Annotated in this window: 52 protein-coding genes (2 of these 52 running past the window's edge); 22 read left to right on the top strand and 30 right to left on the bottom strand. The window is 74.6% G+C overall.

All coding sequences use genetic code 11. The annotated features are described in order from the left end of the window. Positions 1-2,691: the 3' portion of a M28 family peptidase gene (locus tag ACGFYQ_RS12695; RefSeq protein ID WP_393743287.1), read on the top strand. 792 nt of this gene lie to the left of the window's left edge; only the last 2,691 of its 3,483 coding nucleotides appear in the window; the start codon falls outside the window, past its left edge; its stop codon occupies positions 2,689-2,691. A 153-nt stretch (positions 2,692-2,844) separates the two neighbouring features. Here ACGFYQ_RS12695 and ACGFYQ_RS12690 read toward each other — a convergent pair whose 3' ends face one another. Next, positions 2,845-2,991 (bottom strand): hypothetical protein, encoded by a 147-nt coding sequence (locus ACGFYQ_RS12690; RefSeq protein WP_393742897.1) that lies wholly within the window; start codon positions 2,989-2,991, stop codon positions 2,845-2,847. Between the two features lie 66 nt (positions 2,992-3,057). Then, positions 3,058-3,345, bottom strand: coding sequence for a hypothetical protein (locus ACGFYQ_RS12685; RefSeq protein ID WP_393742895.1), 288 nt, complete (start codon positions 3,343-3,345; stop codon positions 3,058-3,060). A 162-nt stretch (positions 3,346-3,507) separates the two neighbouring features. Here ACGFYQ_RS12685 and ACGFYQ_RS12680 point away from each other — a divergent pair, with 162 nt between their 5' ends. Beyond that, positions 3,508-3,714, top strand: coding sequence for a PleD family two-component system response regulator (locus tag ACGFYQ_RS12680; protein ID WP_393742893.1), 207 nt, complete (start codon positions 3,508-3,510; stop codon positions 3,712-3,714). Here the strand turns inward: ACGFYQ_RS12680 and cynR are convergent. Next, positions 3,699-4,610 carry a transcriptional regulator CynR gene (gene cynR / locus ACGFYQ_RS12675; protein ID WP_393742890.1) on the bottom strand — a complete coding sequence of 304 codons (912 nt, stop codon included), beginning with the start codon at positions 4,608-4,610 and terminating at the stop codon, positions 3,699-3,701. The genes ACGFYQ_RS12680 and cynR overlap by 16 nt on opposite strands. A gap of 128 nt (positions 4,611-4,738) precedes the next feature. Between cynR and ACGFYQ_RS12670 the strand changes: the two genes are divergently transcribed. Together ACGFYQ_RS12670 and cynS are read left to right on the top strand one after the other, a co-directional pair. Next, a complete protein-coding gene (locus ACGFYQ_RS12670) occupies positions 4,739-5,344 on the top strand; it encodes a carbonic anhydrase (protein WP_393742888.1) in 606 nt (201 codons plus the stop codon). A 67-nt stretch (positions 5,345-5,411) separates the two neighbouring features. After that, positions 5,412-5,882 carry a cyanase gene (cynS, locus tag ACGFYQ_RS12665; RefSeq protein WP_393742886.1) on the top strand — a complete coding sequence of 157 codons (471 nt, stop codon included), beginning with the start codon at positions 5,412-5,414 and terminating at the stop codon, positions 5,880-5,882. Positions 5,883-6,089: 207 nt separating this feature from the next. Here cynS and ACGFYQ_RS12660 read toward each other — a convergent pair whose 3' ends face one another. Beyond that, entirely contained in the window at positions 6,090-6,500 is a 411-nt protein-coding gene (locus ACGFYQ_RS12660) for a rodlin (RefSeq protein ID WP_393743285.1), read from the bottom strand. Positions 6,501-6,607: 107 nt separating this feature from the next. After that, entirely contained in the window at positions 6,608-7,354 is a 747-nt protein-coding gene (locus tag ACGFYQ_RS12655) for a class I SAM-dependent methyltransferase (RefSeq protein WP_393742884.1), read from the bottom strand. 92 nt (positions 7,355-7,446) lie between these two features. On the opposite strand from ACGFYQ_RS12655, the gene ACGFYQ_RS12650 reads away from it, so the two are divergent. Beyond that, entirely contained in the window at positions 7,447-8,940 is a 1,494-nt protein-coding gene (locus ACGFYQ_RS12650; RefSeq protein WP_393742883.1) for a class I adenylate-forming enzyme family protein, read from the top strand. On the opposite strand, the gene ACGFYQ_RS12645 is transcribed toward ACGFYQ_RS12650, so the two are convergent. From ACGFYQ_RS12645 to ACGFYQ_RS12630, 4 genes are all read right to left on the bottom strand, one after another. Next, on the bottom strand, positions 8,937-10,088 hold the full coding sequence (locus ACGFYQ_RS12645; RefSeq protein WP_393742882.1) for a serine hydrolase domain-containing protein: 1,152 nt from the start codon (positions 10,086-10,088) through the stop codon (positions 8,937-8,939). The genes ACGFYQ_RS12650 and ACGFYQ_RS12645 overlap by 4 nt on opposite strands. Before the next feature lie 174 nt (positions 10,089-10,262). Next, positions 10,263-10,442, bottom strand: a complete 180-nt coding sequence (locus ACGFYQ_RS12640) for a hypothetical protein (protein ID WP_393742880.1) — start codon at positions 10,440-10,442, stop codon at positions 10,263-10,265. Positions 10,443-10,530: 88 nt separating this feature from the next. Next, entirely contained in the window at positions 10,531-10,947 is a 417-nt protein-coding gene (locus ACGFYQ_RS12635) for a YciI family protein (protein ID WP_393742879.1), read from the bottom strand. Positions 10,948-11,063: 116 nt separating this feature from the next. Then, positions 11,064-11,264: a hypothetical protein gene (locus tag ACGFYQ_RS12630; RefSeq protein WP_393742877.1), complete on the bottom strand. Its 201-nt coding sequence runs from the start codon at positions 11,262-11,264 to the stop codon at positions 11,064-11,066. A 158-nt stretch (positions 11,265-11,422) separates the two neighbouring features. Here ACGFYQ_RS12630 and ACGFYQ_RS12625 point away from each other — a divergent pair, with 158 nt between their 5' ends. Both ACGFYQ_RS12625 and ACGFYQ_RS12620 read left to right on the top strand, forming a co-directional pair. After that, entirely contained in the window at positions 11,423-11,854 is a 432-nt protein-coding gene (locus ACGFYQ_RS12625) for a GNAT family N-acetyltransferase (RefSeq protein WP_393742875.1), read from the top strand. Positions 11,855-12,011: 157 nt separating this feature from the next. Next, positions 12,012-12,731 (top strand): hypothetical protein, encoded by a 720-nt coding sequence (locus ACGFYQ_RS12620; RefSeq protein ID WP_393742873.1) that lies wholly within the window; start codon positions 12,012-12,014, stop codon positions 12,729-12,731. On the opposite strand, the gene ACGFYQ_RS12615 is transcribed toward ACGFYQ_RS12620, so the two are convergent. Then, positions 12,667-13,434: a lysophospholipid acyltransferase family protein gene (locus tag ACGFYQ_RS12615; RefSeq protein ID WP_393742871.1), complete on the bottom strand. Its 768-nt coding sequence runs from the start codon at positions 13,432-13,434 to the stop codon at positions 12,667-12,669. The genes ACGFYQ_RS12620 and ACGFYQ_RS12615 overlap by 65 nt on opposite strands. A gap of 357 nt (positions 13,435-13,791) precedes the next feature. On the opposite strand from ACGFYQ_RS12615, the gene ACGFYQ_RS12610 reads away from it, so the two are divergent. The 3 genes from ACGFYQ_RS12610 to ACGFYQ_RS12600 all read left to right on the top strand — a co-directional run bounded on the left by ACGFYQ_RS12610 (position 13,792) and on the right by ACGFYQ_RS12600 (position 17,308). Beyond that, positions 13,792-16,014 carry a serine hydrolase gene (locus ACGFYQ_RS12610; RefSeq protein ID WP_393742869.1) on the top strand — a complete coding sequence of 741 codons (2,223 nt, stop codon included), beginning with the start codon at positions 13,792-13,794 and terminating at the stop codon, positions 16,012-16,014. A gap of 111 nt (positions 16,015-16,125) precedes the next feature. Next, a complete protein-coding gene (locus ACGFYQ_RS12605; protein WP_393742867.1) occupies positions 16,126-16,599 on the top strand; it encodes a hypothetical protein in 474 nt (157 codons plus the stop codon). A gap of 49 nt (positions 16,600-16,648) precedes the next feature. Beyond that, positions 16,649-17,308 carry a hypothetical protein gene (locus ACGFYQ_RS12600; RefSeq protein ID WP_393742866.1) on the top strand — a complete coding sequence of 220 codons (660 nt, stop codon included), beginning with the start codon at positions 16,649-16,651 and terminating at the stop codon, positions 17,306-17,308. 24 nt (positions 17,309-17,332) lie between these two features. Here the strand turns inward: ACGFYQ_RS12600 and ACGFYQ_RS12595 are convergent, their stop codons facing one another. From ACGFYQ_RS12595 to ACGFYQ_RS12575, 5 genes are all read right to left on the bottom strand, one after another. Then, on the bottom strand, positions 17,333-17,710 hold the full coding sequence (locus ACGFYQ_RS12595) for a hypothetical protein (protein WP_393742864.1): 378 nt from the start codon (positions 17,708-17,710) through the stop codon (positions 17,333-17,335). Positions 17,711-17,826: 116 nt separating this feature from the next. Continuing rightward, on the bottom strand, positions 17,827-18,642 hold the full coding sequence (locus ACGFYQ_RS12590; RefSeq protein ID WP_393742862.1) for a hypothetical protein: 816 nt from the start codon (positions 18,640-18,642) through the stop codon (positions 17,827-17,829). After that, a complete protein-coding gene (locus ACGFYQ_RS12585) occupies positions 18,642-19,919 on the bottom strand; it encodes a VWA domain-containing protein (protein ID WP_393742860.1) in 1,278 nt (425 codons plus the stop codon). The genes ACGFYQ_RS12590 and ACGFYQ_RS12585 overlap by 1 nt, the downstream gene beginning before the upstream one ends. 205 nt (positions 19,920-20,124) lie before the next feature. Beyond that, positions 20,125-21,822: an FAD-dependent monooxygenase gene (locus ACGFYQ_RS12580; RefSeq protein WP_393742858.1), complete on the bottom strand. Its 1,698-nt coding sequence runs from the start codon at positions 21,820-21,822 to the stop codon at positions 20,125-20,127. A gap of 74 nt (positions 21,823-21,896) precedes the next feature. Next, positions 21,897-22,307 carry an organic hydroperoxide resistance protein gene (locus tag ACGFYQ_RS12575; RefSeq protein WP_328929362.1) on the bottom strand — a complete coding sequence of 137 codons (411 nt, stop codon included), beginning with the start codon at positions 22,305-22,307 and terminating at the stop codon, positions 21,897-21,899. A 128-nt stretch (positions 22,308-22,435) separates the two neighbouring features. On the opposite strand from ACGFYQ_RS12575, the gene ACGFYQ_RS12570 reads away from it, so the two are divergent. Then, positions 22,436-22,912 (top strand): MarR family winged helix-turn-helix transcriptional regulator, encoded by a 477-nt coding sequence (locus ACGFYQ_RS12570; protein ID WP_393742856.1) that lies wholly within the window; start codon positions 22,436-22,438, stop codon positions 22,910-22,912. 54 nt (positions 22,913-22,966) lie between these two features. Further along, the gene (locus tag ACGFYQ_RS12565) at positions 22,967-23,998 is read left to right on the top strand and encodes a PHP domain-containing protein (protein WP_393742854.1); all 1,032 of its coding nucleotides are present in this window, start codon (positions 22,967-22,969) and stop codon (positions 23,996-23,998) included. Here ACGFYQ_RS12565 and ACGFYQ_RS12560 read toward each other — a convergent pair. Continuing rightward, entirely contained in the window at positions 23,985-24,896 is a 912-nt protein-coding gene (locus ACGFYQ_RS12560) for a UbiA family prenyltransferase (protein ID WP_393742852.1), read from the bottom strand. The two genes, ACGFYQ_RS12565 and ACGFYQ_RS12560, sit on opposite strands and share 14 nt — an antisense overlap. A 76-nt stretch (positions 24,897-24,972) precedes the next feature. Between ACGFYQ_RS12560 and ACGFYQ_RS12555 the strand changes: the two genes are divergently transcribed. From ACGFYQ_RS12555 to ACGFYQ_RS12545, 3 genes are read left to right on the top strand one after another with little or no spacing between them, the layout of a single operon-like run. Then, a complete protein-coding gene (locus ACGFYQ_RS12555) occupies positions 24,973-26,034 on the top strand; it encodes a type III polyketide synthase (protein ID WP_393742850.1) in 1,062 nt (353 codons plus the stop codon). 54 nt (positions 26,035-26,088) lie between these two features. Beyond that, positions 26,089-26,643 carry an isoprenylcysteine carboxyl methyltransferase family protein gene (locus tag ACGFYQ_RS12550; RefSeq protein WP_393743283.1) on the top strand — a complete coding sequence of 185 codons (555 nt, stop codon included), beginning with the start codon at positions 26,089-26,091 and terminating at the stop codon, positions 26,641-26,643. After that, positions 26,640-27,665 (top strand): NAD(P)/FAD-dependent oxidoreductase, encoded by a 1,026-nt coding sequence (locus ACGFYQ_RS12545; RefSeq protein WP_393742848.1) that lies wholly within the window; start codon positions 26,640-26,642, stop codon positions 27,663-27,665. The genes ACGFYQ_RS12550 and ACGFYQ_RS12545 overlap by 4 nt, the downstream gene beginning before the upstream one ends. Positions 27,666-27,738: 73 nt before the next feature. Here the strand turns inward: ACGFYQ_RS12545 and ACGFYQ_RS12540 are convergent, their stop codons facing one another. Next, positions 27,739-28,344, bottom strand: coding sequence for a hypothetical protein (locus tag ACGFYQ_RS12540; protein ID WP_393742846.1), 606 nt, complete (start codon positions 28,342-28,344; stop codon positions 27,739-27,741). Further along, on the bottom strand, positions 28,329-28,736 hold the full coding sequence (locus ACGFYQ_RS12535; protein ID WP_393742844.1) for a hypothetical protein: 408 nt from the start codon (positions 28,734-28,736) through the stop codon (positions 28,329-28,331). The genes ACGFYQ_RS12540 and ACGFYQ_RS12535 overlap by 16 nt, the downstream gene beginning before the upstream one ends. Positions 28,737-28,908: 172 nt before the next feature. On the opposite strand from ACGFYQ_RS12535, the gene ACGFYQ_RS12530 reads away from it, so the two are divergent. Then, positions 28,909-30,528: a carboxylesterase/lipase family protein gene (locus ACGFYQ_RS12530; protein ID WP_393742842.1), complete on the top strand. Its 1,620-nt coding sequence runs from the start codon at positions 28,909-28,911 to the stop codon at positions 30,526-30,528. On the opposite strand, the gene ACGFYQ_RS12525 is transcribed toward ACGFYQ_RS12530, so the two are convergent. Beyond that, positions 30,512-31,264, bottom strand: a complete 753-nt coding sequence (locus ACGFYQ_RS12525; RefSeq protein ID WP_393742840.1) for a hypothetical protein — start codon at positions 31,262-31,264, stop codon at positions 30,512-30,514. The genes ACGFYQ_RS12530 and ACGFYQ_RS12525 overlap by 17 nt on opposite strands. Positions 31,265-31,344: 80 nt before the next feature. Here ACGFYQ_RS12525 and ACGFYQ_RS12520 point away from each other — a divergent pair, with 80 nt between their 5' ends. Beyond that, positions 31,345-31,869, top strand: coding sequence for a hypothetical protein (locus ACGFYQ_RS12520; protein ID WP_393742838.1), 525 nt, complete (start codon positions 31,345-31,347; stop codon positions 31,867-31,869). Here the strand turns inward: ACGFYQ_RS12520 and ACGFYQ_RS12515 are convergent. The 6 genes from ACGFYQ_RS12515 to ACGFYQ_RS12490 all read right to left on the bottom strand — a co-directional run bounded on the left by ACGFYQ_RS12515 (position 31,833) and on the right by ACGFYQ_RS12490 (position 45,980). Then, the gene (locus ACGFYQ_RS12515; RefSeq protein WP_393742836.1) at positions 31,833-32,087 is read right to left on the bottom strand and encodes a hypothetical protein; all 255 of its coding nucleotides are present in this window, start codon (positions 32,085-32,087) and stop codon (positions 31,833-31,835) included. The two genes, ACGFYQ_RS12520 and ACGFYQ_RS12515, sit on opposite strands and share 37 nt — an antisense overlap. A gap of 314 nt (positions 32,088-32,401) precedes the next feature. Continuing rightward, positions 32,402-34,222: a hypothetical protein gene (locus tag ACGFYQ_RS12510; protein ID WP_393743281.1), complete on the bottom strand. Its 1,821-nt coding sequence runs from the start codon at positions 34,220-34,222 to the stop codon at positions 32,402-32,404. Beyond that, positions 34,213-38,928 carry a DUF5682 family protein gene (locus tag ACGFYQ_RS12505; protein ID WP_393742834.1) on the bottom strand — a complete coding sequence of 1,572 codons (4,716 nt, stop codon included), beginning with the start codon at positions 38,926-38,928 and terminating at the stop codon, positions 34,213-34,215. The genes ACGFYQ_RS12510 and ACGFYQ_RS12505 overlap by 10 nt, the downstream gene beginning before the upstream one ends. Beyond that, the gene (locus tag ACGFYQ_RS12500; RefSeq protein WP_393742832.1) at positions 38,925-40,070 is read right to left on the bottom strand and encodes an AAA family ATPase; all 1,146 of its coding nucleotides are present in this window, start codon (positions 40,068-40,070) and stop codon (positions 38,925-38,927) included. Before ACGFYQ_RS12500 ends, ACGFYQ_RS12505 begins: the two co-directional genes overlap by 4 nt. Positions 40,071-40,104: 34 nt before the next feature. Further along, the gene (locus ACGFYQ_RS12495) at positions 40,105-45,021 is read right to left on the bottom strand and encodes a DNA-binding protein (protein ID WP_393743279.1); all 4,917 of its coding nucleotides are present in this window, start codon (positions 45,019-45,021) and stop codon (positions 40,105-40,107) included. A 92-nt stretch (positions 45,022-45,113) separates the two neighbouring features. After that, complete coding sequence (locus ACGFYQ_RS12490; RefSeq protein WP_393742830.1) at positions 45,114-45,980, bottom strand: DUF4132 domain-containing protein; 867 nt, start codon at positions 45,978-45,980, stop codon at positions 45,114-45,116. A 200-nt stretch (positions 45,981-46,180) separates the two neighbouring features. Here ACGFYQ_RS12490 and ACGFYQ_RS12485 point away from each other — a divergent pair, with 200 nt between their 5' ends. Both ACGFYQ_RS12485 and ACGFYQ_RS12480 read left to right on the top strand, forming a co-directional pair. Beyond that, positions 46,181-46,909 (top strand): HNH endonuclease family protein, encoded by a 729-nt coding sequence (locus ACGFYQ_RS12485; RefSeq protein ID WP_393742828.1) that lies wholly within the window; start codon positions 46,181-46,183, stop codon positions 46,907-46,909. 16 nt (positions 46,910-46,925) lie between these two features. Continuing rightward, a complete protein-coding gene (locus ACGFYQ_RS12480) occupies positions 46,926-47,207 on the top strand; it encodes a hypothetical protein (RefSeq protein WP_393742826.1) in 282 nt (93 codons plus the stop codon). A gap of 65 nt (positions 47,208-47,272) precedes the next feature. Here the strand turns inward: ACGFYQ_RS12480 and ACGFYQ_RS12475 are convergent, their stop codons facing one another. Continuing rightward, positions 47,273-47,806 carry a GNAT family N-acetyltransferase gene (locus ACGFYQ_RS12475; protein ID WP_393742824.1) on the bottom strand — a complete coding sequence of 178 codons (534 nt, stop codon included), beginning with the start codon at positions 47,804-47,806 and terminating at the stop codon, positions 47,273-47,275. A 152-nt stretch (positions 47,807-47,958) separates the two neighbouring features. Between ACGFYQ_RS12475 and ACGFYQ_RS12470 the strand changes: the two genes are divergently transcribed. After that, entirely contained in the window at positions 47,959-49,260 is a 1,302-nt protein-coding gene (locus ACGFYQ_RS12470) for a sulfite oxidase (protein ID WP_393742822.1), read from the top strand. A gap of 32 nt (positions 49,261-49,292) precedes the next feature. On the opposite strand, the gene ACGFYQ_RS12465 is transcribed toward ACGFYQ_RS12470, so the two are convergent. After that, positions 49,293-50,456: an alpha/beta hydrolase family protein gene (locus ACGFYQ_RS12465; RefSeq protein WP_393742820.1), complete on the bottom strand. Its 1,164-nt coding sequence runs from the start codon at positions 50,454-50,456 to the stop codon at positions 49,293-49,295. A gap of 81 nt (positions 50,457-50,537) precedes the next feature. Beyond that, positions 50,538-51,524 (bottom strand): isopenicillin N synthase family dioxygenase, encoded by a 987-nt coding sequence (locus ACGFYQ_RS12460; protein WP_393742818.1) that lies wholly within the window; start codon positions 51,522-51,524, stop codon positions 50,538-50,540. Positions 51,525-51,783: 259 nt separating this feature from the next. On the opposite strand from ACGFYQ_RS12460, the gene ACGFYQ_RS12455 reads away from it, so the two are divergent. After that, the gene (locus ACGFYQ_RS12455) at positions 51,784-52,530 is read left to right on the top strand and encodes a VOC family protein (RefSeq protein ID WP_393743277.1); all 747 of its coding nucleotides are present in this window, start codon (positions 51,784-51,786) and stop codon (positions 52,528-52,530) included. Between the two features lie 31 nt (positions 52,531-52,561). Here the strand turns inward: ACGFYQ_RS12455 and ACGFYQ_RS12450 are convergent, their stop codons facing one another. Continuing rightward, positions 52,562-53,407 (bottom strand): class II glutamine amidotransferase, encoded by an 846-nt coding sequence (locus tag ACGFYQ_RS12450; RefSeq protein ID WP_393742816.1) that lies wholly within the window; start codon positions 53,405-53,407, stop codon positions 52,562-52,564. Positions 53,408-53,574: 167 nt separating this feature from the next. Between ACGFYQ_RS12450 and ACGFYQ_RS12445 the strand changes: the two genes are divergently transcribed. Continuing rightward, positions 53,575-53,763 carry a DUF6381 family protein gene (locus ACGFYQ_RS12445; RefSeq protein WP_393742814.1) on the top strand — a complete coding sequence of 63 codons (189 nt, stop codon included), beginning with the start codon at positions 53,575-53,577 and terminating at the stop codon, positions 53,761-53,763. Positions 53,764-53,869: 106 nt separating this feature from the next. Here the strand turns inward: ACGFYQ_RS12445 and ACGFYQ_RS12440 are convergent, their stop codons facing one another. Continuing rightward, a protein-coding gene (locus tag ACGFYQ_RS12440; protein WP_393742812.1) for an agmatine deiminase family protein crosses the window boundary here: on the bottom strand, positions 53,870-54,782 show its 3' portion. Its footprint extends 254 nt past the window's final position; only the last 913 of its 1,167 coding nucleotides appear in the window; its start codon lies off the right edge, out of view; the stop codon is at positions 53,870-53,872.

Below are 54,782 nucleotides of genomic sequence, written 5' to 3'. Positions count from 1 at the left end.
CAGAAGCAGTGGGACATGCTCGGCCAGTGGCTGGGCCGCAACGGCGTCAGCGGCAACGGGCGCAGCTTCCCGGGCAAGGTCGGGCTGAACGACCTCAACGCCTACTGGGACGGCAGCTCGGTCACCATCGGGCACAACAGCGCCAACGAGTGGATCGCCGGCGTGGACGTGGTGGCCCACGAATACGGGCACGCCATCGACAGCAACACCCCCGGCGGGACCAGCGGCCAGGAGGCCGGGCTCGGGGAGGCCACCGGTGACATCTTCGGCGCGCTGACCGAGGCGTACATCAACGAGCCGTCCCCGTACGACACCCCGGACTACACGGTCGGCGAGGTCATCAACCTCCAGGGCCGGGGCCCGATCCGCAACATGTACAACCCGCCGGCCGTCAACAACGACCCGGCCTGCTACAGCTCGGCGATACCCGGCACCGAGGTGCACAAGGCCGCGGGCCCGCTGAACCACTGGTTCTACCTGCTCGCCGAGGGCACCAACCCGGGCGGCGGCAAGCCCAGCAGCCCCACCTGCAACCAGTCCACGCTGACCGGTGCGGGCGTCCAGAACGCCGGCAAGATCTTCTACGGGGGGATGCTGCTCAAGACCAGCAGCATGTCCTACAAGAAGTACCGGACGGCGACGCTGAGTTCCGCGAAGTCCCTCGACACCACCTGCGAGCTCTTCAACAAGACCAAGGCCGCCTGGGACGCCATCACGGTGCCCGCCCAGTCCGCCGACCCGACCTGTACCCCGAGCGGCCAGAACAACGACTTCTCGATGGCGCTGAACCCGTCGTCGGGCACCGTCCAGCAGGGCGGTACGGTCACCACCACCGTCGGCACCACCGTCACGACCGGCACCGCGCAGTCGGTGACGCTGACCGCCTCCGGCCTGCCGGCCGGCGTGAGCGCCTCCTTCAACCCGGCCACCGTGCAGTCCGGCCAGTCCTCGGTGCTGACCCTGACCGCCACCGCCAACGCGGCGCCCGGCGCGTCCACCGTCGTCGTCAAGGGGCAGGGGACCACCCTCTCCCACACCGTCGACTACGCGCTCAACGTCGGCGGGACCCTGCCCCCCAACGACCCGCCGGACATCAGTGTCGCCAACATCCAGGCGCACCTCACCCAGTTCAACACCATCGCCTCCCAGAACGGCGGCCACCGCCGGGCGGGCAGCGCCGGCTACACCCAGTCGCTGGCCTATGTGAAGGGCAAGCTGCAGGCCGCCGGCTACACGGTCACCGAGCAGAACTGCTCCTCCTGCACCTACCCGTCGAACAACCTGATCGCCGACTGGCCGGGCGGCCCCGCCGACCAGGTCGTCATGTTCGGCGCCCACCTCGACGGCGTCTCGGCCGGCCCCGGCATCAACGACAACGGCTCGGGCTCCGCGACGCTGCTGGAGAACGCGCTCGTCCTCGCCCAGAAGAACCCCACCATGACGAAGCACGTCCGCTTCGCCTGGTGGACCGATGAGGAACAGGGCCTCAACGGCTCCGAGTTCTACGTCAACCAGCTGAGCAGCGCCCAGCGCGCGGCCATCAAGGGCTACTACAACTTCGACATGGTCGGCTCCCCCAACGGCGGCTACTTCATCAACAACGTCAACTCCACCACCGCCGCCCCGCTCAAGGCGTACTGGACCTCGCTGAACCTGGCGCCCGAGGAGAACACCGAGGGCCAGGGCCGCAGCGACGACTACTCCTTCCAGCAGGCCGGCATCCCCACCTCCGGCTACGCGGCGGGGGCCAGCGCCCGCAAGACCTCGGCGCAGGCCACCAAGTGGGGCGGCACCGCGAACGCCGCCTACGACTCCTGCTACCACAGCGCCTGCGACACCACGAACAACATCAACGCCACGGTGCTGGACCGCAGCGCCGACGGTGTCGCGTACGCCGTCTGGAAGCAGGCCGTCGGCGGTGAGACGCCCGCACAGGACTTCTCCCTCAGCACCAGCCCGTCGGCAGGCACCGCGGCTCCCGGCGGCTCCACCTCCGCCACGGTGAACACCCAGACCGTGAGCGGCGCCGCGCAGACGGTGGCCCTGTCCGTCTCCGGCGCGCCGGCCGGCGTGACCGCCACCCTCAGCCCGACGTCCGTCCAGTCGGGCAGCTCCTCGACCCTGTCCGTCCAGGTCGGCGCGAGCACCGTCCCCGGCACCTACACCCTGACGGTCACCGGCTCCGGAACCGTCAGCCACTCCACCACCTACACGCTGACCGTCACGGGGAGCGGCGGCTGCACCCCGCGCCAGCTCGTGGCCAACGGCGGCTTCGAGAACGGCGCCGCCCCGTGGACCGCCACGGCGGGCGTCATCACCAACCAGTCCGGCCAGGTCCCGCACGGCGGCAGCTACATGGCGTGGCTGAACGGGTACGGGTCCAGCCACACGGACAGCGCCTCGCAGTCGCTGACCATTCCGTCGGGCTGCTCCTCGTACCGGCTCGCCTTCTTCCTGCACATCGACACGGACGAGAACGAGAGCGTCGTCTACGACCGGTTCACCGTCTCGGTGGGCGGCCAGACCCTGGAGACCCTCTCCAACCTGGACGCGAACTCCGGCTACGTCCAGAAGTCGTACGACCTCTCGCGGTTCGCCGGCCAGAGCGTCACCCTGAAGTTCAACGGCGTGGAGGACCAGTCACTGCAGACCTCCTTCGTCGTGGACGACGTCACCGTCCAGGTGAGCTGACGCCCGCCTGACCGCCTGAAGTCCGGCCCGGACCCCGCACCGCGGGGTCCGGGCCGGACGCACGTCGCATCATGCTCCCCGCCGACGGGCGGAGCCGGTCCTGCGGGGAGGCGCTCGCGCCCGCCGGGGCGGTAGGGACCGGACCCCGCACGGTCAGCCCGCTCCGACGAGCAGGATGACGAGGGCGAGCAGCACGAGCAGGAGGATCACTCCCAGGCACGAGAAGGCCAGGATCTTTCCTGTGCTGTGCTTCGGCGGCGGGGGCGTCCGCCAGCGCGGACCGGGCTGCTGCTGTGACATGGCTCCAGGGTCCGACAGCCCGGGCGTCGCCGCATCCGCGCCGGCGGGCTCCACCGCCGGCGGCGTCTACTTCCGCCGGGGTGTTCCCTTGCGGGGCTCGGGGGCGATGAGCGCCGTCATGCCGGGGTCCAGCTCCGAACCGTCGACGAGCACGGCCTCGACCGTACGCGTGACCGGATCGATGTCGGCCTCCATTCCCTCCCCGATGTAGCGGGGGTAGCCGGAAGCGCCCTTGGTGCCGGTCGCCTCGACCACGGCCGATCTCAAGGGGTGGTCCGCCTGGGGCGCGCCGGTCCGGTTCTTGACGTGCTCGGGCACCAACAGGATTTCGAAGCGCTGCGGCTCGGTGGTCATGGCCCGACGCTAGACACCGTCACTCCGGGCATGCAAGAACCCGTACGCTCTGTGAGGGCCACGGCGGGCAAATGTCACGAGGTCGGCTCTGTGACCGGCCGGCATCGGATGGAAAAAGGGCACCCCTGGTGGTCTGCGAGCGCACCGGCCCGGCCTGGACGAGTGGCGCTGTTCGAGGAGATCCGCCGGTCCCCCGATCACGGGCGGGTGCCGGTCCTCGCCCTGTCGCCCGCCGACCCGGAGTGCACGGCCCGCGCGCTGGAGGCCGGGGTGGACGACTGCCTCGCGAAGCCCTTCCACCCGAAGGAGTTCCTGACCCGCGTCGAGCGCCTGGCCCGGCCCACGGGCCGACGCTACGCCGGGCGGTAGCCCCGGGCTCCGACCAGCCGCCGGAGGAGTGCGGTGAAGGCGCGCGCCGCCGCGCTCTCGTAGGCGCTCTCCCGGCGCAGCAGGACGACCGTGCGGGGCGGGATGGCCGGGGCCAGGGGGACGGGTCGCAGGTGCGGGTGGTCGTCGGTGACCGCGTCCGGCAGGACGGTGACCAGCGGGGTGCGCCGGACGATCTCGGTGAGGGCCTGGACGGAGTTCGCCTCCACCGCTACGTGCGGCCGCACCCCGTGGGCGGCGAGGTACGCGTCGACGTGTCCGCGGGTGGCGAAGTCCCCGCTGAGCAGGGCAAGTCGGCGCTCCGCCAGGTCGCGTACGGGGAGGGCTCCGCCGGTGGGCGGGCGGTCCCCCGCTGCGTCGGCGGCCGTGACCAGGCCGAGGGTCTCGGTGAACAGCGGGGCCGCGGCGATGCCGGGCGGGTGCGGGCCGGCGAAGGCGAGGCCGAGGTCGTGGTCGTCGGCGAGCAGGCCGGCTTCGATGCGGTCCTGGGGCATCTCGCGGACGTCGACGGTGATGCCGGGGTGGGCGGCGTGGAGTCCCGCGATGAGCGGGCCGACGAGGTACGCGGTGAAGGTGGGGGTCAGCGCGAGGCGCAGGTGGCCGCGGGAGAGGTCGGCCAGGTCCGTCACGGCCCGTTCGGCTGCCGCCAGGTCCCGTAGGGCGCCGCGCGCGTAGTGGACGTACGTGGCCCCCGCGTCGGTGAGCCGCACGGCGCGGCCGGTGCGGTCCAACAGCTGGGCTCCCATGCCGCGTTCGAGTTGCCGCACCTGCTGGGACAGGGTGGGCTGGGAGATCCGCAGCTCCTCGGCGGCGCGGGTGAAGCTGCCGTGTTCGGCGACGGCGATCAGATAGCGCAGGTGACGCAGTTCCAGGGCCATGACAACAACTATAGATGGCACCAATAGCGATCATGGTTATTGCGTCTTGGACACAATAGATGCAGCTCATGCATGGTGGAACACGTCAAGCCCCCCCCCGGGGGCGCATCCCACCAGAGGGAGTGACCATGCACGATCCTTCGGACGGCCTGTCGGCCGGCGTCGCACGCTTCCAGCAAGAGGTGTTCCCGGCCAAGGCACGGCTCTTCGCCGACCTGGCCGAGGCCCACCGGCCGACGACCCTGTTCATCGGCTGCTCGGACGCCCGCGTGGTGCCGGAACTGATCACCCAGAGCGAGCCGGGCGAGCTGTTCGTCATCCGCACCGCCGGAAACCTGGTGCCCGCCTACGCACCCGGCCCGGACGGGGTGACGGCCAGCATCGAGTACGCCGTCGCCGTCCTCGGCGTCACCGGCGTCGTCGTGTGCGGGCACTCCGCCTGCGGGGCGATGACCGCCCTGGCCGAGGGCACGGATCTGAGCGGCGCCGCGTCGGTCGCCGGCTGGCTGAGGCACGCGGACGCCTCGGTGGCCCGTACGGCGGGCGCCGGGCCCGACCGGGTGGCCGCGCTGGTCCGCGAGAACGTACGCGCCCAGCTGGCGAACCTGGCCACGCATCCCTCCGTCGCCCGCGCCACGGCCGAGGGGCGGCTCACCCTGCGGGGCTGGGTCTACGACATCCCCACCGGCGGTGTCGTCGAGGTCTCCGACCCCACGGCCGCCGTCGCGCTCTGATCCGCCCCACCGGATCCGGTCCCTTCCCCCCCTCCCCGTTCCCCCGGTCCCGAAAGGACATCCCCTCATGCCGCACGCCCAGTTCGACCCCACCGCCCGCCAGACCCTCGCCGTCGCCGTGGTCGAGGCCAAGACCCGCGAGGACCTCACCTGGCAGCAGCTCGCCGACGCCGCCGGCCTGTCGGTCGCCTTCGTGACCGCCGCACTGCTGGGCCAGCACCCCCTGCCCGAGTCGGCGGCGAGGCCGGTCGCCGAGCTGCTGGGCCTGGACGAGGACGCGGTCGCGCTCCTGCGGACGATCCCGACCCGCGGCTCGATCCCCGGCGGCATCCCGTCCGACCCGACGATCTACCGCTTCCACGAAATGCTCCAGGTGTACGGGACCACCCTGAAGGCCCTGGTCCACGAGCAGTTCGGGGACGGCATCATCAGTGCGATCAACTTCAAGCTGGACGTGCGGAAGGTCGCCGACCCCGAGGGCGGCGAGCGCGCCGTCATCACCCTGGACGGCAAGTACCTCCCGACCAGGCCCTTCTGACGGTTCGGGACCGGGCCGGAACGTCGAAGAGCCTCCCGTCCGGTGGGACGGGAGGCTCTCTGACGTGAGGACCGGTGCCGATGTCGGCGGCCGTTCGGCCGCCGCACGCCTGGGGAAGGGCGGATCCGCGGATCCGGGGGGAACAAGCCGGGGCCCCGTGGGCACTCGCGCAGGCGTCGGAGGCCCCGGCTCGCAAAGGGGACTGCGTCAGCTGCCGGCCGAGAGGTTGCCCGACAGGACCGGGATGTTGTCCAGGATGTGCGAGAGCGGCTCGTCGCCCTTGGCCTGGGTGGAGTTCTCGGTGCACTGCTGGTTCTGCGGGTTCGACAGGACGTTGATGTCCTGGACACCGATGTTGAGGGCGGCGGCGATGGACTGGAGGTTGAGCTTCGCGGGCAGGCCGATGCAGGGCTTGTTCAGCGTGCCCTGGACCAGGCCGAGCTGCGGGCTCAGGTCACCGTGGGTCTTCTGGTTGCCGTAGATCTGCTGGGAACCGTTGCCGTTGACGGTGTTGATCCCGTTGTCGTTGCCGATGGCCATGGCCGGGGCGGCCACGGCGGCACCCGCGCCGACGATGGAAGCGGTGGCGGCGACGGTGGCCATGATCTTCTTGATCATCAGTGGTCCTTCATGTGTGCACGAGTGCATGGTGGTGAGCGCCTTGATCAACGGCCGGACCCACCACAGGTTCCGCTCGTTCACCCGAACAGCCCCCTGCCCACCGTTCACGGTCGCGCACCGTCGCGGACGGCCAGGCTCAGATCGACCACGTAGTGCTCCTCGACCATCCCGTCCCGGAACCGGCGCATGAGCAGGGCCCGTTCGTCGGCGAGGAAGGCGTCCGCGCCGGGCTCGCCGATGAGGAACAGGGAGTGCGTGGACAGCTTCGCCAGATGTGTGTCGACCGGGACGCGGCGCGACCACGGCAGACGGCGGGTGGTGAAGCGCAGTCCGCCCTGCGAGCGGGCCCGCTCGTTGATGTACCAGCCCGGGCCGAACCGCCTCTCGATGCGGTCCTGCTGCTCGGAGATCCATCCGACGGAGACGTCCGGATCGTTCGACCAGACCGCCAGCGCCCCGCCGGGGCGCAGCACGCGCAGCGCCTCGGGGACCGAGCGGGCGGGGTCGGTCCAGTGCCAGGACTGCGCGTAGGTCAGCAGGTCCACCGTGCCTGTGGCGAGCGGCAGTTGGTTGCCGTCGCCGCGTACGAGCGGCGTCCGCGGATTGCGGCGCCGGAACTCCGCGGCCATGCCCTCGCCCGGCTCCACCGCGATCACGCGGGCCCCGCCCGCCTCGAGCAGGGCGGTGGCGATGCCCGTGCCCGCCCCGACGTCGACGACCCGCGCCCCGGCCGGCGGGAAACCGGCCAGTTCCGCCAGGTTCGTGAGGAGCGCGGGCGGGTACGAGGGGCGGTGGTCGGCGTAGCGCGCGGCCGCGGCGCTGAAGGAACGAGCACGGGATTCGGTCGTCATGCCGTTCATGATGCCGAGGGATCGGGGGTCCCGGCAGGGGGCGCCAGGCCTGTACGGTGCGTCGGCGGGACGCGGAGAGAGGCGGGTCGCGCATGGTGGCGGCACGGTATGTCACGGAACTGGCGGGGGCGTTGGAGCGGTACGCGGACCGGCCCGCCATCGGTGTGGGGCCCGCCGTGAGGACGTACGCGGACGTGCTGGAGGACACCTGGCGGCTCGCCGGAGCGCTCGCGGAAGCGGGTGTCGGGCACGGATCGGGGCTCGCCTGTGTGGCGGGACGGAACCGGCCCGAGATGCTGCTGGTGCGGCTCGCCGCGCACGTACTGGGGGCGCGGCTGACCCAGGTCCTCGCCGGACCGGCCCTGTACGGGCTGGAGTTCATCCTGCGGGACTGCCGGCCGGACCTGGTGCTGCACGACGTCCCGGTGCCCGACACGGGCGCGCCCCGGCTGGACCTGGACGAGGTGCTGCGGCGGGCGGCGGGTCGTGCGGCTGTCGCGGTGGCCGTTCGGGCGCGGGAGGACGACGTGGCCCGGGTGACCTACACCGGCGGGACGACGGGTCTGCCCAAGGGGGTGGCCTCCACGTTCGGCGCGATGGCCGCGCGCAACACCGTACGCCCGGCCGGGTGGGCGGAGCCGGTCTACCTGTCGGTCACCTCACTGGCGCAGCGCTCCGGCGGGCGCTCCCTGGAACAGCTGCGGGCCGGAGGCAGGGTGGAGGTCCTCGACCCGTTCGGACCGCGGGAGTTCGCCGCCGCCTGCCGGCGCCTGCGGCGGGTGTCGACGTACCTGACGACCTCGATGGTGTACCGGCTGCTGGACGACCCCGCGACCGCCGCGGGTGTGCCGGGGCTGGAGGTGGTCTCGTACGGCGACTCGCCCGTCCTTCCCGCCCGGCTGCGCGAGGCGGTGACCCGCTGGGGCGGGCGGTGGCAGCAGGGCTACGGCATGAACGAGGCGGCGGTGATCTGCCGTCTCACGCCCGCGGACCACGATGCGGCGGTGGCGGACCGGCCTGATCTGCTGGCCTCCGTGGGGCGGCCCGTGGCGGGCGTGGAAATCGAGGTGCGCGACGGGGACGGGACCTCGGTGGACACCGGGCGCACGGGGGAGGTGTGGATCCGGTCTGCGGCAATGATGGCGGGGTACTGGGGCCGGCCCGGTCTGACGGAGTCGGTCCTGCGGGACGGTTGGCTGCGGACGGGGGACCTCGGGCACCTCGGCGAGGACGGCTACCTGTACCTCGACGACCGCGTCAAGGACGTGGTGATGGTCGACGGGGACAACGTGTACTGCGTGCCCGTGGAAGCCGTGCTCGCCCGCCATCCGGCCGTGGCCGAGGCGGTGGTGGTCGGCCGGCACAGCGATCTGACGGGCGAGGAGGTGTGCGCCTTCCTGGTGGCGGCGCCGGGGTGCGCGCCCGGCGCCGAGGTGGCGGACGAGGCCTGCGGCCTCGTCGAGCGGGAGCTGTCCCCGGCGCACCGGCCGACCGCGGTGTTCTGGGAGGAGGCGATCCCGCTGACCGCCCGGGGGAAACCGGACAAGCGCCGCCTGCGGGACCGCGCGGCCGGCACGGGCCACTAGCCCTTCGCGGCGTAGGTCCAGAACTCCTGCATCAGCGGTGGCGAGGCCGGGCCGCCCAGTTCGCGCTGGGTGAGGAGGATGGTGACGGCGCCGGTGGCGGGGACCACGTGGGCGGCGGTGCCGGTGCCGCCGATCCAGCCGTAGCGGCCGGGCACGTTCCACGGGTCGAGGAGCGCCACGTCGACCGAGCCGCCGAATCCCCAGCCCTGGCCCTCCAGGAAGAGGGCGCCTCCCTCGCGCTGCTCCGCCGTGAGGTGGTCGGTGGTCATCTGCCGTACGGATTCCGGCCAGAGCAGGCGCCCGCCCTCGTACGCGCCTTCCGCGAGCAGCATCCGGCCGAAGGCCAGCCAGTCGTCGGCGGTGGAGACCAGACCGCCCGTTCCGGAGGGGAAGGCGGGCGGCGTGCTCCACTGGCCGTCGGCGGCGTCGACGAGCTCCAGCGGGCCGCCCTCCTGCGCGGCGCGGTAGTAGCCGGTGAACCGGTGGAGCTGGTCGTGCGGTACGGCGAATGCCGTGTCCCGCATGCCGAGCGGCTCGAAGACGCGCTCAGCCAGGAGGTCGGGGAGGGACTGTCCGGCCGCGCGGGCGATGAGGACTCCGAGGATGTCGGAGCCGGTGTTGTAGAGCCACACCCGGCCCGGCTGGTGGAGGAGCGGGATCCGGGCGAGGGCCGCCATCCACTCGTCCGGCGCCGCGATCCGCTGGGGATGCGGCGGTCCCTGCCCCAGCTCGCTGAAGAGCAGGCGGACGGCGGGCAGCGAGAAGTCCGAGGGGAAGCCGTGGCCGGACCGGAAGGTGAGGAGGTCCTCGACGGTGATCGGGCGCTCGGCGGGGACCACGTCGTCGACGGGTGAGGACGGCGTACGGACGACCATCGGCGCCGCGAGTTCCGGAAGCCAGCGGGTCACCGGCGCATCGAGGGCGAGCAGGCCGTCCTCGATCATCGTCATCGTGGCCGCGGCGGTCACCGGCTTGGTGAGCGAGGCGATCCGGAAGAGGGAGTCGCGTGCCATGGGCGCGCCGCCGGAGGCGTCGAGGGAGCCGACGGCCGCCACCTCGATGTCCTCACCGCGGGCCACCAGACCCACCGCGCCGGGCAGTCGGCCGTCACCGACGTGGGCCTCCAGGAGGCTGCGCAGATCGCTCATCGTCCACTCGTCTCGTACGTGCGGGGCGCCGGGAGGGAGGGGCCGGCGCGGGTGCCCGCAAGGAAGACTGCCGCCGGGCCGGGAATTCATCGGTCCGATACGGCGCGACACGCCACGCCACGATCGGCGGGGGCGTGATCGGCCGGGGCGCGGTGGACGGTCGGCGGGGGGCGGCTACGCGGCGGGTACGACCGAAGCGCGTATGGCGGCGGCCCACTCGGCCAGCAGCATCGCGTGCCGCACGCGCTCGGCGTCGGACAGGCGGCCGTCGGCGCGGGCGAAGAGGCCGCGGATGTCGGAGTTGATCTCGGCGAGGGGACGCTCGGGGGCGGGGTTGTCAGGGGTCGGACTCACGTGATCAAGAGTAAGCGGGAGGTCCGACAACCGTGACGGGTGTCCGGCATGCGGACGCGAGCTTCCGGATGGCGGAGGGGGCGGGCCGTCACGCCTCGGTTTCCGGGCCGCTGTCCACGGGGTGGACGACGACCGGGTAGGCCGGCGTGCCCTCGGGGACCGGGCAGGCGTAGGCGCGGGCGGCGATCTCGGCGGCCCGGTCGAAATCGGGGACGTCGACGACCCAGTAGCCGGCGATGACCGCGCTCGTCTCCCCGTACGGCACGTCGGACACCACGGGGGCGCCGTCGGCATCGGCGGTAACGAGGCGGGCCCGGCGGGGTTCCGCGAGTCCCTGCGCGTCGACCAGCTCGCCCGCCGCGGTCAGCTCGTCGTTCAGCGCTCCCATGTGGTCGAACATCGCCTTGAGCTGCGCCGCGGACCAGCCGGGGCTGTCGCCGCTCGCCTTGCCGCTCATGGCGTCGTAGTCGGCCTGCTTGCCCAGAACCATCAGCATGTACTTCATGGGGTGCCACTCCTGGCGCTCGTCACGGTCCCTCCCCTGCCCTCCCCTTGCGACATGCCGGTCGCCACGGCGCGAGGCGGCTCCGCCCCGGGGAGCGGAGCCGCCTCGCCGCGTCGTCAGTTGTTGGAGCCGACCGCGTTGTCGTGGCCCGCGTTGAACACGTCGTCGCCGGCGATCTGGAACCAGTCGCCGAAGACGATCGTGTACGAGTTCTCGGCCGGGGCGTAGACGTTCACGTCGGCGGCGGCCGCGGACGCGCCGCCGAGGACGATCGCACCGGCGGCGAGGACGGAGAGCACCGAGCGCACAGAAAGCATGAATCCACCTTTTTCGAGGGGGCTGGGGTCACCCAAGAACCTAGAGAGGAGTCGGCGCGCTGTCCCGGCACCCGGCCGGTCACGGCCAAGTCCAAGCCGATTGGCGGACGCCCCGCCCACTAGACGGGCCGCTCGCCGGGGCCGATTACGCTGGCCCCATGAAGATCATCGACCTTGAGCCCGGCGACTCGCGGCTGACCGCGGACCTGCTCCCCGTGCTGCTCGAACTGCGCCCCCACCTCACCGAGGACCTCTTCCTCTCGATCCTCGCCGAGGGGCAGGGCCAGGGGCTGCGCTTCACCGCCGCCTACGACGCCGACGGCGTGTGCGTGGGCGCGGCCGGCTGGCGGATCGTGGCGAACACCTCCCAGATCCGCAAGCTCTACGTCGACGACCTGGTCACCGCCTCCACCGCCCGCTCCACCGGCGTGGGCCGCGCGCTCCTCGCGCACCTCGAGGAGCACGCCCGGACCGCCGGCTGCACCGAGCTCAACCTGGATTCCGGAACCCACCGGACCGACGCCCACCGCTTCTACTTCCGTGAGCGGATGGCAGTGACCGCGTTCAACTTCGTGAAGCCCCTGACCTGACGCTTCGCGGCCGCCCCGACCCACTTCGCTCCCGCTCCCGCCCCTGCGCCCGCGCCCGTGACCGAACCGTCGCCGCTTCGATGCCCGCCCGGCCTCGTGGGCGCGGTGCGCGCTTGTTAGGTTCCTGCCTCAGCCGACCTGTAGGGGAACCGATCTCATGCCCGTATCCGCCGGACCCCGCCCGGTCCTGACCGCCGCGACCGCGGCCGCCGTGCTGCTGGCGGGCCTGACGGGATGCGGGGACAAGGCCGGCAGGACCCCGGCGGCCGCGTCCCTGTCGGCTTCCGCTCCCGGTTCCGCGGCCCCGTCGGGCGCGTACACCGAGGCCGCCGCCCCGCCGCCCGCCTCCGCCTCGCCGACCGCGACGCCCGCCGCCGCTTCCTCCGCGCCGCCGGCCGCGGCCACGACCCGGGCCGCGCCGCCCGCCGCGCCGACCCGGCTGAAGGCCGCGGTCGACACCCGGGGCGGCGGGCTCGCCCTCGTACGCCGCGGCGAGGCGCAGGAGTTCACCGTCACCCTGCGGAACGGGAACTCCGCCGCGTACCGGCACCTGCTGGTCGCCTTCCAGATGGAGATCCTCGTCGGCGAACCGGGCGACCGGCCGGGCAGCGGACCGGGCTTCCTGCTGGAGCGCTTCGACCAGGCGTCGGGCACCTGGCGCGCGGCGGCGCTGCGCATCGCCAACGACCACATGCCGGAGTCGATGTTCACCGGTGGCGGGCCGCTCGCCCGCGAGGGCGTGCGCGTGGAGCGCTACCGGCTGCGCGCGACAGCGGGCGGGCCGACGGGCAGCAGCCCGCTGGTGGTGTCCTTCATCGACACGGACGCCGACGCGGCGGCCGCGGCCCACGTGGTCCTGGCGCACACGACGCGCTAGAAGACGTCACTCCGCGCTGGAGAGCGCCGCCCCCGCGGCGCGACTGACCCGGCGCGGCGAGCTCGCCGAGGGAGAGCGCCGCGGTGCGCCAGGCGGTGGTGACGGCCTCGCGGGCCCGTTCCGTCGACTCCGGGACCCGGTCGGTGAGGTGGAGCGGAGACCCGATGTGCACGTGGAGGCGGGGCCTGCGCAGCGGGGAGGTGAGGGCTCCGGCGAGCTGCTTGGCGCGGCTGCCGGAGCACAGGCGGCGGGCGCCTGCCTGGCCCACGGGGACGACGGGGGCGCCGGTCGCGGCGGCGAGCCGGGCCAGGCCGCTGCGGAAGGGGCCCGGGGCGGACTCCCCCGCGTCGCGGCGGCCCGGCAGCCGGCCCTCTCCGTAGAGCAGCACGCTGCGGCCCGAGGCGAGGGCGACGGCCGCGGCGTCGAGGGAGTCTGCGGCGCGGTGGGTGCCGCGGTGGACGGCGATGTGCCCTTCGCGCCGCAGGGCGGACCCGAGCAGCGGCACCCGCCACAGCCCGCTGGTGGCCAGGATGACCGGCTCGATCCCGTACCGGCGCAGTGCGGCGACCACCACGGCGGGATCGGCGAGCGAGGTGTGGTTGGCGACGAGGATGCTGCCGCGGGCGGGCCGCGCCCCGGGGTCGGCAGTGACCGTCAGGGTCCCGCAGGCGGGTACGACGGCGGCGGCGATTCGGCTGAGCATGGACGTCCCCGTTCGGGTGGCGCGGTGGTGTTGTCGTCCATGGTCGACGGGCGGCGCGCAGCGGTCATGAGTAGTCGTACTCACCGTCCGTACTCACCGTCCGTGCTCACCACCGACGTTGGCCGGCCCGCGCGCAGCTGTCCGAACTGGAGGCGTACACCTCATAGGCCGGGAATATGACCGAATGGTCACAGGATCCGCGTGGGGGGAACGGGTGGGGCGGAGCGGACCTCTAGGTGATCGGCGGGGCTCCGTGGAGGGCCTTGCCCGACGTATCGGCAAGACCGGCGGGCCGCCCCCCCCCGGGGGGGGGGGGGGGGGCGGCCGTCCGAGTATGAGCGGCAAGGCGGGGCTGGGATGAAGGCGGTAACGGTGGCGGGCGGTTCCTCGGAGCAGTCGGGGCCCGAGCAGAAGACGGTCCCGGAAGCGGAACCCGACACGGTCGTGGAGGATTCCGCGGAGGCCGACTCCGAGGCGGAGGCCGAAGCAGCGGCCGACTCCGGGTCCGTCGAGGACTCGACCGCCGGTCCGGACGAAGCGGAGGACACCGCACCGGCGGCCGAAGGCGGGGACCCGGAAGACACCGTCGTGCCCGACGACTTGGACGCCACGGCCGAGGAAACGCCCAAGGCGGCCGGGGCCGCGGATGGGTCCGAGGCCGACGGCCCGGAGACCACCGAGAACGACCCCGAAGCCCAACCCGGGCCCGACACAACGGACAACGCCGGAGAAGCCACCACCGCAGCCGCGGAGGCCGAAGCAGCGGCCGAGTCCGATTCTGTCGAGGACTCGGCCGCCGGTCCGGACGAAGCGGAGGACACCGCACCGGCGGCCGAAGGCGGGGACCGGGAAAACGCCGTTGTGCCCGACGACTTGGACGGCACGGCCGAGGAAACGCCCAAGGCGGCCGGGGCCGCGGACGGGTCCGAGGCCGACGGCCCGGAGACCACCGAGAACGAGCCCGAAGCCGAACCCGGGCCCGACGTAACGGACAACGCCGAGGAGACCGGCGCCGAGCCCGACGCTCCGACCGCCGGGGGTGCCGGGACCGCGGCCGAAACGGGGCCCGCGGACCGGGACGACGCCGAGGCGTCCGCCGCGCCGGCGGGCCCGCCCCCGCGGGTGCCCTCCTGGGCGCGGGGGGCCGAGAGCGACTCCGAGAAGACCAGTCAGTTCGTCGCGCTCAAGCCCCTGGACACCCCCGCGCCCGCCCCCGCTCCGGCCCCGACGCCCACGGCGCCCCCGGCCGGGGCCGGGGCCAAGACCGCGGCCCCGCTGCCCCCGCTGGAACTGCTGGCCGAGCTCACCAACACCGCTCCCCCGCCGGAGACCCCTCGCCGGACCGCGCTGCGCCGCGTCAAGGTGTGGACCCCGATCCTGCTGCTCCTCGCAGGCGCGTTCACCGGTGCCCAGCTGCTGCGCCCCCTGCCCGCCCCCACGGTCGTCGCCGCCGAGCCGGACCGCACCCTCGACGGGCAGTTCTCCATCCCCTGGCCCGCCAAGGGACAAGGGGCCGTCCGCGTCCCCGGCTCCGGCGACATCGGCACCTTCGGTGAGCAGAAGCCCGTCCCGACCGCCAGCGTCGCCAAGGTGATGACGGCCTACGTCATCCTCAAGAACCACCCGCTGCGCAAGGCCGACCCCGGCCCCTCCATCGAGGTCGACGCGAAGGCCGTGGCGGACGGCACCTCCGAGCACGAGTCGCGCATCGAAGGACTCACCGCCGGTACGAAGTTCAGCCAGCAGGACATGCTCAAGATGCTCATGATCCCCTCGGGCAACAACGTCGCCCGCCTGCTGGCGCGCTGGGACACCGGCACCGGCTCCGAGACGGCCTTCGTCGAGAAAATGAACGCCGCCGCCAAGGAACTCGGCATGCGGGACACCACGTACACCGATCCCAGCGGCCTGGACGCGGGGACCGTCAGCACCGCCGCCGACCAGCTGAAGCTCGCCGAGGCGGTCATGAAGGACGAGGCTTTCCGCGCGATCGTCGCCCTGCCGAGCGCCACGATCAAGGGGCTGCCCCAGCCGATCATCAACAACAACGACACCCTGCTCACGGCCCAGGGTCTGAGCATCCGGGGCATCAAGACCGGCTCCAGCACGCCCGCCGGCGGAGCCCTGATGTGGGCGGCGTACAAGTCGGTCGGCGACGAGACCCCGCTGATCCTGGGCACGCTGATGGACCAGCACGTGGAGGGGCCGGACCCGGACGGCGGGAACAGCCTGATCCTGGTGAAGGCGAACAGCAAGAAGATCATCGAAGCTGTACGGGAGGCACTCGCGTCGGCCCCGGTCGTCCGCAAGGGCCAGCAGGTCGGGTACGTGGACGACGGGCTCGGCGGCCGTACCCCGCTGGTGGCCACGAAGGACCTGAACGTGGTCGGCGTACCGGGCCAGCGGCTCAAGCTCACCCTGGGAACCGGGGCGGCGCCGGTACCGCACACGGCGAAGGCCGGGGCGGAGATCGGCGTACTGACGGCCGGCGACGGGGACGGGGCGAAGAGCGTGCCGGTGGCCGTCCAGGGCGACCTGGCCGAGCCCTCGTTCGTCACCCGGCTCACCCGACTCGGCTAGGACACCGCCACCCGTACGGATGACATCCCTCGCGTCAGGCCGCCGCGACCGGCGGCGACCACCCGGTGGACGCGGAGAGTCTGTCTCTGCGGTCCGGCGAAGGGGAGGCAGGTGCGCGGCACGGTGGTCGAAGTGGCCTGCTGGTGGGCGGTCCTGGCGGGGGTGACCCTCGTAGCGGTCGGTTCATCCAGCCCGGTCGAACTGGCCGTGGCCGGCGCCGGTGCGGCGGGCGCGGCCCTGGTGGCGGTGCGGATGAGACGCGCGGCCGGGGTGCGGGTACGGGGAACGGCCGGTGCGCCGCGGGCGCTCGGGCTGCTGCCGTACACGGCCGCGCGGGGCTGCGCCACGCTGGTACGGGTCCTCGTACGGGTCCTGCCGCGCCGCGGCCCGGGCGGCGGCCGCGTCCGCCGGATCCGGCTGCGCGAGGGGGCGGACGCGGGCTGGGCGGCCATGGCCCTGGGCTGGTCCGCCGGCACCTGCGTCCTCGACGTCCCCGAGGGGACGGCGGAGGTCGTCGTGCACGCCCTCGACGGCGGCGGCGCCATCGAGCGTGCGGTGGGCCGCCGTTCGGGCGACGGCCGGTGAACGCCTGGTCGGCGGCGGCCCTCGTCCTCCTCGCGGCCGCCTTTCCCGCGTGCCTGTGGGCCTCGGCCCGGGGCGGCGCGGTGCACCGGCTGGCGGGTGTCCGCTGGCCGAGGAGGAGGCCGGGGCCGCGCTCGCCGCGGTGTTCGTCCTGACCTCCGCGGTGACCGGGGCGACCGTGTTGCGGGCGGCGGCGCGGGTCTTCCGGGGGGCGGGTCGGCAGCCGCGCGAGCGCCCGGGCGAGGCCGAGACCACCGGTGAGGGCGAGGAACCAGAGGTCCGCCCGGGCCAGGGGCGGCTGCCCTGGCCCATGGTGGCGGTGCCGGCCGTGCTGCTCGGCCTGTGCCTGCTGGTCGGCGGTGTGCCGGCCGTCGCGGAGAGCCTGGCGCACGGCGGGGCCCTGTTCACCGACCGCTCCGGTTACGCCGCTGCCGTGGCCGGAATCCCGGCCGCGGGCGCCGGAGCCGCGCGGCCGCCGCACGCGGGCTGGACGGCGGAGGGCATCGGGCTCGGGGCGGTCTCGACGTTGCCGGCCTGCCTGCTGGCGTGGTGCGCGCTGTACGGCCGGGCTGCCCCGGGTTGGCTGCTCCGGTCGGCGGCCCGGGGGGTGATGCAGCTGCGTCGTCTGCACTCGGGGCTGGTCGGCGACTACCTGGCCTGGCTCGCAATGGGCGCGGCCGCACTGCTCGTGGCGCTCGCCCTGCAGACGTAGTCGGGGTCTCACGGCGGGGCGCCGCTACTGGCGCTCCTCCATCCGGATCGCGTCCTCCAGGTCCTTGTGGGCCTGGCGCGGCTCGCCCTCCTGCTGGTCCAGGAGGGCGGCGGCGATGGCGTCCAGCTTGCGCTGGATGGCGTGCTCGGCGCGGCGCTCGGAGTTCTTGAGCAGGGCCAGCAGGAGGAGGGAGACGGCTCCCATCGCATCGCCCGCGAGGTGCTGCCATTCGATCGGCAGGTGGGCCACGTGGACGGCGACGAAACCCGCCACGAGGGCCATGCACAGCATCGAGAAGAGAGCGGAACTCGTGAAATTGGAGGCGAGCTCGGCCAGCTTCTCGAAGCGGCCGATCCCGCCGTCGCTCTTCTTCTCCTTCTCCGCGGGATGCTGGAAGCTCATGCTGCAGGCCTGCCCCGGCGAGGCCTCCCCATACCCGCGAAACGCATCATCCTACGCGGACGGCCGCGGCCCCGGGAGGTGTCCCCGGGCCCGCGGCCGCCTGCCACGGTGCGCTGTCAGGCCTGGGGCGGCACCCGGGACGGGCGGCCCGCGCCGCGCGTCATGGAGTAGCCGAAGATGCCCGCGAGGGCGCCCAGGATCCCGCCGGCGGCCGTCCAGAGCCAGCGGTCCGACCACCAGCCGCCGGACCAGCCGTCCTCGGGTTCGCGGAGCGACCCGGTCACGGTGGCCGGAACCAGCGGCGTGGCGAGGGCGCCGTCCACGGCCTGGGCGCCGCCGGTCTCCCGTACCGAGGCCTCCACGGCCGCGCGTACCGGCAGGCCGAGGTCTTCCTCCGGCAGGTCGACGACGGTCAGGCGCACGTAGTAACTGCCCGGAAGCGGGTCGTTGGCCCACTGCTCGGCCGCGGCACGGACCGTGCGCAGGGTGCAGGACAGCTCCACCGAGGCGGCGTCCTTGGCCGCGGCACGGGTCTGCACGCCGTAGGTGCACGCCTGCCGGCGGCGCAGCCCGTCGTACACGTCGAGCTGCCACGTCGCGGCGCCGTGCCGGGTCGCGGATTCGGGCAGCGTGACCGACGCCTTCACGGTCACCCGCTGCTGCGCGTCGACGGGCAGGACCCAGTAGAGGTAGTCACCGGTGGACGCGCCGGCCGTGGCCCGCTGGCCGGGACGGAACGCCGCGGCGGTACGGAAGCTCGTACCGGCCTCGGTCGGTGCGGCGGCCTCGCCCTGCCCGGACTTCGAGCCGGTACCGGGGCTGGGGCTCGCCGACGCGGTGTCCGCAGCGGCCGTTCCCGCGGCCGTTCCCGCCACCGTGAGGGCGGCGGCCGCGGCCAGCAGGGCGGCGGTCAGTGTGCGTACGGTACGCATCAGTTGGTCCTCCAGACGGAGATGCGCCAGCGTGAGATCCATCCCCACACCACACCGGCCGCCAGCCCGATGAGCACCAGGACGGCCAGCAGCCACCAGCCGCGGCCGAGGCCGAAGGCGGCGGCGTCGGACGCCTCGTCGGGTCCGTCCACCACTTCGATGGTCAGCTCGACGGGCATGCCCGGGGTGGTCTTGACGGAGGCGGGGGCGGAGAAGGAGTTGCTGACCTGGATGCAGACGGTCTCCGCCGCGCCCTCGGCGTCCTCGTCCACGCCGTCGGTCTCGGCCTTCGGGTAGCGCAGGCCGGTCGACAGGACGTCGGTACGTCCGTCACCCGCCTCCGAGCCCCGGACGATCTCGCGGCCGTGCACGGTGGTGGCGCGCAGCAAGACGCCGTAGTCGTTGTTGACGGCGCGGTCGGCGGCGATGCTCACCGAGGCGCGCAGCTCCTGGCCGGGGCGGACGTCGACCCGGTACCAGCGGTGTTCGCCGAAGGTCTCGCGGTCGCTGTAGAGGCCGGGCTTCAGCTGCGGGGCGCCCGCGCACTGCTTGGCGCCTTCGGTGGCCACGGGGTTGACGACCGGGTCGGCGGCCCTGTCGACCAGCTGTTTGACCCTGCCGGAGAGTTCGGCGGTGTGCTGCACGGAGGTGTACGTACCGCCGGTGGCCTCGGCGATGCAGGTGAGCTGGGCCCGGGTCTTGGCGTCCGGGACCAGGCCGAGGGTGTCGATGACCAGGTGAATGCCCTTGGCGGCGATGTCGCGCGCCACTTCGCACGGGTCGAGCGGGGCGCAGGTGTCCTCGCCGTCGGTGATGAGCACGATCCGCTTGGTGGCGTCGCCGCCGTCCAGGTCCTGGGCCGCGGCGAGCAGGGCGGGGCCGATCGGCGTCCAGCCGGTGGGGGCGAGCGTCGCGACGGCGGTCTTCGCCTCCGTCCGGTTGAGCGGCCCGACCGGGTACAGCTGCTTGGTGTCCTTGCAGCCGAGGGCCTTGTCCTCACCCGGGTACGTGGCTCCCAGGGTCCGTATGCCGAGCCGTACTTCGTCGGGGACCGCGTCGATGACCTCGTTGAAGGCCTGCTTCGCGGCGACCATCCGGGACTGGCCGTCGATGTCGGTCGCCCGCATGGAGCCGCTGACGTCGAGGACGAGGTCGACCTTCGGGGGTTCCTTCGCCGTCGGTCCGTCGGCGGCGGTGGCGCTCGCCGGGAAGAGCCCGACGGCCAGGGCGGCGAGCAGGCCGCACGCCCCGGCCGCAAGCCGTTTTCTTGTGATCATCGCCGGATCGTATTGAGGATCGTCCGTCAATCCAAAACGGGCTGCCGGTCCCGGCCTTCGGTCCTTCCCCGGGCGCCGGAGGGGGCGCGTCGGCCGTCGCCGCGCGGGATATCCCGGTGCGGGGGACGAAGGGTGCGTTCTCGGGGTCTCGCCGGCCCCGCTGGGCAAGCGCGGGCGCCGGGAGGCCGCCCGCGCCGACTGCCGGTCATGACCGGCCGGTGGATCCCTGAGCCGTGGCGGCGAAGGTGCCCGCCAGGTGCGTGCGCAGCGCCTGCGCCGTGGGTGGGGAGAGCCGGGCGCCGAGGTAGCCGTCCGGGCGGATCACGAAGGCCGTCGGCCCGTCCACCGCGTAGAGGCGGGCGAACTCGCCGGCGGTGTCGCGGTAGGCAGGCAACACGGTCCGGCCGGCCGCCGGGGCATCGGGGTCGAGTACCACGCAGGTCTCCACCCGGTCCCCGGACGACTCCCCTGCCGTCCGCGCGAGTTCGTCGATCCACCGGCCGTCCCCGTCCCCGTCCCCGCTCCCGCTCGCGGCTCCGTTCCCGTTCCCGTACAGCACGAGCACGTGTCCGCGGTCGCGCAGGACGTCGTACAGGCGCATCGGGTAGGCCGCGATCGGCCCGGTGAGGCCGCCGCAGTCCGGGGCCCGGTCGCCGGGGCGGGGTCCGGGGCCCTCTCCGGGCGGGTCGACGATCGGGCTGCCTCGGTAGCCGACGAGCAGTTGGGCCTCGCGCAGCATCAGGGTCGCCGGGTCCTCCGGGTCGGCCTGGACTCCCTCGGCGGCGTGTCGCACGGTGCGGCCGACGACCTCCTCGCCCACGGGCCGGCGTTCGGCGTCGTAGCTCGCGAGGAGGTCGGGGTGGGCGCCGCCGTCGACGGCGAGGGCGAGCTTCCAGGCCAGGTTCACGGCGTCCTGGATACCGGTGTTCATGCCCTGGGCGCCGGTCGGCGGGTGGATGTGCGCCGCGTCCCCCGCGACGAAGACCCGCCCGTCGGCGTAGCGGTCCACGATCCGGTGGCTGATGCGGAACACCGAGGCCCAGCGGATGTTGGAGGCGGTGGTGGGCCGCGGCGACAGCCGGTCCAGGACGGTCTGGATGTCGGCGAGCCCGGGGGCCCGGCCGCTCTCCGGGCCGTGGGCCACGCCGTCGCCCTCGGAGGCGGTCTCGGCCTGCCGCGCGGCGGTGAACTCGGGCGGTACGTTCATCGACACCCGGTAGCGGCCCGGGCCGGGCAGCGGGATGCACACCAGCGTGTCGTCGACCGTGCCGTCCTCGCCCCGGTGCATGGAGCGCACGCCGTACTCGTGCGGCAGGTCCCAGTCGAGCTCGACGTCGCCGAGCATGAACTCCTCGGGGAACGCGCCGCCCGCGTAGCTGAGCCCCAGCCCCTTGCGGACGATGCTGTGCGCGCCGTCGCAGCCGACCAGGAACCGGGTCCGTACCTCTTCCTCCGCGTCGGAAGGGGTGCGCACCCGGCTGGTCACCCCGTCGGCGTCCTGGGCGAACGAGACCAGCTCGGTGCCGCGCTCGATCCCGGTCCCGAAGCGGGCCAGGAACTCTTCGAGGATGCGCTCGGTCTCGTACTGCGGCAGCGCGGCGAAACCGTACGGAACCTCGGGTGGCAGGGCGAACTCCATGCGCGACTGCTCGGCGCCGTTGACGTAGGCCAGCTGGCCGAGCATCGGGGCGGCCGCGTCCAGGGCGGCGCGGACCAGGCCCATGCGGTCCCAGATCTCCAGGGTGCGCGGCTGGATGCCCACCGCCTTGGCGAACGGGAGGCGGGCGGGCAGCCGGTCGACGATCCGGCAGGAGACCCCGCGTCTGCGGAGTTCCACCGCCGCGGTCAGCCCGACCGGGCCGGCGCCGGCGACCAGTACGTCGGTTGCGTAGGTGTGCCCCACTGACGCCTCCTGGCGTGCGGCCCCGTCGAGTCGATTTCCCTCCATGGTGGCCGCCCGCCCGGCGTCCGGCATCTTTACTCGATCACGAGGTCCACGTCGATGTTGCCGCGCGTGGCACGGGAGTACGGGCAGACCTCGTGCGCCTGCTTGACCAGCAGGGTGCCGGTCTCGCCCGCCAGGGACTCGGGGAGCTCGACGCGCAGGACCACGCCCAGGCCGAACCCGGCGCCGTCCTTGCCGATGGAGACCTCCGCCGTCACCGAGACCTCGCTGGTGTCGGCCTTGGCCTGGCGGCCGACGAGGCCGAGCGCGCTGGCGAAGCAGGCCGCGTAACCGGCCGCGAAGAGCTGCTCGGGGTTGGTGCCCTGCCCGTTGCCGCCGAGCGCCGGGGGCATGGCCAGGGCGAGGTCGAGCTGGCCGTCGGAGCTGACGGTGCGGCCCTCGCGGCCGTTGGCGGTGGCGACAGCGGTGTACAGCGCGTCCATCGGAGTTCCTCTCGCAGAAGTGAACCGTTGCGGCGGCCGTTCGGTCGGCCTCGCTCCATCATTAGAGCACGCAATTGAGTTGTGCACAATTCAATGCCTCGCAAGTTCCCCCGGGTACACTGGCCCCCATGACCGAGAAGCCGACCGCAATCCACCCCGACCAGGACTTCCTGCGCCTGGACGGCCAGATCTGCTTCGCGCTGAACGCGGCGAGCCGCGCCTTCGGCGGCCTCTACCGCGTCGTCCTCAAGGACCTGGGCCTGACCTACCCGCAGTACCTGGTGATGCTGGTGCTGTGGGAGCACGGCGAGCTGCCGGTCAAGGAGATCGGGCAGCACCTCCGGCTCGATTCCGGAACACTGTCGCCCCTGCTCAAGCGGCTGGAGGCGGCCGGACTGGTGCGCCGCGAGCGCAGCGCCGAGGACGAGCGCTCCGTGCGTGCCCACCTCACCGAGGAGGGCGCCGCGCTGCGCGCCCGCGCGGCGGAGGTACCGCGGCGGATCGCGACCGCGACCGGCTTCGAGCTGACCGAGATCCTCGACCTCCAGGCCCGCCTGAACCGCCTCACCGCCGCCCTGGACGCCGCGGTCCCGCAGGAGGCGTGAAGCCGCTCGGCGCGATCACCGCCTCCTTGCCACACTGGGTCCAGGAGGTACGCGATGGAGCCGGTGGCCGCGCTGGACCGGATCGCCTTCCTGCTGGAGCGCGCCCAGGCGCCCACCTACCGGGTACGGGCCTTCCGGACGGCCGCGGCCGCGCTCCGGCGGATGGGCGAGGACGAAACCGCCGAACGTGTGGCGGCCGGTTCCCTGGAAGCCGTCAAGGGCATCGGGCCCAAGACGGCCCAGGTGGTGCGCGAGGCCCTCGACGGGGCGGTGCCGGCCTATCTGCAGACGCTGGAGGACGAGGCCGCCGCGCTTCCCGAGGGCCCACCGACCACCCCCGCCGCCGCGGCTCTGCGGGCGGCGCTGCGCGGGGACTGCCACGTGCACTCGGACTGGTCCGACGGGGGCAGCCCGATCGAGGTGATGGGCCGGGCGGCGGCCTCGCTGGGGCACGAGTACGCCGTGCTCACCGACCACTCGCCGCGGCTCACCGTCGCCCGGGGGCTCTCCCCGGAGCGGCTGCGGGAACAGCTGCGGGTGGTGGCGGAGCTCAACGAGACCTGGGCGCCGTTCAGACTCCTGACGGGCATCGAGTGCGACATCCTCGACGACGGTTCGCTGGACCAGGAACCGGAGCTGCTGGAGCAGCTCGACGTGGTCGTCGGCTCCGTCCACTCGAAGCTGCGGATGGAGGCGCCCGCGATGACCCGGCGGCTGCTGGCGGCCGTGCGCAATCCCCTGCTGGACGTACTGGGCCATTGCACGGGGCGGCTGGTGACCGGGCGGACCCGGCCCGAGTCGCAGTTCGACGCCGAGGCCGTCTTCGCGGCCTGCGCCGAGGCCGGTACCGCCGTGGAGGTCAACAGCCGGCCCGACCGGCTGGACCCGCCCCGGCGGCTGCTGCGCCTAGCCGTCGACACCGGGACGCTGTTCGCGATCGACACGGACGCGCACGCGCCGGGCCAGCTGGACTGGCAGATCCTCGGCTGCGAACGGGCCGCGGAGTGCGGGGTCCCGGCCGGGCGCGTCGTCAACACCTGGCCGGCGGAGCGGCTCCTCACCTGGACCCGTACTAGGACCGCCTGAGCTGGACCACCAGCAGCAGGACATCGGCTCCGGCGACGGCCAGCACCGCGCGGAACGGGAGCCGGCCCGCCGGGCGGCGGCCCGCCAGGAGCACCGTCGCGGTCGTGGCGGCCAGCAGGCCCCAGCCGTACGCCGTCACCCGCCCCGGCGGTCCCACGACCAGCGCGGCGGCCGAGGCGAGCACGAGGAGCCCGGCGAGCGCGGCCGAGGCCCGGGCCCCGAGCCGTTGCGGCAGGCCCACGACCCCGGTGGCGAGGTCGTCGGCGATGTCCGGCAGGACATTGGCGAAGTGCGCGCCCGCGCCCAGCAGGGCCGCGGCGGCCGTGAGCCACGGCGGCGGCCACGGCGCGCCGGGCAGGCCGAGGGTGACGAAGGCGGGGAGCAGGCCGAAGGCCAGGGCGTACGGGAGCCAGGAGGCGGCCGTGCCCTTCAGTTTGAGGTTGTACCCCCAGGCGGCCGCCACACCCACGAGGTGGACGGCCCCCGCGAGCAGCCCGCAGGCCAGCGAGAGCGGGACGCAGACCAGCAGTGCCAGGGCCGCCGCGCGGGTCACGGCCGCGGGTCGCACCGTACCGGCCACCAGGGGTTTGTCCCGCCGCCCCGCGGCCAGGTCGCGCCGCAGGTCCACCCGGTCGTTGCACCAGCCGACCGAGAGCTGCCCGGCGGCCACCGCGCCCACGGCGGCCGCCGCCTCCGGGAGACCCAGCCCCGCGGCGGCCGTGAGCACCACGGCGAAGAGGGTCACGGCCGCCGCCGGCAGGGGATGGCAGGCCGCCAGCAGACCCACGGCGGCGGCGCGCCGACGTACGGGGGCGGCGGCGGCAACGGCGGCTACGGCCCCGGCTCCGGCTCCGGCGGGCCGGGGCGGCGGGCCGGTCTCTGCGGTTCGCGCGGACACGCCGCCACGCTATGCCGCGCCGCGCCCGGTTCGCCTGATTCATAACGATGTGTCAGTTGTTTTCTATGGTGAATCAATGACACGTGTCCTGGCAGTGAGCAGCGTGTTCCCGCCGCACCGCCATCCGCAGGCCGAGATCACGGCCGCGCTCGCCCGTTTCCTGCCGCCCGGCCCCGATACCGCGCTGCTGCGCCGGGTCCACGCCTCGGTGCGCGTGGAGTCCCGCCATCTCGCGCTCCCGCTGGAGCGGTACGGGCCGTCGAACGACTTCGGCACCACGAACGCCCTCTTCCTGGACGTGGCTCTGGAGCTCGGCGGCCGTGCCGTCGGACTCGCCCTCGCCGACGCCGGACTCGCGGCGCCGGAGATCGACCTCGTCCTGTCGACCACGGTGACCGGGCTCGCGACCCCCTCGCTGGAGGCCCGCCTCGCCTCGCGCGCCGCGCTGCGCCCCGACGTGAAGCGGGTCCCGCTCTTCGGCCTCGGCTGCGCGGCCGGCGCCGCCGGTGTCGGCCATCTCCACGACTACCTGACGGGCCGGCCCGGCCACGCGGCCCTGCTGCTGTCCACCGAACTGTGTTCGCTCACCCTGCAGCCCACGGACACCTCCATGGCGAACCTGGTGGCCGGGGCCCTCTTCGGCGACGGGGCGGGCGCGCTCGTCGCGGTGGGCCGAGGCCATCCCCTGCACGCCACCGGCGCCGGACCCACGGTGGTGGCCGCGCGCAGCCGCCTCTACCCGGGCACCGAACACCTGCTCGGCTGGGACATCGGCCACTGGGGCCTGCGCATGGTCCTCGGGCGTGAACTCCCGGACCTGATCAGGCTGCACGTGGCCGAGGAGGTCGAGACCTTCCTCGCCGCGCACGACCTCAAGCCCCCGGACGTCGACGCGTGGATCTGCCACCCCGGCGGCCCCAAGATCCTCGACACGCTCGCGGACGCGCTGAGCCTGCCCGAGTCGGCCTTCGCGGCGAGCCGCCGTTCGCTGGCGGCCGCCGGAAACCTCTCCTCCGCCTCGGTCCTGCACATCCTGGGCGGCATCCAGACCGCGGGGCCGCCGCCGCCCGGCTCGGTCGGTCTGATGCTGGCCTTCGGGCCGGGCTTCGCCTCCGAACTCGTCCTGCTCCGCTGGTGACCGCTGATTGGTGACTCCATGCCCATGCCCATGTCCTCGCCCATGGCCCCGTCCATGACCTTGTACCTGCTGCTCATCGGCCTGGTCGCGGCCGAACGGCTCGCCGAGCTGGTCACGGCCCGCCGCCACACGGCGTGGACCTTGGCCCAGGGCGGCCGCGAGTACGGCCGCGGCCACTACCCGGCCATGGTCGCCCTGCACACCGCGCTGCTGGTGGGCTGCGTGGTGGAACCCCTGGCCGCCGGCCGCCCGTTCCTCCCCGTAATGGGCTGGTCGGCCCTCGCCCTCGTCCTGGCGGCGCAGGTCCTGCGCTGGTGGTGCATCGCCAGCCTGGGACGGCGCTGGAACACCCGGGTGCTGGTGGTCCCCGGCCTGCCGCTGGTGGCGGCCGGCCCGTACCGGTTGCTGCGCCACCCCAACTACGTGGCGGTCGTGGTGGAGGGCTTCGCGTTGCCGCTGGTGCACACCGCCTGGCTGACCGCGCTCGGCTTCACCGCGCTCAACCTGTTGCTGCTGCGCGTGCGGATCGGCTGTGAGGAGGCCGCGCTGACGGACGGCGGGCGCCTGCGCGCCCCCTCCTCGGTACCCACGTCGGGCTCCCGCTCGTGATCGACCTGCTGATCGCGGGCGGCGGCCCGGCGGGCCTGGCGACGGCCATCCACGGCGCGCTGGCCGGTCTGGAGGTGGTGGTCGTCGAGCCGCGGCCCACCCCGATCGACAAGGCCTGCGGGGAGGGGCTGATGCCGGGGGCGGTACGCCGGCTGCTGGAGCTGGGCGTGCCCGTGACCGGGCAGCCCTTCCGCGGCATCCGGTACGTCGACGCGGTGAGCGGGCGGCAGGCGGAGGGGCTGTTCCGCCCCGGCCCCGGCCTCGGTACCCGGCGCACCGCGCTCCAGGCCGCGCTGGCCGAGCGCGCCGCGCAACTGGGCGTCCGGGTGGTCCGGCAGCGCGTCGAAGGGATCGGCCAGGACGCCGACACCGTCAACGCGGCGGGTTTCACGGCCCGTTACCTGGTCGCGGCCGACGGCCTGCACTCCCCCGTCCGGCGCCGTCTCGGTCTGTCCGCGCCACCCTCGTCCGCCCGGCCGGCCCGCTACGGCCTGCGCCGCCACTACACCGTCGAGCCGTGGAGCGACCTCGTCGAGGTCCACTGGTCGGCCCACTGCGAGGCGTACGTCACCCCGCTCGCGCCCGACCGGGTCGGCGTGGCCGTACTGACCGCGGAGCAGGCCCCGTTCGACGTACAGCTCGCCCGTTTCCCGCTGCTGGCGGCGCGGTTGCCCGCGTCCCCCGGTACTGCGGTGCGCGGGGCCGGGCCGCTGCGCCAAGGGTCCCGCGTACGGGTGGCGGGGCGCGTGCTGTTCGTCGGTGACGCGGCGGGGTACGTGGACGCGCTGACCGGTGAGGGCCTGACCCTGGCCGTGACGGCGGCGGGCGAGCTGGTCCGCTGCGTACGGGCCGGGCGGCCGCAGGCGTACGAGCAGGCCTGGCGGGAGCTGTCGCGCGGCTACCGCACGCTCACCGAGTCCCTGCTCTGGGCACGCCACCGGCCACGGCTCGCCCGGCGGATCGTCCCGCTGGCCGCCCGGCTCCCGCGCGTGTTCACGGAGGCGGTGAACCTCCTGGCATGAGCGCACGGGACCGGGCGTGAAACGGCACCCCGGCCCGGGCGGGGCGCGGGGTGCCGCTCGTCTCACCGCCGGATCAGGCCGGGCTCTCCTGACGGTTCCTCAGTGCCAGGCCCGCGAGGACGGCGGCGGCCGCCGCGCAGAGCACCACGACGACACCGGCCCAGGCCAGGGACCCGCCCACCGCCCCGGCCAAGGGGTCGAATCCCCACACGCCGCCGACCACGTGCAGGACGACGACGCCGACGGCCGTGGCCGCTCCGGCCCGCCACACCACCGCGGTGTCCCGGAGGGCCAGGACCGCCCCGAGGCCGAGGCAGAGCACGGCGGCGAGGAGCGGCAGGAAGTCGAGGGGGGCCGCCGACGGCAGGGCCGCGAGGTCCTTGGGCAGGTGCAGCGCGCCGCTGACCAGCAGGGCGATCGCCACCGGCCGGCGCAGGACGTGCCGCAGCACCGGGGAGCGGGAGCCGGCCGGTTCGCCCTCCGGTTCGCTGCCGGGGGTGGTACGGCCGCGCGGCTTCGCGTACGGGGTGTCGTACAGGTCCTGGTACTGAGGCTCGTACGGCTCCTCGTGGGGCTCCTCCGGTGGCGGCGCTGCCTCGGCCCGCTCCTTGGGCTCCTGGGAGTTGTCGGACTCGTCGGGCTCGTCGGACGCCCCGAGGATGGTCACCAGCAGGGCCACGTCCTCGATGGACCGTCCGACGGCGGCGGCGCCAAGGTGATGTCCGCTTCGGCCACTTCGTGCGGGGGCTCGCCCAAGAGGGCGACCATCCACCGCACTTCGTGCACGGGACGGGTCACGGCGGCCGTACGGAGCGCCTCGTGTCCGGGGTTGGGCAGTTGGCCGGTCTCCTTGAGGAGGCTCACCAGAGCGGTGACCTCTTCGAGCGGGCGGCAGGTGGCCGCCGTGTCCAGCAGGGTGCGGACGGGCTGCGTGCCCGGAGCATCCGGAGCGTCTGGGGCGTCTGAGGTGTCTGAGGTGTCTGAGGTATCTGAGGTGTCCGGGGCGGTGATGTCGGGGGTCTCGTGGCGGTCTTCAGGGTCCGTCGCCGCGAGGATGATGGGGTCGTTCATGGAAAGCTCCGTTCGCCGACACGCGGGTCTACACATCGCGGGCCGGTCATCGTGCGTCATGGGAAGCGCACGCTTTGTTATATTTACTGCCAGTTCCGCTCACTGCGCCATTCGGGGCGGGCAAACGGGGGCTCACCCGGGCCACGGAGAAGGGTCGTAGACCGTGCCCGATATGCGGAAGTTCTGGCGCCGGTGCGTGCTGCCCGTGACGCTGACGCTGCCCGCCGTACTCCTGTCGGTGGCCGCGGCGGCGGGTCCGGAGCGGCCCGTGGTGGACACCGACCGGGGCCCGGTGCGCGGCCGTTCCCACGGGGCGTACACCACCTTCGAGGGAATCCCGTACGCCGCTCCCCCGACGGGCTCGCTGCGCTGGCGGCTTCCGGAGCCGGCGCCCCGGTGGGAGGAGGTGCGCGACGCGGGCGCCGCCGGCTCCCGCTGCGTGCAGCTGCCCGCGGTCGGGCCCGGCGGGCCGAGCGGCTCGGAGGACTGCCTGTACCTGAATGTCACCGCGCCCGCGCCCGCGGCCGGCGCCGCCCGGGGCGCGCGGCGGCCCGTCATGGTCTGGTTCCACGGCGGCGGCTTCGTCAACGGCGCGGGCGACCTGTACCCGGCCGAACGGCTTGCCGTCCGGGGCGACGTCGTGGTCGTCACCGTCAACTACCGGCTGGGGATCCTCGGCCTGTTCGGTCATCCGGAGCTCGGCGGGGCCCCCGGCTTCGCCCTCGCCGACCAGCAGGCGGCGCTGCACTGGGTGCGGGCGAACGCGGAGCGCTTCGGCGCGGACCCGCACAACGTCACCGTGTTCGGCGAGTCGGCGGGCGCCCTCAGCGTCTGCGCGCACCTCACCTCCCCTGCCTCGGCAGGCCTGTTCCATAAGGCGATCGTGCAGAGCGGATCGTGCTCGACCACGATGCCGCCGTGGTCCCTGCTCCCCACGCTCGGTACGTACGAGCCCTTCGAGCCCGAGCGGCGCACGGTCGCGGACGGTGTGCCGGCGGCGGCCCGGCTCGGCTGCGGGGGTTCCACGGCGGTGCTGGACTGCCTGCGCCGGCTGGACATCCGCACGCTCGTGACCCCGGAGCTGACGCAGACCTTCTCCCAGATGTCGTACGGCGGCGCCCAACTGCCCGAGGAGCCCAGGCGCGCACTGGAGACCGGCCGCTTCCACCGCGTGCCGGTGATGCAGGGAACGACCCGGGACGAGATGCGCGTCTTCGTGGCGCAGACCCTGGCGGTGTACCCGGTCGCCGACGCAGCCGCCTACCGGGCCCGGCTGGAGCGGTCCTTCGGGGTCTCGACGGCCCGCGCCGTCGAGGCGAGCTATCCGGTCTCGGCCTACCCGACGCCGGCGGTGGCGTGGGCCACGCTGCTGTCCGACGCGTCGTTCACCTGCCCGACCCTGCGGGACAGCGGTGCGCTGGCCCGGCGCGTGCCGACGTACGGCTACCGGTTCAGCGACGGCGACGCACCCAACTTCACCGGCCTTCCGGAGGTGCCGGAGCTGCCGTACGGCGCCTCGCACGGCTTCGAACTGCCCTACCTGTTCGCGGTGGTGCCGCTGGCGGACCCGCAGCGGGAGCTGGCGGACCGGATGGCCGGCTACTGGACCCGCTTCGCCCGCACCGGCGTGCCGGCGGCTGCGGGAGCGCCGTGGTGGCCGCGCTACCGCTCACCGGCCTCGGTGCTGTCGCTGGCGCCGGGGGCGGGCGGGATCCGTACGGTGGACGCCCGGGCCGAACACCACTGCGCCCTCTGGGACGCGCGGTGGCCCGCGGTCACCAGTTCTCGGTGATGACGACCCCGTCGTCGGTACGGACGACGAGGTTGCCGCTGTCGCCGTAGACCTCGCGCCGCCAGTCGGCGAACACCTTGGCGATATGGCGGGCGTCGTCCCCGCGACCCTTGCCCACGGATGTGGTGCTGAAGGTGATCCTCGCCTCGCCGACGGTGCGGACCTTGCGGACGCGGGTCTCCTTGACGACGACGTCCTCGTAATCGGTGCGGTGCTTGCCCCAGTACGCGTTGAAGTCCCGGGTCATGTCGAACCAGTCCGCCGGGCCGCACGGACCGCCGCCGTTGGTCATCGGGGCGTCCCCCGAGGGGGCGGGCGCGCCGGTCTGCTGATCGGTCGGCGGGCCGGCGTAGCCTCCGGTCTCCTGATCCGTGGGCGGACCGGCGTAGCCGCCCGTCTCCTGGTCGGTGGGAGGGCCCGCGTAGGCGCCGGTCTCCTGATCGGTCGGCGGACCGGCGTAGGCGCCGGTCTCCTGATCCGTCGGCGGACCGGCGTACGCACCCGTCTCCTGATCCGTCGGCGGACCGGCGTACGCACCCGTCTCCTGATCCGTCGGCGGACCCGCGTAGCCTCCGGTCTGTTCCTCCGTCGGCACGTCGAGCGCGCACTTCTGCGGCGTGAGGCTGGGAACGGGCGCCGGCCCCGCGGCCTGGCCCGCCCCTCTGGTCCCGCAGGCCGCCAGTACCGCGCACAGCAGTCCCGCCACGAGCACCCGGCCGGTCGTCTTCGTTGTCATGGTCATCCCCCTCGGCCTTCAAGAGGGAAATCGTCCGGCCGCGGTTCCCGGGCCGCCGGATCGCGGGCTAGCGTGTTGTCGTGACCGCCTCCGAGTCCCGCCCCCTGCTCTTCCTGGACGTCGACGGGCCACTGATCCCGTTCGGGGCGGGCCCGTACCCGCAGGGGGACGTGGCCAATCCGCTGCTGGCGAGGATCGACCCCGCGCTCGGGCCGGGGTTGGCGGCCCTGCCGTGCGAGCCGGTGTGGGCCACGACCTGGATGGCGGACGCGAACGAGTGCGTCGCACCCCGGCTCGGTCTGCCGGAGCTGCCCGTGGTGGTGTGGCCGGAACCCGCCGATGAAGACGCACGGACCGGGATCCACTGGAAGACCCCCGCACTCCTCGACCACGCGGCGGGCCGCCCCTTCATCTGGGTCGACGACGAGATCACCGACGCCGACCGGGCCTGGGTGGCCTCCCACCACCCCGGACGGGCCCTCCTCCACCGGGTGGACGCAGGCCGGGGTTTGACCGCCACCGACCTCACCGTGCTGCGCGGCTGGCTGGACGCGGCGGGGCATCGTGGTCATTTCTCCGCCCGCGGGGCCGTGGCCGGGGAGTAGAGGAACGAGAACCGTTCCATGACGTTCTGCCGCTGGGTGTTGTGGAAGGCGGCGATGCGCCAGGTGCCGTCGGTGTCGCGGACGAGGGTGTACGTCTGGACCTTGGACAGTTCGGCGGGGCCGGGCTTGCCGCCGCTGTAGTCGTCGCCGCGGCCGGTCAGGACGGCGGCGTCCTCGAGGAAGCGCAGGTCGAGTAGGAAGCGGCCAGCCGGGTACACCCCCGGAGCAACTGGACTTGCTCTTCGACTACTTCACCCGCGCGGCCCCCGCCTTCCGCGAGGCGACGGAGGAGATCCGGGCGGCGACCCAGGAACGCAAGGGCGGCCACTAGGGGGTGTCTTGGCCTGGGCGCGTGCCCGGCCGGGCACGCGCCCAGGCCCCCCGGCGGACGTCAGCGGGCCGCAGGCTGGAGGGCCCGGCGCCGCAGGAGCGTGCCGGCCGCGGTCCGGTTGCGGCGACTCCTACGCGCGGGGCACCGCGCTGCCCGGCTCGACGCCTGACCGCCGCCCTTCGCGGTCGCGCCCCGGGCCCGTCAGCTCCAGGACGCGCAGACCAAGGAGCGCTGCGCCGCGGCCAGGTACGCGGCGGCCGACAGCCAGGCCCGGGCGTAGGGCTCGGACGAGGAGTCGGCGAGCCGGCCGAAGACGTCGCGGGGGCGGCGGTCGGCCTCGGCGGCGAGGGCGGCGGTCAGCTCCGCCGCCGCGGTGAGCCCGGCCCGGCGCAGCGGACCGTACGCGGCGAGCGGTTCGGTGCCCCGCGCGGCCTCGGCCACGGCGCGGCGGCCGCCCGCGACCCCGGTCTCCAGGAGGCGGCGTACGCGCCACAGCGGGGAGTCGGCCAGCGGGTCCGGACCGGTGGGAGCCGGCTCAGGGGCCGGGAAGGCGGTCCGCGGTGGGAAGTGGCCGCCCTGGAGCCGGTCGTAGCCGAGGTCCGCGCGGCCCAGCCATTCCTCGGGCAGCCGCAGCGTGTACGCGGCGCCCGGCACGGGGCCGACCGCGAGGGGCCGCAGGGTGGCGGCCCGGTCCAGGTCGGGGCGGCCCAGGACCCGCAGCGAGAGGCCGGGGTACGAGGCGAGGCGGCGCAGGTTCTCCGTGTGCGGCAGTTCCGGGTGGGGGTGCGCGGGCCGCAGCCGGAGCAGGGGCGCGTCGGGGCGTGCCTCGCGGACGAGGAGGTCTTCGCCGGCCGCGCCGACGACCGTGACGTCGCAGCCGAGCAGCGCGGGCTCGGACGCGTCCGATCCGGCCTGCGCGCGGGTGACGGCCTCTGCCGCCGACCGGGCGAAGAGCGCCGCGGCGGGCCCTTCGGTCCAGGGCGTTCCGGGTAGCGGGGTCGCCTTGACCCCGCGTCCGGCGCCGAGCCTGCCCTCGGGGGAGACGGTCGCGCCGGCGATGCGCAGGCCACCGCGGGCCAGCCCGGCGTGGTCGAGGACGGCCCCGCCGAGCGCGACGGAGGCCGAACCCGCGCCGCGGGCCCGGGCCAGGCCGCCGGGGCGCACGTCGGCGACCGAGTAGGCGGCGCCGTCGGGGGCCAGCAGGTGGGTGACCACTCCCCCGTACCCGGTGGCGGAGAGCACGGGCTCCCGGCACAGGCCGTACACCTGGAGGCTGCCGCCCGGCGCGTAGGCACGCCGGGCGGTGCCGGTCAGCGCGGGGGCGGCGGATCCGGCGGCCAGCAGGGCGGCGGTGTACAGGAGTTCACGGAAGGCCGCAGTGAGGTCGCCGAGCCGCTGGGCCGCTCGGCGCTCCCGGGCGGCGCGCAGCCCGCGTACGACCCGCAGGGCGGTCGCCTCGGCGCGCGGCAGCCCGGCGAGGCGGGCGGTGTGCGCCGCGCGCAGCAGCTCGGCCTGGACGACGGCTCCCCCGGCGGTGACCCCGGCGGCGAGGGCCTCGGCGGCGGCCTGCCAGAGGGCGGCCGCGGCGCGGAGTTGGGCGTCGGTGAGCGTGTCCTCGGGCTCCGACTCGGGTTCGGGCCCGGGCGTCGGCCCGGGCGTCGCCGGCTGCTGCTCCGCTCCTTGCGGCGGCGGGGCCGCTTCCGCGAGCGGTTCCGCGTCCGCGAGCGGGGCGGCGCCCAGGGCCGCGGCCCGGTGGAGGCAGCGCGGGGCCAACAGGCAGGTGCACACGGCCTGTTCGGCGGCCGTGACCGCGCCCGTGGGACCGGGGCGCAGGGTCACGACGGCGTCCTCTCCGAAGGTGAGGACGACTCCGCCGTCCGCCTCCCGTACGGCCAGGTCGCCGCAGCCCGCGGTGGCGGCGTCCAGCTTCTTGCGCAGCCGGGCGCTGAGCTGCTCGACGGCCTCGGCGAGCACCTGGGGTGCGACGGGCGGCAGTTGGGTGTCGGTGCTGGTCAACGGGATTCTCCACGGAGGCGGTCGCCGACCCAGCGGGCGAGGGCGAGCGGGCTGAGGGCGGCCACCGGCATGCCGGCCGCGACGAGTTGCCGGGCGACCGGGACCGAGTACCGGGGTGTGCCGGTGTCGTCGAGTGCGGCACAGCCCAGCAGTTGGGCGCCGGAGGCGGCGAGCGCGCGGACCTCGCCGAGGAGCCCGCCGATGGGAGCGCCCTCCTCGAAGTCGCTGACCACGACGACGAGGGTGCGGCTCGGGACGGTGATCAGCGAGCGGGCGTGCGCGAGTCCGGCGGCGATGTGCGTGCCGCCGCCGACGCGGACCTCCAGCAGGAGGGAGAGCGGGTCCTCGACCCGGTCGGTGAGGTCCACGACCTGGGTGGAGAAGGCGAGGAAGTGGGTGGACAGGGTCGGTACGCCGCCCAGTACGGCCGCGGTCAGCGCCGACCAGATGACGGAGGCCTCCATCGAACCGGAGACGTCGACGACGAGGATGAGCCGCCAATCGGCTTCGCGGCTCGCCCGGGTGCTGAAAACGGGCCGTTCCGGGACGACGACCACGCTTCCGTCGGGCCGCCGCCGGGTGTGCGCGAGGTTGGCGCGCAGGGTGCGGGCCAGGTCGAGCCTGCCGCCGGGGCGGCGGGTGGGGCGCGGAGTGGCGAGGCCGGACAGGGCCGGGCGCAGCCGGGTGGCCAGCTCCTTGGCGAGTTCGTCGACCAGTCGCCTGACCAGGGGCCGAAGCCGGGCCAGTTGGGCTTCGGGCAGCCCGCCGGCGAGGGACAGGACGGAGCTCAGCAGTTCCACGGAGGGGCGTACGGCCGCCGGGTCGAGCTGGGCCAGTACGTCGGTGCGGCCCGCCCCGGCCGCTTCGCCCAGCACCTCTTCCCGTACGTCGGCGCCGAACAGCGCCTCCAGTTCCTGCGACCACTCGCGGGCGGTGGGGAAGGATGCCTCCTGGCCACCGCCCTGACCGCCGTCGGAGCCGATACCGGAGGCGCCTTCGCCGCGGCCGGCGCCGTACAGCTCGTCGAGGGCGTGGGCATAGCGGCGGGCGCCCGCGGGGAGCCGGTCGCGTTCGCGGCCGAGCAGCAGCCGCCAGCGGTCGGCGGGGGCGAGCCGCAGGCCGGTGGGGGCGGGTGCGCGCGGGACCTCGGGGGTCGGCGGTGCCGGGAGCGGCGGCGCGTCCGCGGCGGGCAGCGGGAGTTCCTTGAGCGCGGCGAGTCCGGCGGCGTCCGCGGCGGCCCAGAGGGCGAGCAGCGCGGGCGGCGCGTCGAGCGCGAGGTCTATCCGGTCGCCGAGCCGCTCGGCCACCGTGTCCAGCAACCGGTCGCGCGCGGCGGGGGAAAGGGCGTCGAAGCCGCCGCGCAGGGCGGGCAGACGGTCGAGGAAGAGCCGGTCGGTGAGGTGCTCGACGCGGTCGAGGAGCGGGGCGAGGGCGGCCGGGGAGGACTGGAGCAGCGGCCCCGCGGCCGTAAGGAGTCCCGCGAGCCGGCGGGTCAGGGCGCGGCGGCTGTCGGCGGTGGCGGCGCCGTCGATCCATCCGGCGGCGCGGTCGCCGAGCCGGGCGGCCGGTTCGAGGTCGAGGAGGACCCGTACAGCCAGGGCCGCGCCCTGGATCAGCGGGGAGGCGGAGGCGGCCAGGGCGGCGAGGGCCCCGTCGGTGCGCAGCCCGAGGTGGTGGGCGGCGGCGCGGTCGGCGAGGGCCACGAGGGCGGCGGCGTCGGCGGGGTCGTCGCTGCCGGCCAGGCCGGGCAGGGACCGGACCGCCGCTTCGAGCAGGTCGCCGGTGAGCGCGGCGGCGGTGGCGCGGGAGTCGGCCCGGGTGCCCGGGAGGTGGCCGCGGCGGAGGGCCTCCAGGAGGTCGAGCGCGTCGAGGAGTTCGGGCAGGGCCGCCGTCTGCGGCAGGACGGTGGCCGCCTCGTGGAGCCGTACGCCGACCAGCTCGGGCAGATCGCACCGCGCGGCGGCGGCCAGCCCGGCGAGGATCTGCGCCGGGGTCGGACCGCCGTCGGCGGCGGCGCGGCGCGCGGTGTCCCGCAGGGTGCCGGCGGCGGCCTGGGCGGCGTTGACGCCGCGGACTCCGGCGAGATCGAGGCGGGCCGGGACGGAAGGCGTCCAGGCCAGCCGCCACTTGGTGCCGAGGGCGGTCCCGTCGCCGGTGGCGGCGACCGTCAGGGGCTCGCCGTAGGAGGCGCCGCAGACCTGGAGCCGCTGGAGCAGGACCTCGCGGCGGCCGTCGAGGGCGGAGCGCAGCGGGTCGAGGCGGACCTCGCGGGGGGCGGGGTCGTCCGGTGCGGGCAGCCGCAGCCGCGCCAACTCGGCCTCGACGGAGGGGCCGAGGCCGGAGCGGGGGGCGTGCGGGGTGACCCGCCCGCGGGCGGTGCCGACGAGCACTGCCTCCATGGCCCGGGCCAACGCCCTGCCGCGGCCGAGGGGTTCGCCCTGGCCGAGGACGGTGGTGACGGCCTCCAGGAGTTCCCCGCGGCCGGGCGCGGGAAGTCCGCGCAGGGCGGCCAGGTCGCAGGCGAGCCGCAGCGTCTCGGCGGCCTCGCCGGTCCCGGCGGTGTGCCCGGCGCGGCGCAGCTCCCGGCAGACCCCGGTGACGGCGACGGAGGCCGCGTCCCGGAGGCGCCCCGGGTCGCCGCCGGCCTCCAGAACGGCCTGCTGCCACAGGGGATCCCGAATCCCGGCGGGATACCCGGAACGGGAGTCGAGCAGGTCGAAGGAGTACGGCACGAACGAGGTGACGGGCCCGTCCGCGTGCGCGGATGCCAAGGCACCGCTGTGCCCGCGGTCGGGCCGGGGGCCCACTCCGGAGGCGGGGGCCGTACCGGGAGCTTGTGCCGGGGCCTGGGAACCAGCGGCGGGGACGGCCGTGGGCCCGGCGGCCCGGACGACGGGTGAGGCAGGCCCTGTTCCCGGGCCCGCGTCCGCCCCGGTGTCGGCGCCATCGCCGTCGCCGGAGGCGCTGTGCCCGCCAGGGCGCACGCCGGACGCGGCGCGCCTCTCGGTTCCCGTCCCCGGACCCGGGCCGGCCGCCTGGCCGGTCCCGACCCGGCCGTCGGGCCCAGGGCCCGCTCCCGCGTCGGCTCCCGTGCCGGTACCACCGGACCGAGGACGCGGCACGGCGTCGGGGGCAAGGCCCGTACTGCGGCCTGGTGCAGGAGCGTGGGAACCGGTGGCGGGCACCGCCACGGGCCCGGCGCTCCGACCGACGAGTGCAGCAGGCGCTGTTCCCGGGGCCGTGTCCGCCCCGGTGTCGGCGCTCCCGGCGGAAACGCTGTGCCCGCCAGGGCGCATGCCAGGTGCGGCGCTCCCCTCGGCATCTGCCCGCATACCACGCGGCACGGCATCCGGGACGGATCCCGTACCGGCACCTTGTGCGGGGGCATGGGAACCGGCGGCAGGGAGCGCCGTGGGCCCGGCGGCCTGGCCGACGGCGGTGGGCCCTGTGCCGGGGGCCGCGTCCGCCCCGGCGCCGTCGCCGTCGCCCGAAGCGCTGTGCCCGCCAGGGCGCACCGCTGCCCCCGGGCCGGGACCGGGGGCGCCGTCGGGGACGAGTCCCGTGCCCGCGTCGGAGGCGGGAGCGGTTCCGGCGTCCGCGCCCAGGAGGGCCGGGGCGTGGAACGCGCCGACAACCGCGACCACTCGGTGGCCGGCGGCGGTGGCGGTGGCGATGACGCCGCGCATGTAGGCCTCGCGGGCCAGGTCCGTCGGCGGAACGGCCGGTGCGTCCTGGCGTAGGGCCCATCCGACGCCGAGGGCGGCGCGGCGTACGGCCTCCGGGGAGCAGCCCGGCGCGAGGACCTCGACGGCGCGGTCCCACAGATCGTCACCGTCCCGGCCCGTCCCGGCGGCGGTGAGGGCATCGCCGAAGGTGCGGCCGGACCCCGGCACTCCGCCGGGCTCCGTGGCCGTGCCCACGGGCGGGCTCTCGCCCGGGCTCAGGATCACGCCCGGAGCCAGGGTCGGGGCAGGGGCCCCGCCCGAAGCCGTAACGGCGACAGGGACCGGAGGCAGGGTCGGGCCCGCGCCCGGGGCCCCGCCCGAGGCCGTACCGGCGGCCGCAACCGGGACCGAGGCCGTGGCCCCACCCGAAGCCGTACCGGCGGCCGGGACCGGGACCGGAGGAACGACCGGGCCCGCGCCAGGGGACCCGCCCGAAGCCGTACCGGCGGCCGCAACCGGGACCGCGCCCGTGGCCCCACCCGAAGCCATACCGGCGGCCGGGACCGGGACCGGAGGAAGGACCGGGCCTGCGCCCGTGGCCCCACCCGAAGCCGTACCGGCGGCCGGGACTGGGATCTGAGGCAGGGCCGTGCCCGCGCCCGGGGCCGTTTCCGGGGCTCCGCCCGGCGGGGTCCAGGCGCGGTCGGACAGCGGGAGGTCGCAGCAGACGACCGTCGCGCCGGAGCGGCGGGCCCAGCGGAGCGCGGCCAGTTCCGGGGAGAAGTCCGCGAACGGGTAGAAGGCGAGGCGGCCGTCCGCGGCCGTGCCCGCCAGGGCGACGGGGGCGACGGTCTCCGGGTCGGCCAGGTGCTCCAGCCACGGCTGGAAGTCCGCCGGCAGCTCGACGCAGACCACGTCCGCGCCCGAGGCGTCCAGCAGGGCGGGGACCACCGCGGCCAGCGCGGGGCTGTGGTGGCGCACTCCCAGCAGGTACGGCGTCCGGGAGGCCGCGAGCGCGTCGACGGCGGCACGCGGCTCGGCCGTCAACGCAGGCTCCCGCGCAGGTCCCAGAGGCGGCGCCACATCGCCGAGCCGTCCTCGGCCCGGCGGCGGACCGGGCCGTCCCAGTACCCCAGCAGCCGCCCGTGGTCGGCCGGGTCGTCCTTGCGTACGACGCCCAGCAGGTGCCCCGGCAGCAGGTCCAGCACGTCCCCGCCCGGCAGGTACGCGGCCGAGACCCCCAGCGAGGCCGCCACCTGCACGGCTTCGGCGGTGGACATGACCGTACCGGGGCGCTCCACGTCCCAGCCCTCGGCGGAACGCCCGGAGCGCAGGTCCCGGAAGACGGTGACGAGCGCGTCGAGCACCGCGTCGTCGACGGCGAAGGCGGCGCCGGCCCGCTGGACGGCGGCGACCGCCTGCCGGCGGATCAGCGTGGCCTCCGCGTCCGCGTCGGCGATCGGGGCGACGGTCTCGAAGTTGAAGCGCCGCTTGAGGGCGGCGGACATCTCGGAGACGCCGCGGTCGCGCAGGTTGGCGGTCGCGATGACCGTGAAGCCGGGCGCCGCGCAGACCACCGCGTCCTCGGTTGCGGTCAGTTCGGGCACGCTGACCCGCCGGTCGGACAGGATGGACACCAGCGCGTCCTGCACCTCGGGCAGGCAGCGGGTGATCTCCTCGACGCGGACCACCCGCCCGGTCCGCATGGCGGAGAGCACCGGCGAGTCGACCAGGGCTCCCACGGTCGGCCCTTGCGCCAGCAGCAGCGCGTAGTTCCAGCCGTAGCGGAAGGCGTCCTCCGTGGTGCCGGCCGTGCCCTGCACGGTGAGGGCGCTGGTGCCGCAGACGGCGGCGGCCAGCAGTTCGCTGAGCATCGACTTGGCGGTGCCGGGCTCGCCGGTGAGGAGCAGCCCGCGCTCTCCGGCGAGGGTGACCACGCACCGCTCCACCAGGGCCCGTTCGCCGACGAACTTCGGGGTGATGACGAGTTTGCCGCCGCCCTTGGGCAGGGCGAGTTCGGCGCCGTCGCTGCCGCAGACGAAGGTGACGACGGCGCGCGGGGTCAGCGCCCAGCCGGGCGGGCGGGGACCGGGGTCCTGTGCGGCGAGGAAGGCGAGTTCGGCGGCGTACCGCTCCTCGGCGGGCAGCACCTGCCGGCCTGCGGGGGCGGATCGTTCGGTGACGGTCATTCGGAGTCCTTGGAATGGGGAAGTACGAAGGGGTTCAGCGGCGGCGGGCGCGGGTGCGCTTCACCTTGAGCTCCTCGAAGCGCGGCACGTCGCCTTCTCGGACCCGCTGCCAGGCCCGGCGGTAGAGCTCCGCGGCCGGTTCGGCGGGCAGCAGCACGCCCGGCAGGCGGTGGCCGTACATCGGGAGCTTCCACTGCTCCACCGGCAGCGCCGGGGCGGCCATGTCCGCCCACCCGCCCGGCAGGAACAACGAGCGCCCGGCGCGGCTCCGGCCGGCCGACACCACCAGGTCGGTGGCGGCCAGTTCGGCGCGGGCGGCCTTCAGCCGGGCCGGCTTCCAGCCGGTCCAGCGCGCGGTGTTGCGGTCGGTGGGGTCGGGCATGGCGAGCAGCGCGAGGTACAGGGCGGCCGCGTCGGCGCCCAGCCCGTACTCGGCGCCGACCTCGGCCACCAGCTCGGGGACCGACCGGCTCGGGTCCTGCGGCCACCAGGTGCCGTCCTTGTCGACGGCGCCCGCCGCCGGGGCGCCCGGGTCGGCGAGCAGGGCGGCGAAGCGCGGGTCGCGGGCGGTCAGCAGCGCCGCCTCGACCCCCGAGATCCGCTGGTCGTCGCCGCGCAGCAGCGGCAGGTAGGGGTCGGAGCCGGTGGAGTCCAGCAGCGCCGGGCGCAGCGCGGGCTTGGGCTGCCCGTCGTGGGTGGCCATGAACACCGCGCCGTACCGCTCGTAGCCCTCACCGGTCTCGGTGGGCGTGCCCGCCGCCTTGCGGAAGTCGGACAGACTGGTGAAGTGCCCGACGCAGAGCAGCAGTTCGGGCGCGGCGAGCCGCTGCCGTACGGCCGTCAGCGCGGGCGGCAGGGCGGCGCGTACGGCATCACCCGCGGGCAGCCGGTGGGCCAGCCAGGCCACCATGGCCATGGTCCCGGTCAGGACGGCCGATGTGAAGGGCTCGGCGGCCGGCTCGGCCGGCTCCACGTGGTCGCCCCGCACCGTCCACGCCACGTCGGCGGAGAGTTCGCGCGAGGCCGCCGGGTCGAGGACGGCGGGCAGGGCGCGGTGGGCGGCCCACCCGCTGCGCACGGCCCGCGTGGCCTCGGAGAGCAGCCAGTCGGGCACCGGCGTACGGCGGCCCACGTGCCGGTTCCACACCTCGGCCGCGGCGGCCGCGTCCGGCCCCTCGGTCCACAGCCGTGCCGGTTCGGTGGGCAGCAGCGATGCGACCACGGCCCGTCGTACCGCGCTGTCGAGGTTCTTGAGCTCGTCGCGGGCGTGCGCGGCCTCGGTGGTCTTGACACCGAGGGCGGTGCGCAGTTCGGCGGGCAGGAAGTTGTTCTCCCAGCTGTCGACGTGCGGCAGACCGGCGATGACGAGCCGGGCCAGGGCGCCGGGGACTCCGGTGAGGCGGGCGAACTCCTCGGCGGCCTCGGGGACGAAGGGTGCGGGACCGCGGTCGGCGGCCTCCTTGAGGAAGGCCGCCGGCCAGCCCGCGTCGCGCCGCGGGTCGCCGAGCGGGGCCTCGCCGCGCACGGTGTAGGGCCCGGGGACGGTGAAGCGGCCGGTCGGGTCGTGGAGCAGGGCGCCGAACTCCTGGCCGTCGGGCCGGGGTTCGCCGTGCTCGGTGACGGCGAGGACGGCTCCGCCGCCGAGCGGGAGCACGCTGCGGTGTCCATGGCCGCGTGCGATGCCGTCGGGAGTGTGCAGGTGGCGTCGCTCGAGGTGGACCTGGACCTTGCGCCAGCGGTCGGCGGAGCCCTCGGCCGAGGCCAGGCCCAGGGCGTCGACCGCGCCGAGCAGGCCGAGGAGGGCCTCGCGCTGCTCGTCGGTGGCACCGACGGCGACGGCCCGGTAGGCGACGGCGGCCGGCTGGTCGAGCAGCGGCGTCCACTGCAGCGTGGAGTACGGCAGCCCGGGCACGTCGAAGTGGAGCCGGCCGGGCACCTCGGCCTCGCCGGTCCGCGCGCAGGCGGCGGCGAGTTCGCGCAGGAGGCGATGGGCGACGTCGGTGTCGGCGCCGTGGCTGTAGTACGAGGAGCCCGTGAGTCCGCGCAGCGCGTCGTCCAGGAGCCGGTCGGTGGGGCCCTGCACGGTCTCCTCGACGGCGCCCGCCTCCGGGTGGAGCCGGGCGGCGACCGCGTCCAGGGCCTTCTGCTGGGTGAGGGCGAAGCGCAGGACCTCGACGATGCCGCCGACCAGCCGGGGGTCGGTGACCCCGGGCAGGGCCGCTCGCACCAGGTCGGGCAGGTCGGTGGCCTTGTCCGCCGCCGCGGCGGCCTTGAGGAGGGCGCCGATGGTCTCCCGGTCGGCCGTGCGCAGCGCGGCGGAGCCCTCCGGGTCGCGCGGGCGCAGGGCGTACCAGTGCGAGAGCGGCGGGAGGTCCACGCTGCCGGTGGCGAAGCCGGCGTTGCGGTGGTCGTCGCGGGACCGGGCGGTGACCACGCCCTCCGGGTCGCTGATGCTCAGCTCGCGCCAGCGGTGCGACAGGGCGCGCGGGCGGTCGTCGCCGGGGAAGGTCAGCGCGGCGATCGGGTAGTCGCCGCCTTCGGGGACGGTTACGGTGCGGCCGCCGGTGTCGGTCCCCCGCCAGCCGTGGCCGGGGATCCGGACGGCGCGCCAGCCGAGCAGGCCGTCGGCGGGTGCGCCGAGGACCGAGCCCGCGACGGTGGGCGCGGGCCGCAGCCAGCTGGAGTGGCCGGTGGCGGCGGTGTCCTCCGGGTGGGTGCGCAGCGCGTCGGAGAGGAAGCCGGGCAGGGAGAACCGGCCGCGGGCGTTGCCGGCGGGGTCGTACTCGCGCCAGCCGCTTCCCGTGTCTTCGGTGGACCGGTCGCCTTCGGTGGACCGTTCGCGCCGCTGCCACACCCAGTACGAGGTGCCGTCGGACAGCACGGGCCGCTCGGCCGGCAGTGCGGTGTCGCCGCGGTGCAGGACGCCGCCGCCGGTGGTGCGGCCGCCGTCCGGGAGCGGCAGGGAGACGTGCTCGGACCGCAGCGCCCAGTGGTCGCGGTCTGTGTCCAGGGTGAAGACGGTGCCGGGCGCGGAGTGCCAGTAGCCCTCGGTCCGGTCGGCGTTCCACGCGGACCAGAAGACCAGCAGGTCGCCGTCGACGTAGTGGAATCCGTACCGGTACTGGGAACCGGTGGGGACGCGCAGGTCGTGCGTGAGAACCGTGGTGTCGGCGTCGATGACGCGGACCTGGGTCTGGTTGGCGACGACCAGGTACGGCCAGGCCTCGACCACGGTCAGTCCCTGCCGCCCCTGCCCGGGCGTGAGGTCGGCGACCGCGCTCTCCCAGGCGGGCCAGGCCAGCTCCTCGAAGAGGCCGGCGCGCAGGGTGCGGGCGAGGGTCTCGCCGAGGTCGGTGGCGGCCGCGGCGGCGACCTCCTCGGGGGCGAGTTCCAGGGCTTCCGCGGGCAGCCAGGTCAGCCGCTGGATGGCGTCGGGCACCCCGGGCAGGCCGGCCGCCGTGGAGGCGCGGGCGACGCCGCGCATCCACTCGGCCAGCAGCGGGCGGGTGCCGGGCGAGGCGGCGACGCGCCGGACGACGTCGGTCCCGCCGGCGGCGTCGCCGAAGGCGTTCAGGGCGCGGTTGAAGGCGGGGTGGAACCGCGTGTCGGCGGCGACCGCGGCCAGGTCACGGCGCCGGTCGGCCCTGGCCCAGTCGCGCAGGTTCAACTGGTTGTGCTGGTACCTCTTGTCCTCGGGGTCGGGATCGGCGACCGGGACCTCCAGGGTGAGCAGCAGGTCGAGGAGGTCGGCGTCCTCGACGCCCACCCGCAGGCCCGCTTCGCGGCCCGGGCGGGCGAGTTCGGCGCGCAGCCGCGGCGCGCAGCGGGTGACGACGTCGAGCAGGGCGGGGGGTGTGGGGCGCGTGCCCCAGCCGGCGTGGCGGGCGGCGTGGAAGCGCTCCAGCCAGCCGGCGGTGCCGTCGGCGCACCGCTGCTCGGCGGGCATGTCCTCGGATTCCAGCCCGGCGGTGGCGCCGGACTCCTCCAGGATGTCCAGCCACAGGCGGGTGAGCTCGACGCTGTCGCCGCCGCCGGGCGGGGTCAGCCCGAGGAGCGTGCCGCGTACGGAGGGAACGCGCCGGGCGAGCGCGACGAGCGCGCCGCGGTGGGCCTTCCACCAGCCGGTCGCGGCGCGCAGGGTGGCGGGCAGCGGCAGCAGTTCGGCGAGGTACTCCTGCTCGGGTTCGGTGCCCGTCAGGCCCGCGGCGCGGGCCAGGCGGCGCAGTTCGGTGGCGGCCTGCGCGGAGGGCGGCAGCCCGCCCGCGGTGCGGCGCACGCACAGGCGGCGGAAGCGCTCGTGGGCTTCGGCGGGGCTGACGCGGACGGCCAGTTCCTTGCCGTAGCCGGTGAGCACCTTGACGGGCAGGGCGCCGGCCAGGGCGAATTCGAGGAAGACGGCGTCGAGTCGGTCCTCGTCGATGCTCAGCCCGTGCTGGGCCTCGGCGGTACGGGCGCGGCCGAACAGCTGGGCGGCGTACGTGGTGTTCTCGACGGCGAGGAAGATACGGGCGGCCTGCTCGTGGAAGACCGGCAGGAAGTGCGGGACGGCGGCGGCGAGCCGGCCGGCCAGCTCGTGGCAGGCGTCGAGGGCCGCCTTGGGCTTCGTCCTGGCCTGCCGGGCGATGCGGTCGAGTTCGGGCACGACGGCGAGGGCGTGGTGGCCGTCCTCGGGGTGGTGGACGAGGACCCATTCGGGGAAGCCGAGTTCCTGACGGTGGCCGAGGCCGACGACGGGCGGTTCGCCCGCCTCGGGTACGAGGCCCAGGAAGCCTGCGGCGAGGTCCTCGGCCGCGCCCAGTTCGGCGGCGGCGAGGCGGACCACGACACGGTCCTCGCCGAGGGCGGGGTGGCGGTAGGCGCGCGCGGTCAGGTCGACGGCGGTGGGGCCCGCGCCCTCGGTGCCGTGCGGCAGTACCGCCCCGGCCTTGAGCAGCAGTTCGGCCTCACTCACGGACGCGCCGTCCTTCCCCGTGGTGGTGGTGCTTTCGGTGCTGGTGCTGATGCTGGTGTCAGTGGTGCTGGTGCTGGTGCTGTCGGTGGTGCTCACGCGTCCCCGCCCTCCTCGATCTTGCGCCCGGCGTACAGCGCCGCGGCCATCCGCATCCCCTCGGACCAGGCCACCGGTCCGACCTCGGCCAGGGGCACCGCCCGGCCGTCCTCGCCGTGCCAGGTCAGCGCCCCGGTGGTGGTCTCGTCGTCGTAGTAGGGCTCGCCGATCCACACCGCGGCCTCCGTGCCCCGGCCGGTGTCGCGGACCTTGCAGGTGGCGTAGCCGCCGGAGACCCGGTAGCCGAGGCCGGTCGCCCGGGCGGCGAGACTGAAGCGGGTGGGGAACACGCCGCCCGCGTAGTCGCGTACCTCGGTGGCGTTGGAGGCGAGCCCGGCGGGCTTGCGCCAGGTGGCGCGGTGGATCTGCTCGACCCGCTGCACGATGCCGAGTTCGGCCGCGAAGTCCCGTACGTCCTCCAAGTCGGGCAGCAGCACCGGGTGCGGCAGGGTCACCGTGCGCGGGGACAGCCGTACGGTCTCGCCGTCGAGGTTGACCACCTTCAGTTCGCCGGACCCGGTGGCGTCCCGCAGGAAGCCCACCTCGTCGGGATCGTCGCCGACCACGGCCAGGTCGCGCAGGGCGCTCTGCCAGGCCTCGTCCCGCCACACCCGGGCGAGCAGCGCGGTCGGTACGGGCAGCGAGGACACCATCCAGGTGTCGACCTGGGCGACGCAGGCGGCCGCGTGCCGGTCGAGCCATTCGGCGAGCCGGCGCAGCCGGTCCACCTCGGGATGGTCCTTCAGCGCCTTGGGCAGGGTCTTCAACTGCCGCCCCGCCGACCGGCCGGTACGGGACCTCGCCGCCACCCGCCCCTCCACCAGGGCGATCTCGTACCCCTCGCCCGCCGCCACCCATGCCATCAGTCCGCGTCCCTCCGCCTGTCCCGGCCACGTCCGCGCAGCTCTGACACGGGGGTCGGAACCCCCTGAGCTGCGGTGTATGCCGGGAGACTAGCGAGCGCCACTGACAACGCCCGCCGGAGGGTGGAAGGTCGGTTCTATGTCCGGTTCTGGGTAGTGTTCAGGGGACATTGACGCGAAGTCGGTTTGGGGTGGGGTCCATGGTTCGTCAGATACGGGTGCCCGCCGCGGTCCTGGCGGCGTCCCTGCTGCTGGCCGTGGCCGGCTGCTCCGGTCCGGCCACGTCGGGGCCGGGCCCCGACGCGAAGCCCTCCACCTCGCGTGCCACTCCCCAGGCCTCTGCGCCGACCGACGGCAAGCCGGCCGGCGGGGACGTGCTGCCGGGCATGGTCACGACGGCCGTGGCCCGGACCCAGCTGGCCGCGCTGAAGGTGGCGCCGGCCGGCACGATGGCCGGGTACAGCCGGGACAAGTTCACGCACTGGGCGCAGCAGGGCGACAAGTGCGACACCCGTGAGGTCGTCCTCCAGCGGGACGGCACCGGCGTGGCGCGGGACTCCGAATGCCGGGCCGTGTCCGGCACCTGGAAGAGCCTCTACGACGGGGTGGCCGTCACCGACGCGGCGAAGATGGACATCGACCACATGGTGCCGCTCGCCGAGGGATGGCGCTCGGGCGCGGCCGGCTGGGACTCCGCCCGGCGCAAGGCCTTCGCCAACGACCTGACCCACCCCCAGCTGCTGGCCGTGACCGCGGCCTCGAACCGATCCAAGGGCGACCAGAGCCCGGACCTCTGGCAGCCGCCGGACAAGGCCGTCTGGTGCCAGTACGGACGGGCGTGGACCACCGTCAAATCCACCTACGCCCTGACCGTCACCGAACCGGAGAAGAAGATGCTCGCCACCATGCTGGACACCTGTACCTCATGACCGACGGACGTACCTCGTGACCGACGCACAGCAGTGGCAGGACCAGGTGCCGGCCGGGCCGGGCGGCGCGATGACCGACGAGGTCGGCGTCATCACCGGCCCGCTCACCCTGCGCACCACGGCGGTGGCCGGGGGCCTGGCCCGGTTCGACGTCCAGTACACCGACGCCGACGAGTGGTACACGCTCACCGGCAGTCCCCTCCCCCACCACGGCGACCCCGCGGCCCTGCACGCCGCGGCCCTCACCGCGATCCGCGCGGGACACGCGGCCCGGGCGCCGGGCCCCGCGTCCGCCTGAGCGGCGGATCGGCGGAGCGGTGGAGCGGTGGAGGGCGGAGCGGTGGAACGGCGGAGCGGCGGGGATCAGGCCTCGTACTCGGTCAGGTCGATGCTGTGGATCTGCAGGAGGTAGTGGTGTTCGGGCTCGGTCGTGTCGCGCTCCAGCACCATGCCGAGCTTGCGGATCACGTTCTCGGAATCGTCGTTGCCCGCCCGGTTGACCGCGATGACCCGGTCGAGTCCGCGGTCCTGGAGCGCGAACTCCAGCGTGGCCTGAGCGGCCTCGGACGCGTAGCCCTGGCCCCAGTACTGGCGGCCGAGCCGCCAGCTGATGTCCACCGCCGGCAGCACCTCCGGCAGGTACTCGGGCACCGAGAGGCCGACGACGCCGATGAGCTCGCCGGATCCGAGGAGCTCCACGGCGAACAGCCCGAAGCCCTCCTCGTCCCACTCCTCCTCCCAGCGCTCGATGTCCTCGGCGGTCCGGTCCAGGTCGCGGGTGGAACCGTCCCCGATCCAGCGCATCACCTCCGGGTCGGCGTTGATCTCCGACAGGGGGACGAGGTCGTCGTCGGTCCAGCGGCGGAGGAGGAGGCGGGGGGTACGGATCTCGGTCATGCCCCACATCCTGCCGAACGTCGGCCGACCAGCGGTAATCGGCCATTGGCGCCGCGTTGCGCATTCGTGGCGATCACGGCGGGAATGTTTTCGCGGCTCGCCCCGGGCCGCTGCGGTCCGTCGGGAAACCACGACCGAGGAGTGACCCCGCCATGACCTCCGACCTGTCGGACGAGAGCCGGTACGACCGCACGCGCCTGCGGCAGTGGGCCCGTGGCCGCGCCCGCTCCGCCGGAGTGGACCGCCGGGACCTGCTCAGGCTGTTCGCGGCGGGGGCCGCCGCCGGATCCCTGGGGCTGGGGGCGGCCGGGACGGCCTCGGCCGCGACCGACGCCGACGCGGGCGCCACGGCCATCGCCACCTCAGACGCGGCCACGTCGCCCGGGATCGTCAAGCCGCTGCCGCCCGAGCTGTTCACCATCCGCGGCACCAACGCGGAGACGAACTTCGCCGCCCTGCGCGGCACGGGCCCGCTCACTCCCGTCGACCGGTTCTTCGTACGGAACCACACCTCCACCCCGCGGCTCGAAGCCGGCGGATGGACGCTGAAGGTGTGGGGTGACGGGCTGGCCGGCGGCCCGGTCGCGTTCTCGTACGACCGGCTGCGCGCGCTGCCGGCGGTCGAGCGGACGCTGTTCATCGAGTGCGCGGGCAACGGCCGCAGCTTCTACGCCACCCAGCAGGGCCAGCAGGTCAGCGGCACCCCCTGGACGCTGGGCGGAATCGGCGTCGGCCACTGGCGCGGCGCGCGGCTGTCGGACGTACTGAGGCTGGCGGGTGTGACGCCTGGCGCCGTCGACGTCCTGCCGCGCGGGCTGGACGACGAGGTGGTCACGAACGGGGTGAACCTCGGGCGGGTACGGCGCCCGCTGCCGGTCTCGAAGGCGCTGGACGACGTACTGCTCGCCTACGAGATGAACGGGCGGCCGCTGCCGCCCGACCACGGCGGCCCGGTCCGCCTCGTCGTACCGGAGTGGGCCGGGATCTCCTCGGTCAAGTGGGTCGGTGACATCGAGGTGAGCGACCAGCCGCTGTACTCGCCGTGGAACACCGACACGTACCGGCTGTTCGGGCCGGAGTATCCGGTGGAGGGCGCTCCGTTCGCCCGGCAGCCCCTCAAGAGCGCCTTCGAGCTGGAGCTGGGGGCCACCGTTCCCCTGCACCGGACACGGCTGCTGACCGGCCGGTCCTGGTCGGGCGCGGCGCCCGTACTGCGGGTGGAGGTCAGCACCGACGGCGGCGTCCGCTGGCAGCGGGCCCGGCTGCACGACGCGCCGCGCCGGGGCAGCTGGGTGCGCTGGTCGCTGCCGTGGACCCCGCGGACCGCGGGGTCCACGGCGCTGCTGGCCCGGGCGACCGACGCCACCGGGCGCACGCAGCCCGCGACGGCCGCCCACAACACGCAGGGCTACCTCTTCGACGCGGTCGTGCGGCACCCGGTGACGGTGGTCTGAGGAGGGCTGCTCACGCGGTACTCACGGGGTACTCACGGGGTGTGGAAGCGGACCTCCGGCGCGTCGGCGGACGGGCCGTCCAGGACGGGCTGGGGCGTGCCCTTGAGGTGCTGGTCGAAGAAGGCTCCGACGTAGCGCCGGGTCAGCTCGACCGAGCGGGCGCCGGACAGCGGGGCCTCGGGAGAGGGGAGGCCCAGCCGGTCGCCGATCACCGGGAAGTCGCTGAACGTGAAGTGGCCGGAGTCCGCGAAGGTGATCCAGCGCTTCCAGCCGTCGAGCTTCGGCCATTCGCTGTCCCAGCTGGGATTGCCGCCGGGGGCGCGGTTCTGCGCGCCGAGCAGCATGAAGGGGCGCCCGCCCAGCCCGGTCTCGGGGACCGGCGTCGCGAGTCCGCCGTCCATGTCGACCCCGGCGCGGACCCTCGGGTCGGTCGCCATCGCGGCGGCCGCCGAGGCGCCGCCGATGGAGTGGCCCGCCATCGCGATGCGGCTCCGGTCGATGAGGCCGGCGTGCCGCCAGGCCGGGTCGCGTCCGGTGAGCCGGTCCAGGAGGAAGGACACGTCGCGGGCGCGGGTGTCGCTGACCGCCTGCATGCCGCCCGCCGCCTCGACCTTCTCGCAGGCCAGGCACTGCAGCACGCGCCCGCCGGGGAAGGCGGTTCCCGCGCTCTCGTACGCGTGGTCGACGGCGGCGACGACGTAGCCGCGCGAGGCCAGGTCCTCGGCCAGCGCGGTGAGGGTGGCGCGCGGGACGGTGAAGCCGGGCGACAGCACGATCAGCGGGTAGCGGCCCGCGACGGGGCGGGCGTGCGAGCGGGAGTGGGCCGCCGTGCCGGCCAGGGTTTCGACCGGGATCGCCTGGTCCAGCCCCCGGTCGACCAGCAGCAGCCGGGCCTCCTCGCGGGTGAGGTAGCGCACGGGGCCTCCGGTGCCGCGCTGCGCCGGATAGCGCATGGTCACCATCAGCTCGCGCGGGCCGGACTGCGCCCAGGGGTCGGTCCGGCTTCGGTCCACGAGGTGGAGCGTTTCCTGTCCTACGGAGAAACGGCCGGTGGGGCGCGGGAGTTCCACCGTGGTGCGGCGGCTCTCGGCCACGGCCGGGGAATCGGCGGCGGCCGAGGTACCCGCGGCGGCGAGCGGGAGCGGCAGGAGGAGGGCGAGTAAGACGGCGGCGGAAGTCGTTCGGCGTCGGTTCATGGATCCGAACCTACTGAGCCGGACCTGCCGGAACGTCACCTCGCAGGAGGACGGGCCCCTCCCACCTGGGAAGGGTCCGGATCACCCTGAAGTCGTAGTCCCCTCGGTGACGCTGATGGCGCGGAGCTTCTCGCGGAGGTACGTGTGGGAGTCGACGGGGTCGTGCACCACGCGCCCGACGGGGGCGGGCAGGGACTCCACGCGGGTGTGCGCATCGCACTCGTAGAAGTAGACCAGCGAGATCAGTTCCTCGGCCGGCGCGTCGGCCGGCGGCGGCAGCACCCGGTGGCGGCCCGCCCGCCACCGGTCCCCGGTCCAACGGGCCATCAGGTCGCCGATGTTGACCGTGAGCGCGGCCGGGTCGTAAGGGGCGTCCTGCCAGCCGTCGGCGTCGGTGTGGATCTGCAGCCCGCCCGCGCCCTGCTGGCGGTCGAGGATCGTGACCGTGCCGAAGTCGGTGTGCGCCCCGATGCGGAACTGGCCGGGCTGCGGCCGTCCGACGACCTCGGCACCCGGGTACCAGTTGAGGTTGAACCCCCAGGTGGGATGCGAGGTGTGGCGTGTGAAGTGGTCCTCCTCGAGGCCGAGGGCGGTGGCCAGCAGTTCCAGCAGCTCGTCGGAGAGGGCCCGCATCAGGCCCAGGTACTCGGTCACCAGCGGCCGCAGCGAGGGCGCCTCCGCCGGCCAGGCGTTGGGACGGAACCACTCGGCGTCCACCCCGGGCACACCGGTGGGGTCCTCCGCCGCCCAGGACCAGGACTCCTTCAGGTCGGGCGGCGAAGCCGTTCCTTCCGCGTAGCTGTTGGCCTCGGCCCCCGGACCGAGCCAGCCCCGGCCGCCGACGGCGACCGCGTACGGTGCCTTCACCGGGGCGGGCAGCCGGAAGAACCCGCGCGCCGCCTCCCGGATCCGGGCGGGCAGCGCGGGGTCCACCCCGTGGCCGGTCACCAGCAGGAAACCCGCCGCGCGCAGCGCCTCGTCGACGCGGGCCGCCGTACGCGCCCGGACGTCGGGTCCGCCGGACCGCCACGGCCCGAGATCGATCACGGGAACCTGGGATGTCACCACGGGAGACCTGCCTTCCGAGCTCCGAGCCTGCGGGGGGGCGTCCGGGTCAGAGGCTATAGCCCGGGCCGCCGCGGCCGCCGGAAGACACCGAAGCTCCGTGCTTACTGATGGTGACGGCCTACGGCGACCACGGTGACCGGGAAGAGCGTCCCGAAAAGGACCAGAATGAGACCGTAGGGCCGGGGGCTCATGAGGGACGGAGCGAGTGGTGGAGATTTCGACCAAGGAGGTCTTCGGAGCTCCGTGCTGGGTGAGCCTGATGGCCCGCGACCTCGAGACGGCACAGCGCTTCTACGCCGCGGTCGCCGGCTGGAGGTTCCGCCGCGCCCGCCTCGGCGACGCCTTCTCCGTCGCCGAGCTGGACGGTGTGCCGGTGGCGGGCATCGGAGCGCTCGCCTCCGACCTGGGCGTCGCGGTGGCGTGGACCCCGTACTTCGCCGTCGACGACGCCGACACGGCGGTGGACCGGATCCGGGAGCGCACCGGCACCATCGCCGTCGGCCCGGTCTCCTTCCCCTCCGGCGGCCGCGCGGCGCTCGTCGCCGACCCCGACGGCGCGGTCTTCGGCATCTGGCAGGGCTCCGTCTCCGCCCACTGGCGGGTGGGCAAGGGCCCCGCGCCGGCCTGGCTGGAGCTGCGTACCAGGAACGCCTTCGACGCGGCGATCTTCTACGGGGCCGTGCTGGAGTGGGCCACCGGGCGCTCCGGATGCTGCGAGGTCTCGTACGAGGAGGACCAGGTCGTCCTGCGGCAGGGCGGCGAGCCCGTCGCCCGCCTCAACAGCGGCCCGGTCGAGCTCGCCTCCTACTCCCCTCACACCCGGCCCCGCTGGCACGTCCACTTCCGTGTCCCCGCGCTCCGCCCCGCCATCGAGGCCGCCGTGGCGATGGGCGGGCGCACCGTCTCGGACATCACCTCGAACGCCACGGAGCGGTGGGTGGCGCTCCGCGACCCCGACGGAGCCCTCTTCACCCTGACGACGGCCCTCGCCGCGGACCCTGGCTGACCCGGCCGCGGGCACCCCGGCGATCAGGGTGTCAGGGCAGCTCCGGGACGAAGGGGAGGTAGTCCTCTCCCGTGACGGCGGGGATCACCGTGTAGCTGGCCTCGGGCAGTTCGTTCCACATCCCGTGGAGATCGCCCAGGGGCTCGGAGACCACGAGCCGCGTCGCGTCGGAGACCTCGTTGAGGAAGGCCAGCTCGGGGTGGAGGTGCCGGACGGTCTCGGCCTTGCTGCTGTAGAACAGCGACCTCGACTGCCCCTCGCTCGAGTAGCGGAACGCCCACAGCCGCTCGCCGTCGCTCACCGCCACCGTCATCTGGAGGGGGTCGGGCACGCCGTGCTCCTTGCCGAGCCGCTCCACCAGGCCGGCCATCCGCGCCACCGCGCCGGGCACGTCCTGGTCGAGGCCGTAGGTGACGGCGAGGTAGAACATCACCTCGGAGTCCGTGGATCCTTCGATGGACGGGAAGAGGGCCGGGTCCACGGCCATGCAGAGGTCCCGCTGCAACCGCTGGAAGTCCGTGATCGCCCCGTTGTGCATCCACAGCCACCTCCCGTGCCGGAAGGGGTGGCAGTTGGTCTGCTGGATCGCCGATCCCGTGGAGGCGCGGACGTGCGCGAAGAACAGCGGCGAGCGCACGTGCGCGGCCAGCTCGCGCAGGTTGCGGTTGTTCCACGCCGGTGCGATGTCCCGGAAGACGGCGGGGGTGCCGTCACCGGTGCCGTCCGCGCTGTACCAGCCGATACCGAAGCCGTCGCCGTTGGTCGACTCCACGCCCATGCGCGCGTGGAGGCTCTGGTTGATGAGCGAGTGCTCCGGACGGTAGAGCACCGCGTCGAGCGTCAGGGGCGAACCCGAGTAGGCGAGCCAGCGACACATGGACACCATCCCCTTCTCAGCCTGGTCCGAGCCTAAGCCCGTCGGTGGGACGGGGCGCGCCTGGCCGTCCGTACGGGTCACGCTCGGTGACGGTTCGAGATGCGGGCGCAGAGCACTGCTGGTTCGCTGAATCCGCCCGCTCTCCCCCACAGATCCAAGGAGCGATCATGAGCGTTTCAGGCGAGTCCCGCGGCCGGTCCCAGCAGATGCGCGCCAAGGCCCAGGAACTGAACGAGGCGGCCGACCGTTCGCAGGACGCCGAGGAGCGGCAGCGCCTGCGGGACAAGGCCCGCCGCCTCATGGAGCAGAGCGAGCGGGAGAGCCGGATGGACGACCGGGGCATGGACCCCATGTAGCCCGTCCGTCCCGAACGGACAGGCACAAGACACAGGCACGGGCACAGACACACCGGCCGGTGGCCGCCGCGATCCCCCGTCGCCGCGGACACCGGCCGGTGCGGTCTCAGGCGCCCGCCGGCACGTGCTGGGTGACGCAGTGGACTCCGCCGCCGCCCCAGGCGAGGGTGCGCGCCGGGGCGGCGACCACCTCGCGCCCGGGGAAAAGGGTGGCGAACTGGGCGAGGGCGAGGGCGTCCGCCGGTTCACCGGCCGTGGGTACGACGACGCTGCCGCTGGTCAGGTAGTAGTTGGTGTAGCTGAAGGTCTCCACGGTCAGCCCCTGGTGGCGGAACTGCGGCTGGTGGTGCATCTCCACCACCTGGAAGCGGCGGCCGCACGCGTCGGTGGAGGCGTCGAGGACCGCCTTGTTGGCGGCCATCCGGTCGTGGTTGGGGTGGGCGGGGTCGGGCTGGGTGTGCAGCAGCAGCCGCGCGGGGCCCAGGCAGGCGGCGACGAGGTCCACGTGCCCGTTGGTGATGTCGTCGTGGTACAGGCCGTACGGGAGCCAGATGACCTTGCGCGCTCCGTACGAGGCGAGCAGCGCGGCCTCGATCTGGGCGCGGGTCATGCCGGGGTTCCGGTTGGGGTGGAGCAGGCACTCCTCGGTGGCGATGAGGGTGCCCTGTCCGTCGGTGAGGACGGCGCCGCCTTCCAGGACCATGTCGACGGGTGTGCGGGGCAGGCCCAGTTGCGCGCACACGCCGACGGGCAGCAGGTCGTCCTTGTCGAAGGGGTACTTCTCGCCCCATCCGTTGAACCGGAAGTCGAGTCCTGCCCGCTGGGTCCGTGCGCCGTTCACGACGAAGATCGGCGCGGTGTCCCGGGTCCAGCAGTCGTTGACCGGGTACTCGACCACCGTCACCGAGCTGCCGCACTGCTCGCGCGCCTGCTGCGCCGTGCCCGGTTCGGCGAACACGAGCACCGGCTCGAACCGGGCGACGGCCTTGGCGATGCCGGCGATCTCGGCCTGGACGCCG

The organism is Streptomyces sp. NPDC048258, from assembly GCF_043201995.1.
In the GTDB taxonomy this organism is placed as follows: domain Bacteria; phylum Actinomycetota; class Actinomycetes; order Streptomycetales; family Streptomycetaceae; genus Streptomyces.
Note: the sequence above shows the minus strand (reverse complement) of the source record. Positions and strands in the feature narration are given on the sequence as shown.

Bases quoted from the DNA above. Each gene is read 5' to 3' on its own strand.
- ACGFYQ_RS12625 (WP_393742875.1), top strand. From the start codon at position 11,423: ATGAAGATCATCGACCTTGAGCCCGGCGACTCGCGGCTGACCGCGGAC.
- cynR (WP_393742890.1), bottom strand. From the start codon at position 4,610: ATGGCCCTGGAACTGCGTCACCTGCGCTATCTGATCGCCGTCGCCGAA.
- ACGFYQ_RS12455 (WP_393743277.1), top strand. From the start codon at position 51,784: ATGGCCCGCGACCTCGAGACGGCACAGCGCTTCTACGCCGCGGTCGCC.
- ACGFYQ_RS12475 (WP_393742824.1), bottom strand. From the start codon at position 47,806: ATGACCGAGATCCGTACCCCCCGCCTCCTCCTCCGCCGCTGGACCGAC.
- ACGFYQ_RS12655 (WP_393742884.1), bottom strand. From the start codon at position 7,354: ATGACGACCGAATCCCGTGCTCGTTCCTTCAGCGCCGCGGCCGCGCGC.
- ACGFYQ_RS12485 (WP_393742828.1), top strand. From the start codon at position 46,181: ATGGTTCGTCAGATACGGGTGCCCGCCGCGGTCCTGGCGGCGTCCCTG.
- ACGFYQ_RS12470 (WP_393742822.1), top strand. From the start codon at position 47,959: ATGACCTCCGACCTGTCGGACGAGAGCCGGTACGACCGCACGCGCCTG.
- ACGFYQ_RS12450 (WP_393742816.1), bottom strand. From the start codon at position 53,407: ATGTGTCGCTGGCTCGCCTACTCGGGTTCGCCCCTGACGCTCGACGCG.
- cynS (WP_393742886.1), top strand. From the start codon at position 5,412: ATGCCGCACGCCCAGTTCGACCCCACCGCCCGCCAGACCCTCGCCGTC.
- ACGFYQ_RS12615 (WP_393742871.1), bottom strand. From the start codon at position 13,434: ATGCTCAGCCGAATCGCCGCCGCCGTCGTACCCGCCTGCGGGACCCTG.
- ACGFYQ_RS12575 (WP_328929362.1), bottom strand. From the start codon at position 22,307: ATGGACGCGCTGTACACCGCTGTCGCCACCGCCAACGGCCGCGAGGGC.
- ACGFYQ_RS12595 (WP_393742864.1), bottom strand. From the start codon at position 17,710: ATGAGCTTCCAGCATCCCGCGGAGAAGGAGAAGAAGAGCGACGGCGGG.
- ACGFYQ_RS12465 (WP_393742820.1), bottom strand. From the start codon at position 50,456: ATGAACCGACGCCGAACGACTTCCGCCGCCGTCTTACTCGCCCTCCTC.
- ACGFYQ_RS12610 (WP_393742869.1), top strand. From the start codon at position 13,792: ATGAAGGCGGTAACGGTGGCGGGCGGTTCCTCGGAGCAGTCGGGGCCC.
- ACGFYQ_RS12660 (WP_393743285.1), bottom strand. From the start codon at position 6,500: ATGATCAAGAAGATCATGGCCACCGTCGCCGCCACCGCTTCCATCGTC.
- ACGFYQ_RS12645 (WP_393742882.1), bottom strand. From the start codon at position 10,088: ATGAGCGATCTGCGCAGCCTCCTGGAGGCCCACGTCGGTGACGGCCGA.
- ACGFYQ_RS12620 (WP_393742873.1), top strand. From the start codon at position 12,012: ATGCCCGTATCCGCCGGACCCCGCCCGGTCCTGACCGCCGCGACCGCG.
- ACGFYQ_RS12635 (WP_393742879.1), bottom strand. From the start codon at position 10,947: ATGAAGTACATGCTGATGGTTCTGGGCAAGCAGGCCGACTACGACGCC.
- ACGFYQ_RS12445 (WP_393742814.1), top strand. From the start codon at position 53,575: ATGAGCGTTTCAGGCGAGTCCCGCGGCCGGTCCCAGCAGATGCGCGCC.
- ACGFYQ_RS12530 (WP_393742842.1), top strand. From the start codon at position 28,909: ATGCGGAAGTTCTGGCGCCGGTGCGTGCTGCCCGTGACGCTGACGCTG.
- ACGFYQ_RS12585 (WP_393742860.1), bottom strand. From the start codon at position 19,919: ATGATCACAAGAAAACGGCTTGCGGCCGGGGCGTGCGGCCTGCTCGCC.
- ACGFYQ_RS12570 (WP_393742856.1), top strand. From the start codon at position 22,436: ATGACCGAGAAGCCGACCGCAATCCACCCCGACCAGGACTTCCTGCGC.
- ACGFYQ_RS12565 (WP_393742854.1), top strand. From the start codon at position 22,967: ATGGAGCCGGTGGCCGCGCTGGACCGGATCGCCTTCCTGCTGGAGCGC.
- ACGFYQ_RS12590 (WP_393742862.1), bottom strand. From the start codon at position 18,642: ATGCGTACCGTACGCACACTGACCGCCGCCCTGCTGGCCGCGGCCGCC.
- ACGFYQ_RS12685 (WP_393742895.1), bottom strand. From the start codon at position 3,345: ATGACCACCGAGCCGCAGCGCTTCGAAATCCTGTTGGTGCCCGAGCAC.
- ACGFYQ_RS12630 (WP_393742877.1), bottom strand. From the start codon at position 11,264: ATGCTTTCTGTGCGCTCGGTGCTCTCCGTCCTCGCCGCCGGTGCGATC.
- ACGFYQ_RS12490 (WP_393742830.1), bottom strand. From the start codon at position 45,980: ATGGCATGGGTGGCGGCGGGCGAGGGGTACGAGATCGCCCTGGTGGAG.
- ACGFYQ_RS12690 (WP_393742897.1), bottom strand. From the start codon at position 2,991: ATGTCACAGCAGCAGCCCGGTCCGCGCTGGCGGACGCCCCCGCCGCCG.
- ACGFYQ_RS12555 (WP_393742850.1), top strand. From the start codon at position 24,973: ATGACACGTGTCCTGGCAGTGAGCAGCGTGTTCCCGCCGCACCGCCAT.
- ACGFYQ_RS12670 (WP_393742888.1), top strand. From the start codon at position 4,739: ATGCACGATCCTTCGGACGGCCTGTCGGCCGGCGTCGCACGCTTCCAG.
- ACGFYQ_RS12650 (WP_393742883.1), top strand. From the start codon at position 7,447: ATGGTGGCGGCACGGTATGTCACGGAACTGGCGGGGGCGTTGGAGCGG.
- ACGFYQ_RS12550 (WP_393743283.1), top strand. From the start codon at position 26,089: ATGACCTTGTACCTGCTGCTCATCGGCCTGGTCGCGGCCGAACGGCTC.
- ACGFYQ_RS12525 (WP_393742840.1), bottom strand. From the start codon at position 31,264: ATGACAACGAAGACGACCGGCCGGGTGCTCGTGGCGGGACTGCTGTGC.
- ACGFYQ_RS12500 (WP_393742832.1), bottom strand. From the start codon at position 40,070: ATGACCGTCACCGAACGATCCGCCCCCGCAGGCCGGCAGGTGCTGCCC.
- ACGFYQ_RS12535 (WP_393742844.1), bottom strand. From the start codon at position 28,736: ATGAACGACCCCATCATCCTCGCGGCGACGGACCCTGAAGACCGCCAC.